This window comes from Mobiluncus mulieris (genome assembly GCF_014204735.1).
Taxonomy (GTDB): domain Bacteria; phylum Actinomycetota; class Actinomycetes; order Actinomycetales; family Actinomycetaceae; genus Mobiluncus; species Mobiluncus mulieris.
In genome coordinates this window covers 115343-173013 of sequence record NZ_JACHMA010000001.1, presented here as the reverse complement: position 1 = coordinate 173013, position 57671 = coordinate 115343, and the positions used below count along the sequence as shown (strand labels likewise).

Genomic DNA, 57671 nt, shown 5'->3' with positions numbered 1-57671 from the left:
CCAATTCCCCGGCTGCGGGTACCAAACTGGAGGTGTTATTGTGATTAGCGTGGTATTGGCCGATGACCAAGCCCTGGTGCGCGGGGCTTTGAAGGCTTTGCTAGAGCTGGAAGGCGACCTCGAGGTGGTGGGCGAGGCTGGCACCGGCGAGGAGCTGCTGGCGACAGTGGCGAAGGTAACACCTGCGGTCGCCGTGGTGGATATTGAAATGCCGGATTTGGACGGGATTGGTGCCACCGCCAAGATTCGCGCCGCACACCCACAAACCCGCGTGTTGATTTTGACAACTTTCGGGCGTCCGGGTTACTTGCGTCGCGCCCTAGAGGCCGGAGCCAGCGGTTTCATGGTCAAAGACACACCTTCACAAGAACTCGCCCGGGCAGTACGCGAAATTGCGGCGGGCGGTCGGGTCGTAGATCCGAAACTGGCCGCCGAATCCCTCTTTGAGGGGGAAAATCCGCTGACCCCTCGTGAACAAGAAGTCCTGCGCGAAGTGGAGGCCGGCCACCACACCGCCACAATCGCTAAAACCATCTATCTCTCCCCCGGTACGGTACGCAACTACCTGTCCTCGGCCATCAGCAAAACCCACGCGGATACCTCCGCCGGGGCGGCCCGCTACGCCCGCGACCAGGGCTGGCTGTAACCTGAAGCCGTCTGGGTTTGCTTCCGGGGCGGGTACCTTGTTTTCTGTTATTTCGTGCTTTCTGGCGCGTTGCCAGTATTGGTCTTTGATTTCTTGGGGTGTTTGGTAGCCCAGGTTTTCGCGTAGCTGACAGTAGCAAATCCGGGGCAAGAGTAGCCCCTGCCGCCGTAATCAGCAGCCAGAACAGTTTCGGGCGCGGGTCAAAATGCACTTCATCTCGCAAGCCTAGGCTCAGAGGGGTTGGCTCAAAGACTAGCTCAGTTTCGCTGGAACCCCATTTGGGCTCTCTTTTTCGCCGGCCTTGTGGGAAAATATTCTGCGTGACTTTCTTCCGGGACTTCTGGGGACAGATTAATTTGCTCGATCCCCCAGCTTTCTATTTAGCTTGGGGGTTGCTTATCCTTACTTTCGTTCTGGGACTCGTTGCAGCGTTGCGGCGCAAACGAATCCGCACTTTTTTGGCGCTATTAGCAGCACTGATTGTCGATGCTTGCGTTGCTTTTGCCCTGTTGATATGGCCAAATCCCTACCCCGGTGAAATTCCCCCGCACCTTTTTTTGGCGGCCTTTCCGGTGCTGTTTTTGGCAACCGGAACGGTAATCATCAGTAAACGTCGCTTATTACTAGCTGGGCTGTTGGTGCTTTCACTGCCAGGAGCTGCTTTAGTGGTTAATCTAAACTACCGACAGTACTCCACTCTGGCTTCGATGCTGCCCGCCACTAATGTCAAAAAAATGAGCTATGACCAGTTCCGTCACCAAAAAACCGCCCCGCAGATAAACAGACACCCGATAGGTGCCCTGGTGACAGTGCCTTTATCGGGAACATCCTCGGGCTTCCAGGCTCGCGATGCCCTGGCCTACGTACCCCCCGCGTACTGGAGCCAACCAAAGCGACAACTGCCAGTTATGGTGCTGCTGGCGGGCAGTCCCGGCAAGCCGAGCGCGTGGTTTGACTCCGGGAAAGCCAATGATGTGGCTGATGACTATCAACGCCGCCACAACGGGAGGGCACCACTGGTAATTTCGGTGGATGCGACCGGTTCGCTGTGGGGACAACCGGGCTGCGTGGACGGACCGAAACTAAAGATACAAAGCTATCTGGCTAAAGACGTACCCGAACTCATCAAGCAACGCTTCCGCGTCAACCCTAACCAAAAGAAATGGACTATCGGGGGCTTAAGTTACGGGGGAACCTGTGCCCTGCAGATTATCGCTAACTCGCCGTCTTCCTACGGGACTTTCTTGGATTTTTCCGGCGAACCCCATCCCACCGTCAAAGATTTAGAAACTACGGTAAAGGAACTATTCAACGGGGATATCAAGGCTTTTCACCAGGTCAACGCCGCCGATGTGCTCCGGCGTGCCGCCACCGATAAATCCCGTCAATACCGAGGGGTTACCGGTAAATTCATCTGCGGACAGCGCGACGCTCCCGCCCGCCGGGCACAAAATATGCTGGCACCCCTAGCGCGGCGTGCCGGCATGAAGGTCAACGCCACCACCATTCCCGGGGGACACAACTACGATGTGTGGCGCAAGGCATTAAGACAAACTTTTGATTATGCTGCCGCCCGAGGGGGACTATCGTGAAACGCTTTTTCACCAGGATTTACGTTTGTTGGCAGCGCGTCCCCATCACGAGCATTTTGGTGGCCATGATTTGGCTAGCCTTCCTTGCCGGGGGTGCCAATCGCGCGTCTTTGCACCGCATTTTTGGTCTCTCTACCAGGGGGGATGCGAATTTTCTGCACCTGTTTTCCAGTGGTATCACCAGCCCCACCCTGATGGGCGCCTTGGGATCTAGTTTGTTTATCGCGGTTTTGGGCGTGGTCACAGAGCGTTCTTTGGGCTGGGCGCGGTATCTGTTGATTGTTTTAGCTTCCCAGGCGGTGACGGTTCCGGTGGGTTTGGGGCTGTGCCATGCTTTCTTGGGTGGCTCGCCTTTGTGGCATCACGAGTTGACAGCGGGAAATTACCTCTCCCCTTCAGCCTGGATTTTCACCGCTTCTATGGTGGCGTCCGCCCGGATGCCAACCTTGTGGCGGCGCCGGGTACGACTAATTGCTTTTGGTTATGTCACTACGGCGCTGTTGTTCACCGGCACTATTGCCACCCTGGTGGCTTTCACCGGGTGTGTGCTCGGCTTCATTGCCGGAGAGTTGGCTTTTCAGGGGGGCAACCGCCTGTTTAGATTCAGGGCAACAATTTCTTTGCGTGAACAGCGGTTTTTGGTGGCTTTCCTGATTGCTTGCGTAACTTTCGTACCTTTAATCGTATCTTTTCATGCTGAAACCCAAGATCCTTTCTTGCGTACCAGCCAACTGCTGTGGGAGTCAACCGAGGTAAGAATCACTAACTATCAGGCCTGTCAAACCCCCGATTCGCTGCGGTGTTTCGAGGCGGTGAAACTCGCCAATCAACATGGTGTGGGCAGTGCGATTACCAGTTTACTGCCGGGGCTTTTGCAGCTGCTGTTCACTTATGGACTGTTGCGCGGGCGGCGCGGCGCCTGGGTGGCTTCACTCCTGGCGCAGTTGGCCAACCTTGTCCTGGTGGCCACACAGTTTATCAGTGTTGACATTAGCCAGGCTCGTTTGGAATTCAATATCCTTTCCACCGCTTTTGCGGCTATTCCCTGGCTGATTTGTTTCTTTAGTTTACTTTTCACGAGGCGCTTGTTCCGGGTGCGAGCTAAACGCAAAAATGCTCGCCTGTGCCTGTTGGTGATTCTGGTGGGTTTGGTGAGTGCCTGCCTGTTTTGGTTTATTGGCACCTTGGCCATGCCCAACGCTTTCACACCCCGCGCCACTTTAGCACTGGCTTTGCAACAGTTGCCTTCACAATTACTGCCACCGGTCTTGTCGATATTGTTGCCTTTCTATCTGGTGCCGGTGTCTGCGGCGGGCTGGTTTATCTCCAGTTGGACGGTGGTGATTATGTGGGTAGCCTTGACGCTGGCTTTTAGTTTCCTGCTTTTCGGGACGGATTCCAGCGTTTCCGATGCGGATTGGCAGCGGGCTCGAGAGATTCTCGTTTCCGGCAGCGGCGATCACTTGTCTTTTATGACCCTATGGGAGGGAAATTCCTATTTCTTTAGTGATGATGGCTATGTGGCCTATCGGCATCACGGCGGTGTCGCGGTTACTCTGGGCGAGCCGGTGGTGGCCTCCGGGGGTGATAAACAGCGTTTAGCCAGTACTTTTGAAGCCTTTGTGCTTAAGCAGGGTTGGCACTGTGCCTGGTATTCCGTGTCCGCCGAATTTGAGCGCCCCGAATTTCACAAGTTGCACGTGGCAGAGGAGTCGATTTTGCATGCCACGCAGGTGGGTTTCACTGGCAAAAAATTCCAAAATATCCGCACTGCCCGCAATAACGCGGCCAAAGAGGGCATCACCGCACTGTGGACCACCTGGGAAGAACTGGATCTCGAGATGCGCGAAAAAATCGCGGCCCTCTCTGAAGAATGGGTGGCGCAAAAAGCGCTGCCAGAGATGGGTTTCACCTTGGGTACCCTGGAAGAACTGCAGGTTCCCGGCACAAAGCTGTTATTGGCGGTGGATCAGCAGGAAAATCTACACGGGGTCACCTCCTGGCTGCCGGTCTACCAACAAGGGCAACTCGCGGGCTACACCTTGGACTTCATGCGGCGTGACCGCGAGGGTTTCCGCGCGGTGATGGAATTCCTCTTGGCGCAAGCCTTGGTGCAGGCCGTCTCCGAGGGGCTGGAGTGGATTTCTCTCTCGGGGGCTCCCCTAGCCAAGGACAGCACCATCCAAAACCCCGGTTTGCTCGATGCCGTGTTGAATAAAGCCGGGCAAAGCATTGAACCGCTCTACGGGTTTCAGTCTTTGGCGAATTCCAAATACAAATTCCACCCGGAACACCGGGGCTGGTATTTGGCCTATAACGATGAACTTGCCCTGGGCTCAATCGCCCTGGCAGTTGTCTCGTGCTACCTGCCCTCGCTGCGCGCCACCGATACCCTTAACACCGTAAGACTGTGGCTAGAAGCCCAGCGCGAAAAACGGCTCCCCGCTAAGCCAATATCTCAACGGTAGCCCAGTTTCTCAGCGGTGCTACCCAATCGCGTCGCAATCCGGTCTTGTTCCGCTGCTGTGGCGTGGTAAGCCACCCACGAGACATAGGTGGGAGTGTCTCCGTAAACTTCCATGGTGGCGGGGTTACGCTTCGTCCGAACAATCTTGGATACGTGATATACGACCAAAATCACATTGGCGACTAATGAAGCCAAAGACACTAAAAACAAAGCCACCGGATTGTGCGCGGAGCGGTGCTCGAAAATCCCGCTGGCCACGAAGCCGGGCACAGTCAACATGAAACCCGACCAAAGCGTCAAAGTATAGGCGCGATAGTGAATCCACGCGCCGCGCCCCCATTTGAAACAGGCCGGGATTGTGCACGAGGCCAGCAGGGCAAAACCGGCGTACCATGACCGGTCGGACAGGCAGTTATAGCAATAGGCAAAATTCCACAAGTCATAACCGACAATCCACAAAATCGTCAAGTCGCCCCAGATAATCGCGTGGTCGCGACGTTTGGACACGAAAATTCCCACCCAACCCGAGATTGCTAAAATATTCAAAATCCCAGCAACGGCGTTCATAATGTTCCACGGTCCGCCCCACAGTACCGACCCGTTGGTATCCGCCCCATGAATATAATAGCACTGTAAGTCGCGCACTACCGCCTCGACAATATTCACCGCCAGCAGAATCGGCGGAATCAACAGATACCAGCGGTTGCGCCGCAGTTTCGGGAACATTTGCAGCGCCGCCAGCGATAGTGAACCAATCAAGGCGGAATACTGTTTCACTATCAAAAACCATCCCGACACCGTAGTTCCCTCGGTAGAATGTGGCCACCAAAAAATCGTCAGCCCCACCGGTGCCGCGATAAAGAACACCGCTACTGCCCAGCGGTAGCGGATCGTCAGCCACGCTGTCCCGGCCAGCGTCACAATCACCACCAGCAGCATCGCATAGTCCCACCATTCGCCCACTTCGAAGAAAAACAGCGTGGGATAGTCTGCCAGGGATTGGCTCGAGACCAGATTTAGCCAGGTGCTAGGCATCGTCAGTCCTCCTTTTGCTTGGGTTGGGCGGGTTGCTTGGGTTGAGCGGGTTCACGAGGTGCCAGCCCGGAATCCGACGGAAGCGGAGCCGGCGCCACCTCCCATTTCGGATCGGACACGACTCCTTTGGCGGCCAAAACCGGGTCGGCGCCTAGTGGAGTCCGTAATTTGGGGTATCGATGATCGCGGCGCCACCACGGCATCCACGCCACCCAACCAACGGCGGGCGGCTCCGGGGTATCCGGTTCAAACCCCAGTTGCGTCGGGGTTTCTTTCATCCGGTCACAGATATAGTATTTGTCCTTGTTGTCCAAGTGAGTCTGGGCAATCCGGCGGAATTCGGCCAGTTCGGGATAAAGCACCCCGGTAATCGGATTGCGCCGATGCTTGATAATCTGGTACAACCAGTAGCCAAACAAGGCCAGGTTCCCCGCCAAAGCCGCCCCGGAGCAAAGCATGTTCGCCACCGGGTTCATGGTCGCAAAGTTGAACATCTTCGAGGGTTTCACCAAAACATATGGCAGCAGGTTATTCGCTGCTATCCAAAACATCAGGGTATAGCACCTAAACCAAATCCACTGTCCCTTCGCCCAGGTGAAGGCGGGAATCGTACATGCCAGCAACAGCGCAAAGGAACAATACCAGGTGTAGTCCGCCAAAGCATTGTACAAAAACGCGTGATTCCACAGGTCATAGCCAATTACCCACGGCCAGACTTGGTCAATCCAAATCAAGCCACGCACCCGACGCTTCGGATTGGAAGTCACCACGATTTTCCCAATACCGGTGATACAGATAATGTTTAGCATCCCCGCCGCTGCACTCCACAGGTTCCACACCCCACCGATGGTGCGAAAACCGGTTTCCGGGTCGATACCCACATGCGCCGCCGCAAAGTTAGCGGCGAGCGCCTGATAGAATTGAGGGGTGTCAGCAGCGGCGGTAATGCCACGCGCCTCGGGTAGCCCCACCAGCATATCGGCTCCGTGAGTAGCATTGATGTTTTGCAGACATTGCCAGTTTGCGGCGCATTGATAATAACCATCGGCATTAAAATAAATCGCCACGTCACGAATATTAGCCTCCATAATGTTAGAGGCCAACAATAACCAGCAAATCACCCCAATCCAAATGGCATAGCGACGCGCCAGCAGCGGGCGACGTTTCATAAATACGATTAGCACGCCATTGAGAGTCGCAGCGGTTATCATCAACACGAATTTGCCAAAGGGAAACCATCCCACGACAGGGATAGCGTTTTCAATTGCCCACGGCATCACCGCTAGACCTCCTACCGTCCAGATTGCGAAAATCGTCCAGTTCCAACGCCGGTGGATTTCCGCCACCGCCATTTGCATCGCAAAAATCACGAACCACATCAAATACACAAATGGAGTGCCGAGCTCCCACATGAATAAATCTTTCATTTACTCACCCCTCGAGTAGGGAAACCACTTTGTTTCCATCCAAGCATCTTTGCATTTCAGTTTATCGCGCTTTGACTGTTTATATCGCGATTTCATGAGGGGATATTTCTGAAAATAAGCTGAAACTGGAACTAGCGCCTCATGAATTAAAATAAATCTAACCAGGCAAACCCTTACGATAAAAGAAAAACCCAGCGGCATTAACCCAAAACCCGCGCCCGGAACAACTATCCCCTAACGTCGCAAAACCCCGCGAGAAACCGGAATTTACGGTATCCTGAAACCAAGTGTTAAATTAGTCTTTCCAAGGAGGAAATTATGGTGTCAAAGAAGACATTGTTGAAACTAGCCGGGGGTGCGGGCGTGGCAACGCTTGGTGGCCTGTTTGCGTTTTCGCAGTTTACCGGCAAGGCCACCCCGGAAGAACGTGCCTTTAAGTATCCCGGCGATGACCTGGTTGATGCGGAATATGATAATGCTTATTCCTCAACCTATGCGATAACTATCGACGCCCCAGCCTACGCGGTGTGGCGACATCTCAAGCAGATTGGTTGCAACAAGGCCGGTTCGTATTCTTCGGAGTTCTTAGAGCGGGTCTTTGCCCGGCTACCGTTTTTCAACCAATACGAAATCCAAGAGGAATACCAGCAGCCTGATTCGCTGGTGGCTGGCGATGCGGGGCCTTTCGATTTCCACGGCATGACTATGGAATGGGTTGATGTGGTGCCCGGCAAATACCTGGTGCACTGGGTGGATACGAAACATCCACCGGCCGCCCCCGGTTCCTATGCTTTCCGTTTCCCCGGAATGAAACATTTTGCGGCGGCGTGGTGTTTCTACATGGTGCCGCTCAAGGGCGGGCAAACCCGCCTGATTAACCACTGGCGCCTGGGATACGAGCCGGACACGACTTTCCAAAAAGTCCTGAACTGGGTCAATATCGAGATGATTGGCGGATGTATGACAAACCTGCAAAATCTCTATGTGAAGCGGGTGTTAGAGTTCCGCAAGAAACAGCATCTCACCGGGCGTTTCATGCGCGGTGCCCTGGGCGGGAGATTCTTTAACACCGGTACTCCCGCCGGCCGTTGGGACGGCACGCCTTTCTTCGAGGAAACCTATACCCAGTGGATTCGCTACGGGCGACAGTGCCCCGCCAGCGCCGAGATTCGCCCCCCGGTCACCGATGACCCCTCCTGGCCGCCGACCGGGCCGGAGTCGCCGTGGGCAGCGGACGTGGATGCGGATTACTTCGTGGACTGGTCCGAGCCCGAGTTTTCTTGGGAGGAGCAAATGCGCCAAAAACGCGAGAAAACTTACCTGCCGGATTGGGGCAAGCCCCGCCAGTAGCCGCCCGTCGCTGCAAGATATCCCCTTCCTCATCTGCGGACGGGTTCATGAGGTGCCATCGCAAAACGAGGCGTAAACCGCCAGCCGGGCAAATTTAATTGGTGGTGGGGCGATACAATCGCCCCACCACCAATTTAAACCCTAAACACGGAAGCCGCTAAGGTGCTCATCCAAGCCTTGCGAGAGTTCTTCCATTTCGCGAGTGGCTGCTTGCAGCTCCAGGACTGCCTGCGCGATTTCTCCGCCGCCTTGTGCCACGGAAGAAATCATGGTGTTGATTTCTCCTACCACCGTAGCCGCATCCTGGGTGGAGCGCGACATCTCGTTGGTGGTGGCGGTTTGTTCTTCTACAGCAGAGGCAATAGTGGTTTGGAAATCCGAGATTTGGGACACAATCTGCGAGATTTCAGCAATGGCTTCTACCGCGCCGCTGGTATCGTGTTGAATCTGTTCAATACGCTGGGAAATCTCTTCGGTAGCCGTGCCGGTTTCGGCCGCCAAGTCTTTGACTTCCCCGGCGACTACTGCGAATCCTTTCCCGGCGTCTCCAGCGCGCGCCGCCTCAATGGTGGCGTTCAAGGCCAACAGGTTTGTTTGCTCGGCAATCTTGGTGATAGTCTTCACCACTTCCCCAATCTCTTGCGAAGATTCACCCAGCTTAGCCACCACTTCGTTGGTACGGGCGGCCACCTCGGTAGCATTTTGCGCTACCCTAGCGGCCTCGGTGGCGTTAGAAGAGATTTCTCGAATCGAGGCTCCCATTTCTTCCGCGCCTGCCGCCACCGTGGAAACATTGGAAGAGACTTGCGCGGAACTCTGATCCACTTGGTCGATAAGTTCATTGGCTTGGGTAGCACTTTGAGAGACTCCTTCAAGAGTGGCATTCACGTTGCGTGAAGCCTGTTTTACCTTGGCGGAAACTTCGGAAGTTCCGGCAATAAGCTCTCGGAGGCTTTCATTAGCTTTATTCATGCTGCGTGCCATATCGCCGGTTTCATCATTGCTCTTCACATCCATATGCACGGTCAAATCCCCGGATGCCATGTTTTCCAAGCCGCGACTGACCTGGCGTATCGGACCTACGATGCGTTTGGACATCGCCACACTAAGCACCACTGCGATTACAACGCCAAGTAATGCCATCACTCCGACACCCACTATCATTCCTATTTGGGCTCGCTCCGCCTCGGCCTTACATTTTGAAATATAGTTATCTAATTCGGTTCCGACCTTGGTGAGATTCCCTTCAAAGGCAGCAATCAGAGTCATATTGTCCTGTGGGCCGTTTTTAAAGGTTTCCAGCCCGTATGTCCAAAAATCTTTGGCATAGTTGGGGCCGTCTTTAACCGCATAAGCCATAGGAACCAAATGTTGGGTACGCAAGTTCTTCCAAGCTTCATAGCTTTTTACCAGGTTGGGAAAACTAGGTAATTGATTAATCATAGCCGAAGATTGTATTCGATCAATATTTTTTTGAATAATGTCATCATGAGCTTCAACTTTAGCCTTATCGCCGTCCTTGGCTTTATCTTCCAGTTCCAAAGCCACCCAGTCACCCATCATGCGCACATAGACTTCAGCGTGCCAAATTCTTTGTATCGGCTCTTTGAGGGCGTTAGCCTTCATAGTGTTGTCATTAGCCACATTGATGGCATGCAATCCGGAAAAACCGACCACAGCAACCAGAACAAGAGCTATCACCATCACCGATGTGACAAGCGCTAACTTCATGGAAATACTGAAGCGATGCCTCTGTTTAACGACATTGTCAGACATTACTACCTCCTTGCAGTACGAAAACAACCAGGGACAGCAAAAGCTACCTTGAATCGCCGTCCCTTTCCACAGGATACATCATTTAACTAGTAAAAGGAAGGCAATTGTTGTCATATTTTGGGCAAAATGCCAGCTAGATTCCTCTGTTTGACTTCGCTACAACAGCAGAAGCCAACGAAAACACGGGAAAGCGGCTCGGAACTGATGTTCCGAGCCGCTTTCCCTTACCCAAAAGAAAGGTTTGCTTAACCGGCGCAAAAGCGAAAGCCTGCGAACCTTCGATAGCTTACTTAGCCTTTTCGGCAATTTCCACTAAGCGCCAGTGTTTGGTGGCACTCAGTGGGCGGGTCTCCATGATGACAACCAAGTCGCCAATACCGGCGGCGTTGTGCTCGTCATGAACTTTGACCTTCTTGGTTTTACGCATAACCTTGCCGTAAAGCGGGTGCTTCTTGCGGTCTTCCAAACGAACTACAATGGTTTTTTCCATCTTGTCGGAGACCACGTAACCACGGCGCATCTTGCGATGGTTGCGTTCAGTTTGTTCCATAACATCCTCAGCCATTGCTTACTCCTTCACGCTTGGTTCGGTGCGAATTCCCAGCTCGCGTTCCCGATAGATGGTGTAGATACGAGCCACATCGCGGCGTACCGCTTTAATGCGACCATGGTCTTCGAGCTGGCCAGTAGCCTGGGCGAAACGAAGATTAAACAACTCCTGCTTCGCGTCTTTCAACTTCACCGCCAACTGTTCGTTGTCCATAGCATCCAAGTCATTGGGCGCAAGACCTTTAGAACCAATCATCGATTACTCACCACCTTCACGGGTAACGAAACGGGTCTTGATGGGCAGCTTGTGCTGGGCACGAGACAGTGCTTCGCGAGCAAGCTCCTCAGAGACACCGCTGATTTCCAACAGGATACGACCCGGTTTAACCGGGGCTACCCACCATTCAACGGAACCTTTACCGGAACCCATACGGGTTTCCGCCGGCTTCTTGGTCAAAGGACGGTCGGGGAAAATATTAATCCAAATTTTTCCACCACGCTTGACGTGACGAGTCACGGCAATACGTGCCGCCTCGATTTGACGGTTGGTCAGATAGGCACCTTCCAGGGCCTGAATCCCAAACTCACCGAAAGCGATTTCGGTGCCTCCCTTAGCATAGCCGCTACGCCCAGGGCGGTGCTGGCGACGCCACTTGGTACGACGAGGAATCAGCATTGCTTATGCCTCCGTTTCTGTTGCTGCCGCAGCGGGTACCTCGGAGGCAACCTGAGTGGCAGTTTCGGTTTTGTTGTTTTCCACAGCCTGATCGGCGCTGCGCTCGCCGCGGGGACGACGGTTCCCGTGACGTTCACCGCGACGGGACTGACGTCCGGCTTGTTCGGCTTGCATCCGAGCAAACTCCCGTTCGGTGGTGTCGCCCTTGTAAATCCATACCTTGACACCGATACGACCGAACGTGGTACGAGCCTCGAAGAAGCCATAGTCAATATTGGCTCTCAGGGTGTGCAGCGGCACGCGTCCTTCACGATAGAACTCGGAACGAGACATCTCAGCCCCACCCAAACGACCCGAGCACTGTACCCGGATACCTTTGGCTCCACCGCGCAGCGCGGACTGCATGCCCTTACGCATAGCCCGGCGGAAAGAGACCCGAGCAGAGAGCTGTTCGGCAATGGATTGGGCTACTAGCTGGGCGTCAATATCAGGGTTCTTGACCTCGCGAATATTGAGCTGCACCTGTTTGCCCGTCAGTTTCTCGAGCTGGGCGCGCAGGCGATCGGCTTCTGCCCCGCGGCGTCCAATGACAATCCCCGGTCGCGCCGTGTACAAATCCACAGACACCCGGTCGCGAGTGCGCTCGATTCCTACTTTAGAAATACCGGCACGTTCCAGTTTCTCCTCCATGAGACGACGAATCTCTACGTCTTCTTTCACGAAGTCACGGTAACGCTGCCCCGGCTTGGTGGAATCAGCGAACCAGCGGGAACGATGTTCCGTGGTGATTCCAAGACGGAACCCGGTGGGGTTAACCTTTTGACCCATACTTACTTCGCTCCCTTCTCGGTGTCAGCAGATTTCGCGGCGGGCTTGGCCGCAGCCTTCTTAGTCGGGCTCTTAGTCGCGGCTTCCTTATCCTTCGCCGCCGATTTTTCTTTCGGAGCCGACTTGGATTCCGTCGCCTTCTTAGTACTAGCAGCAGGTTTGCTCGACTTAGCAGCCGTAGACTTGGCGGCCGGTTTGCTTTCAGACTTGGCACCCGATGTGCGTGGCTTACTCGCTGGTTGCTCCTCGGTCTTCGCCGCCTTCACCTTGGCCTTAGAGACTTCACCAGCAGCTCGCCCGGTTTTAGGGGGTACTACCGGTTTTTGTGCCGACTCGAGCTCACGCTTGTCCGCAGCGTCTCCCACCACAACCGTCAGATGAGAGGTACGCTTCAAGATTCGAGCACCCCGGCCTTGAGCCCGGGCACGGAAGCGTTTCATGGTCGGGCCTTCGTTCACATAGGCCTCTATCACGAACATAGTGTCGGCATCAAAAGATTTTCCCTCCCGGCGGGCTGCCTGCTCGGCGTTAGCCAGGGCGGAAACCAAGGTCTTACGAATCGGTACGGCTGGTTTTTGCGGCGCGAACTTCAACACGTCGAGGGCTCGGTTAGCGGGTAAACCACGAACCTCTCGAATCACGCGACGGGCTTTTTGCGGTGTAACACGCACATAACGGGAATGGGCTGTTGCTTTCATGTTTTCCTCCTCCCGCTTTAGCGGCGACCTTTCTTGTCGTCTTTGGCGTGTCCCCGATAGGTACGAGTCGGAGCGAACTCTCCGAGCTTGTGACCCACCATGGCTTCGGTGATGAACACTGGCACATGCTTACGACCATCATGAACCGCGATGGTATGACCCAGGAAATCCGGGGTAATCATAGAACGGCGTGACCAGGTTTTAATCACGTTCTTGGTATTAGCCTCGTTTTGCGCGTCCACCTTCTTTTGCAGGTGGTCGTCAACAAAGGGGCCTTTCTTCAAACTGCGTGGCATATTCGAACTCCCCTATCAGCGTTTCTTGCCAGTCTTACGGCGACGGACTATGTACTGATTCGACGCCTTCTTCTTACTACGGGTACGACCCTCAGGCTTGCCCCAGGGGCTCACCGGGTGACGACCACCGGAGGTGCGACCTTCGCCACCACCATGCGGGTGATCAACGGGGTTCATGACAACACCACGAACCTTCGGACGGCGCCCCAACCAACGAGAGCGACCGGCCTTGCCTAAATCAATGTTGCCGTGGTCGGCATTCCCAACTTCACCGATAGTGGCGCGGCAACGAGCGTCAACATTACGGATTTCCCCAGAAGGCATCCGCAGTTGTGCCATCTTGCCTTCCTTAGCGACCAGTTGGACGGAAACCCCAGCGCTGCGAGCAATTTTAGCTCCCCCGCCGGGACGCATCTCGACCGCATGAACGGTGGTACCCAGCGGAATATTCTTCAACGGCAAGCAGTTGCCGGGTTTGATATCTGCACCTGGCCCTTGCTCAATCAAGTCTCCTTGCTTGAGTTTTTCAGGAGCCAAAATGTAACGCTTCTCGCCGTCAGCATAGTGCAGCAAAGCAATCCGCGCGGTACGGTTAGGATCGTATTCGATATGCGCCACTTTAGCGGGGATACCGTCCTTGTCGTGGCGACGGAAATCTATCAAGCGATATTGGCGTTTGTGCCCACCACCGCGACGTCGTGAAGTCACACGCCCCAGATTGTTACGTCCCCCAGTCTTGTGCAAAGGACGCAACAGGGACTTTTCCGGGTGGTCGCGGGTGATTTCATTGAAATCAGCCACCGACGCGCCACGACGACCCGGGGTTGTCGGTTTATATTTACGAATTCCCATTAGTTATCTCCCCTTAGGCCTGTTGTCCGAAAACGTCAATGGAGCCTTCCTTCAAGGTCACGATGGCTCGCTTGGTGTCTTTACGCTTGCCCCAACCAGTACGGGTACGCACGCGCTTCCCCTCGCGGTTTTGGGTATTTACCGAGGCTACCTTGACCTTGAAAATGGCTTCAATAGCCCGCTTAATTTCGGTCTTGTTCGATCGGGAATCCACCAGGAAGGTGTACTGCCCGTGGTCAATCAAGTTGTACGATTTCTCGCTTACAACGGGTTTCAAAATAATGTCGCGAGGATCTTTTTCTGACAGTAAGCTCACTTGTCTTCCCCTTTCTGCAAGAAGGAATCGAGGGCAGAAGCGGAAAACACCACATCGTCATTAGCCAACACATCGTAGGTATTGAGTTCCCCCACGAACAGGACATGATGTTCCGCCAGATTATTTACACTCAGCGCCACTACGTCGTCAACCTGCGGGGTCAACACAATCAGCGCGCGACGATCAGCCACTGCGTTTTGCAAAGCGGCTTTCGCTGCCTTCGTAGAAGGCGCGTCCTTGACCCCGAAATCGCTCAGGACATGGACTCGATTCGCCCGAGCTCGATCCGAAAGCGCCTGGCGCAAGGCGGCGGCCTTCATTTTCTTCGGAGTTTTCTGAGTGTAGTCACGAGGCTGTGGGCCGTGAACGATACCACCACCAGTGAACTGGGGGGCGCGAATCGAACCCTGACGAGCCCGACCGGTGCCTTTTTGCCGGTACGGCTTCTTACCACCACCGGACACATCCCCACGGGTCTTAGTCGCGTGAGTACCCTGACGAGCCGCCGCCAACTGTGCATTTACCACCTGGTGCAGCAAGGGCACGTTCAGCTCCAGGTCGAAAACCTCGCCGGGAAGCTCCACAGTGCCAGTTTTCTTGCCGGCTCCGTCCAAAACATCAATACTGCGGGTTTCAGTCATTGTTAGTCTCCCTTCACAGCCGAGCGAATCATCACAATACCGCCCTTGGGACCGGGGATAGCGCCAGCAATGACGACCAATCCTTTATCCGCGTCGATGGCCTGAACTTTAAGGTTCATGATGGTGCGGCGCTCCCCGCCCATCCGACCGGCCATATTCAAACCACGGAAAACCCGACCCGGCGTAGCGCAAGCCCCAATTGAACCAGGCTTACGGTGGTTGCGGTGGGCACCATGTGAAGAGGAAACCCCCTGGAAGCCGTGGCGCTTCATAACCCCGGCAAAACCCTTACCTTTAGTATTGCCGGTAACGTCCACCAAAGCACCCGTCTCGAATAAATCGGCACCGAGTTCTTGGCCAAGTTCATAGCTACCCGCATCGGTGGTGCGCACTTCCGCGAGATGACGACGCGGAGTCACCCCAGACTTGGCGAAGTGTCCGGCCATAGGCTTGGTGACCTTGCGTTCATCCAATTGGCCAAACCCCAACTGCAAAGCCGTGTAACCATCGCGTTCCGGGGTGCGAATGTCCGTTACTACGTTCTTTTCAACTTCGACCACAGTTACGGGGACAAGCTTACCTTCCTCGTCCCAAACCTGGGTCATTCCTAGCTTACGCCCGAGTAAAGCCTTTACCGGGGCCTGTGTTCCAGTAGTCATCGCGGCCCTCCCTACAGCTTAATCTCGATTTTCACGTCCGCCGGCAGCTCGAGATGCATCAACGAGTCCACCGCATTGGGCGTGGGGTCAATAATGTCAATCAGCCGTTTGTGCGTACGCACCTCGAATTGCTCGCGGCTGTCCTTGTACTTGTGCGGCGACCGAACTACAACGTAAACGTTCTTTTCGGTCGGCAGAGGCACGGGTCCGACTACGGTAGCGCCAGCACTGGTTACCGTTTCGACGATTTTCTTCGCCGAAGAGTCGATGACATCGTGATCATACGACTTCAGCCGGATGCGGATTTTTTGTCCCGCCATTGGCTTCCAACCTTTCCTTTACCTGGTTCTTCACCGATACACGCTTCCGGGCGTGTCGCATGGATTCTCACGCTCCAGCCGGTGCTTGCATCGTTGGATTTCCATTCCCGAAGGGGATTCCCTTGGGAGTTCGGTGCTCTCGGGAGGCCGAAATAGCCTCAAGACGCACCGAGGATTCAGCTTACGCTAGAAAACCCAGGTTTAGCAAATTCACTCTGCGGCACTACGCCGAAGAAATAAGCCGTCACATCCACAGATAAAAAAACCAGCACAGATTTCAAACCGTGGGCGCTGCAAGCTGGCACCTCATGAAACGGAAACCAACGCAACCAGCGGCTAAACCGGCCCTGAAAAACGATCTTGAAGACGGCGCCACGCAAGTTTAAAACCCTGCACCCACACCGTATCCGTTACGTTATGCGCCAACCACGAATTAATCCCCATCACCGAGAAAGTCAAACGTTCCGTCCAGTTACCCGAACGCCAATCTTGAGACACCCAAGAAATCCGTTTTAGCCGCACCGCCGAAAACACCCGCGTATATTGCAACATCGCCTCGACCCCATGACGAATCCCTTGCCCGGTTTCCTCACGACCCTGAATCGGAGCTCGCCATGCCCCCCACAAAGACATGTAAGAATCATTAACCGAAACCGTGGAAACTGCGGAATTCTCAATGAAATTCGAGACAAACTCCATGTCTTGGGTAAACAGATATGCGGCGTTAACCAGCCGAGAACTCTCCATGTAACGAACCACGTCAGTGACATCCTCAAAAGACACAATCGCAACCAGCGGACCGTAAAACTCTTCGGTGAGCAATTCGGGAACCGCCTTGACATCCGTAACAATGGTGGGCTCGAAAAAGGTTTCGGAAACCTCCGGGCGAGCATGTGAACCCACCAAGATACGTCCCCCGTGTTCCGTCAAGAACCTCACAGCCCTTTGGCTGCGCTCCACACGCTGCGGATTGAGCATAGCTCCCACCGTGGCATTCCTATCGGCGTAAGTACCCACCCGCAGCTGGTCACGGGTGTATTGGGTAACCAGCTCCTCGAAGGACTCTTTGACCTGTTCCTGGACGAAAATTACTTCTAACCCCGAAAGAGATTGACCAGCATTACGGAACGCCGAACGAGCACAGGCTTTGGCGGCCTCCCACAAGCGAGCATCCTCTAAAATAATGGCGATGTTCTTGAAAGAACCGAAAGAAGACATCGGCACCGAAAAGTAACCGCATTGACGCGCGACCTGGCTGCAGGTATCACTGGAAGCCGCAATAGAAACATAGTCCAGACCAGGAATAATCTTTATCCCCAAATCCACGGTGGGGGAAACCACAATACGCCAAGCATCAGCGGGTAAACCAGAGCTAACCAAGATGCCCTTCATCATCAGGGCTCCCAAGGCGGCTTGCGGGGTGACAAAGTTAACCACGGGGTTTCCCGTCATCAGCGCGTTTAATATGTCCCCCACCATTGAAAGCTGGAAATCGGAAGAAGAAAAGAAGCCCACCACCCCCAAGGGGCGGTGCATCACCCGATAGAACGAGAACGGAACTTGCCCACGTCCCCGACGCGGAGCAGCCACGTGCTTCAAAGCGCGTTTCATAGAACGCACCTGGGTAAGGATATCGAGGTACTCTTCGCCGGCATCAATCCAGGACTTGCCGCTGAGCAGCTGCGACAACGCCACAATGGGATTACGATAGCGCACCATCTGACGCAAAAAACGATACAAAATCCGGGAGCGGGAAAATCCTCCGACTCTAGACCAGGATTCCGCCATCACTCGGGCGTGAACCAGCGAATTTACCGCGTCGTCCAGGGTGGAAACCCGAATCTCGCCAATCTTTTCCCACTTCTGGATATTCCTGACCACAGCGATTTCACCGTGTTCAGAGGCAGCGGCAGCGAACAGTGAATCCAGGAACTTTTTGTCCAGTCCCATTGGCAAGTCCATTATGCCTCCTTTCTACGGTTGGCGGGCATTGCGGTTGGTTTTATCCTATGTTGGCTGAGATATCGTCTGAGTTATCAAGTCTAATGGTGGCGAGCACGGAGCAATCCAAGATTTGCGTCACAGTTTTCACCCTGGTTTTTATATCGGCCCGTGTATCCACGACCCGATGGATCTTCGCAAGCTGCGGAACAGATAAGCCAGAGGGGTGTCGGAAAATAACACCGAAATCCGCACCGAAAATTTGGTGCTAAACTCGGCGAATCTTTCAATAGGATTCCCCGGTTTGAGGTCATCAGGAATCCAAGTTCGCCCCCGCTGACGGGTAGCCGACTGGAGCCGTGAATACTGCGTAATTGACTCGACCCCGTGGCGGATACCACTTCCAGTGTCTTTCACGCCCTGGATGGGAGCCCGCCACGCAGAGTACAAAGACATATAGGCGTCGTTCACCACCAAAGCCGCTGAATCCACCGCATCCATGAAATTGCGCATTGTCTCTTGAGAGCGAGTAAACAGGTAGGCGAGATAGGCATGTCGAGACTTACCAATGTGTCGGGACACTTCGCTGAGCTCCGAGAAGGGCACCAAACATATGACCGGACCGTTAAGCTCCTTGCCGTACATTTTCGCTTCCCGGGGTACATCGGCAAGAATAGTCGGCTCAAAAAAGCCTTCTCCCAAGTCCTGACGACGTTTGCCCCCACAGATTAGCTGCGCTCCCATAGCCACGGCATCATCGATGTATTCCTGGAGGGTTTCGGCGCGTTTGGCATTCAGCAAGGAACCCACAGTGGTGTCATTAGAAGACAGCGAACCGACAACTACTTGTTTCTCGACATATTCTTTGAGGCCTTTTTGGAAGTCATCATAGATAGTATCTTGGACGAAAACTACCTCTAGAGCGGTTACTGCCTGACCGGCCGATTGGAATCCCGCCCTAGCTATTCCTCGGATAGCTCGGTTGAAATTCGCATCTTCGCAGACAACTCCGGTATTCAGTAACTGCAAGAAACCTTTAAACGGCACCCCCGCCTCCTGAGCGCTACGCGCCACGCGCCGCCCTAAACGTTGCGAACCCAACACCACCACCATGTCCAGACCCGGAACAATCGAGCGGCCTGGCCCAGAAGTAGTGGCAGGAATAATCTTCCACAAGCCGTAAGGCATTCCGGCATCCACCAGCATGGCATGAAGCAAAACCGCTCCGAGAGCCGCCTGGGGGGTGACAAAGTTGATTACCGCGTTGCCAGCCACCAGGGCTTGTAGAACGTCGCACAGGGAAGACATCGGCCATTCCGGCGAAGTGTACATGCCGATAGCACCGACCGGACGATAGTTAACCCGCCATTTAGAGAAAGGCAGCGAGCCACGTCCCCGCCGTCTTTTACTAAGCCTTTGGGACAGGGTCTTGGCGCTGCGGGTGGTAGCGAGTAAATCCAAGAACTCTTCATTGGCATCGTTTTTGGATTTTCCGCTGAGCATCTGGCTCATGGCCACAATTTCTTCCTGGAATCTCCACAGGGAATGACGGAACCGTGACATTACTTGGGTGCGACCGTATCCCTGCAATTCTTGCCACACCACTTGCGCGGCCTGAACCGAAAGCAAAGAATCTTTCACATCATCTTCGGTGGCGGTAGCGACGCGAGTCAACAGCCGACTGGACTCTACGTCCACCACGTCTTTACGGGGGCCGTGCATCCAGGATAAAAATTCCGACAGAGTAGCGAAAAATTGGTCGTCCAATACTTCGGATTGCATAATCCCCCCCTTCGGTAAATACTCAGCCGTACCATACTACTCTGTAATTACTTCGTCTCCATCATTTGAAAAGTTAACATCCGGAAAGAATTCTCAGACTATTTTCAGCAATAAAAAATAAATAACGCTCCCACCTGTAAAAACGGTGAGAGCCAGCATATAGAGGGGGCGGATGCAAACGCACCCGCCCCCTCTATAGCATCTAAAATTACTCGATAATCTTGGTTACCTTACCGGAACCAACGGTACGGCCACCTTCGCGAATAGCGAAGCCGAGGCCTTCTTCCATAGCGATAGGCTGAATCAGCTCCACGCTGATTTCAGTGGTATCGCCAGGCATAACCATCTCGGTGCCTTCCGGCAACTTGATAACGCCGGTAACGTCGGTGGTGCGGAAGAAGAACTGCGGGCGGTAGCCATCGTAGAAGGACTTGTGGCGTCCACCTTCTTCCTTCTTCAAGATGTAGACCTTGCCCTCGAACTTGGTGTGCGGGGTCACGGAACCGGGAACACACACAACCTGGCCACGCTCTACGTCTTCACGCTTGGTACCACGCAGCAACAGACCACAGTTCTCGCCGGCGTAGGCTTCGTCCATGGACTTGTGGAACATTTCAATACCGGTAACGGTGGTCTTCTGGGTATCGCGGATACCCACGATTTCCACTTCAGAGTTCAACGGCAGCTTGCCGCGCTCCACACGACCGGTAACCACGGTACCACGACCGGTGATGGTGAATACGTCTTCGATAGGCATCAAGAACGGCTTGTCCAAGTCACGCTCGGGGGTGGGAATGTAAGTGTCCACCGCGTCCATGAGCTCTTCAATCTTTTTGGTCCACTCGGGGTCGCCTTCCAGTGCCTTCAAAGCGGAAACGTGAACAATCGGGCAATCGCGATCAAAGCCCTGCTTTTCGAGGTCGTCACGAATCTCGTCCTCGACGATTTCCAGCATATCCTCGTCAACATCGGGGGAATCGCACTTGTTCAACGCTACCAAGATAGAGGGTACCCCAACCTGCTTCGCCAACAGGATGTGCTCCTTCGTCTGAGCCATCGGGCCGTCAGTGGCGGCTACCACGAGGATAGCACCGTCCATCTGCGCTGCGCCGGTAATCATGTTCTTGATGTAGTCGGCGTGCCCGGGAGCGTCCACGTGAGCGTAGTGACGGCTGGGGGTTTCGTATTCAACGTGAGACACGTTGATGGTGATGCCGCGCTGACGTTCCTCCGGAGCGTTATCCACCTGATCGAAGGGGGTGAACTTGTTTGCGGGCAAATCGGGGTACTTTTCCGCCAGTACCTTAGTGATAGCAGCGGTCAAAGTAGTCTTGCCGTGGTCAACGTGACCGATGGTGCCGACGTTTACGTGCGGCTTGTCGTGAGTATAAGTGCCTTGTGCCACTTCTTTTCTTCCTCCTGGATTTTAGGTAGTTTGCTCCAACTAATAAGCAACAAAAGATTACCACTTACTAGCGGAATTTCCTACTTGGGTTGGATTATTTCTGCGTACTATGGGGTGTCACCTGGGCTCTCAAGGACTTGAGAGCCCCCGGTTTCAACCCGTTGTTACCTAGGCGCCGCGATTTTCAGAAACGATTTTCTCGGAAATCGACTTTGGAACCTCAGCATAGGAATCGAACTGCATGGTGAACATCGCGCGTCCCTGCGTCTTGGAACGCAAGTCGCCAATGTAACCAAACATCTCCGATAGGGGCACCTTGGCGCGAACAACCTTCACGCCTTGTGCGTCGGTCATAGAAGCAATATTACCGCGCCTCGAGTTCAGGTCGCCAATGACGTCGCCCATGTACTCTTCGGGGGTACGCACCTCTACATCCATAATCGGTTCCAAAATCACCGGACCGGCTTTCTTGGCACCTTCTTTGAAGACCATGTTCCCGGCAATCTTGAAGGCCATTTCCGAGGAGTCCACGTCGTGATAGGCGCCGTCCTCGAGGGTGGCTTTCAAATCCACCAAGGGGAACCCGGCTAGCACCCCAGAAGCCATAGCCTCTTGGATACCCGCGTCCACACTCGGAATGTACTCGCGCGGAATGCGACCACCGGTAACTTTGTCTTCGAAGAGATAGGTTTTTCCTTCGGCCTTTTCCTCTTCGGACAAGGGCTCGAAGGTAACCTGAACCTTGGCGAACTGACCCGAACCACCGGTCTGCTTCTTGTGAGTGTATTCGACCTTTTCTACCTTCTTGGTGATGGTTTCGCGGTAGGCCACCATCGGGGCACCCACATTAGCCTCGACCTTGAACTCGCGGCGCATCCGGTCGACCAGCACGTCGAGGTGCAGTTCGCCCATCCCGCCGATAACAGTCTGGCCAGTTTCATCGTCAAGTTTAACGGTAAAGGTCGGATCCTCTTCCGCCAGTTTCTGGATAGCAATACCCAGTTTTTCTTGATCAGCCTTAGACTTCGGCTCGATAGCCACGTGAATCACCGGATCAGGGAAGGTCATGGATTCCAAAACCACCGGCTTATCAATTGCGCACAGCGTGTCACCTGTAGTGGTCTCCTTCAATCCCACAAAAGCGTAAATATGACCGGCGTGAGCCACGTCCACAGCATTTTCGTGGTTAGAGTGCATCTGGAACAGTTTACCCACGCGTTCCTTCTTGCCCTTGGTAGAGTTCAACACCTGGGTTCCCTGTTCGGCTTTACCGGAGTAGACCCGAACATAGGTTAGCTTGCCATAGAAAGGATGCACCGCAATCTTGAAGGCCAAGGCGGCAAAAGGTTCATTCTCGTCAGGTTTACGAGTCTCAGTTTCACCATCTTCCTCGTGACCGGGACGGAACCCATTAACCGCACCAATATCCAAAGGTGTGGGCAAGAAATCGATGACCCCATCCAGAACCGGTTGAATCCCTTTATTCTTGAAGGCCGAACCGGCATAGACCGGGTAAATCTCGGAATTGATAGTGCGCTGACGAATCCCCGCCTTAATCTGGTCGAGGGTCAACTGGTCGTTTTCGATATAGGCATCCATCAGCTCTTCGCTGGCTTCGGCTGCTTCTTCCGTCGCTTTCACCAGGTATTCAGCGGCCTTAGCTTTGTATTCCTCGGGAATATCCTTGTATTCCAACACAGAACCCTTGGTTTCCTTGCCATCAGCGTCTTTTTCCGGGAAGTAAATCGCCTTTTGCTGCAAGACATCAACCACGCCGACAAAGTCGGATTCCGCCCCCATCGGGAAGGTGATAACAACCGGCTTGGCGCCCAAGCGATCAACGATGGTTTTGACGGAAAAGTCGAAGTCCGCGCCGAGCTTGTCCATCTTATTCACCAGGCAGATACGCGGCACATTGTACTTGTCGGCCTGACGCCACACGGTTTCGGACTGTGGTTCCACGCCTTCCTTGCCGTCAAATACCGCCACGGCACCGTCAAGGACGCGCAAGGAGCGCTCTACCTCGACAGTGAAGTCCACGTGGCCGGGGGTGTCAATAATGTTGATTTGGTTGTCTTTCCAAAAGCAGGTGGTGGCAGCCGAAGTAATCGTGATACCACGTTCCTGTTCCTGTTCCATCCAGTCCATGGTGGAAGCCCCATCGTGGGTTTCCCCAATCTTGTAGTTGATACCGGTATAGAACAAAATACGTTCCGTACAGGTGGTTTTGCCGGCATCGATGTGAGCCATGATACCGATGTTACGAACCCTATTCAGGTCGGTTAGCACGTCAAGTGCCACTAGCGTTGTCCCTTCGTTAGTCTCTAAATATTCGTTTCGGTTCCGCCGCAAAAAGTTTGCAGCTTACCGTGCTACTACCAGCGGTAGTGGGCAAAAGCCCGGTTGGCTTCGGCCATCTTGTGTACATCTTCACGGCGCTTTACCGCTGCCCCCAGACCGTTGGAGGCATCTAAGATTTCGTTCATGAGTCGCTCGGTCATGGATTTTTCGCGGCGTTGCCGTGAAAAATCCACGAGCCAACGCAAAGCTAGCGTGGTGGCCCGTCCGGCTTTCACTTCCACGGGCACCTGGTAGGTTGCCCCACCCACACGGCGGGAGCGAACCTCAAGGTGGGGGCGAATATTTTCCATGGCGCGCTTCAAAACCTGAATGGGATCTTGCTCGGTTTTCCGAGCCACGCCTTCCAAAGCTCCGTAAACAATTTTTTGGGCAATGGACTTCTTGCCGTCCAAAAGCACGCGGTTAACCAGTTGTGTAACCAACGGGGAATTGTAAACCGGGTCAGCAATCAGCGGGCGCTTGGGCGCCGGACCTTTACGTGGCATTACTTCTTCTCCTTCTTTGCACCGTACTTGGAACGTCCCTGCTTGCGGTCACGCACCCCCTGGGTGTCGAGTGCCCCGCGCACAATGTGGTAGCGCACCCCCGGCAAGTCTTTCACACGCCCGCCGCGCACCAGCACGATGGAGTGTTCCTGCAGGTTATGCCCCACCCCGGGGATATAAGCGGATACTTCAATGCCCGAGGACAACCGCACACGAGCCACTTTACGCAGCGCCGAGTTAGGTTTTTTCGGGGTAGTGGTGTACACGCGGGTACACACGCCACGACGCTGGGGAGACCCCACCAAGGCCGGGGTCTTCGACTTGGAGCGCTTCGTGGAACGTCCCTTGTGGACGAGCTGTTCAATAGTTGGCACAGTTACTCCGTTTCTTGCAATCTGTTAATTGGGATTTCTGGCTTCCAATCCCCCAGTGGGCACACGACATCGTCTGGGGGCCGGCCCGCCTTCCGTCCGCGTGAAACGGCTGAGGTTGCGTCCGGAACTCCAAACGATAGGAGCCCGCTGTCCTCTCGGGTTTCTCCGAAAGGCTCTGGGTGACTAAAAACAGACACCAAACGGAGATTCTAGCAAAATTCCCTATCGGCTGGCAATTTCGTTTCAACTACCGCTTCATGAGGTGCCAGCCTCATACTATGATTAACACATGATTATGCCCCAACAATCATCAAAGAATTCCGGCTTGTGGCAACAGGCCACGCTCCTCCCTATCGCCCTGGTGGCGATTGAGATTCTGGTCATTAATGGAGGCATGATTCTGGATATGACCACCAGTGGCACCAGTGATGCGACCCGGGTACTTTTGATGGATTCCCCGCACTGGTTCTTGCTCACCGGCCTGGTTTTAGGAGCCTCGGAAATCCTCGCCTATCGGTTCTTGGTAAAACGATTCGCCAAACGCCCGGTCACAGAATTGGGCGCTACCGGTTGTATTAAGGAAACTGCCCTGGGAATTTTGGTGGGATCCGTGCTGGTCAGTCTGCCGATGCTGATACTTTGGGCGCGAGGATTTTGGCGTTTTAACTCTTTTGCCATTAACTCCGGGATTCTCAAAGGCATTGGAATCGGGTTGATAGCCTGTGTTTTCGAGGAGCTCCTCATGCGCGGAGTCTTCCTGAGGCTACTGGAACAAAAGTGGGGAGCCCCCGGAGCACTGGTTGTCACCAGCCTGGTATTTGGGGCTATACACCTGAGTAATCCCGGCGTTACCTGGCTGGGAGCCTTGACTATCGGTGTCGAAGCCGGGTTCCTACTGGGGACAGCCTACCTGTGGAAACGCCGCCTGTGGTTCCCCATCGGCCTGCACTTTGGGTGGAACGCCATGCAAGCGGCATTTTGGGGTGGCAACGTGTCGGGAACCGGGAAACAAAGCGGGTTACTGGACGGGACACTCCACGGCCCAACTTGGTTAACCGGAGGCAGCGTCGGGATTGAGGGTTCACTGCTAACAGCCGTGATTGGACTGCTTGCAGCCGGGGTGATTTGGAAACTCACGCCACGCGAAGCGCCCGAAATGGCACCTCATGAAGCCAAAACCCCCACCGACGAAGTACCCGACACAGGCGAAACCCCCGCCATTACCGCAAGTGAACCCGGCAGACAAACCCGACGCGACTAGAGCAGCCTTGCCGCCCCCGCATCCAAATAAACCCGCACATCCGGGTGGTTTTGCAACACACTCGCGGGGCAATCCGGGCTGACCGGACCGTGAATCATGTCATAGACCGCCTGAGCTTTGTTCTCGCCCATGGCAATCAAACCGATAGCACGCGCCTCCATAATCGTGCCCAAACCCTGAGTGATGCACTGTTTGGGAACCTGGCTCTGGTCGCCCCCGAAAAACCGCGCATTATCCGCAATCGTCTGGGGTGCCAAATCCGCCACATGGGTACGGGAATCCAAGGGCGTGCCCGGCTCATTGAAAGCAATGTGTCCATCAGAACCAATCCCCAGGATCTGGAAGTCCACTCCCCCCGCAGCTTTGATATCCAGATCATAGGCCGCCGCAGCATCATCGAGGGTAGCGATACCTGGGTCACCCACCAGATGTGGATTCGGCACCGCCACATTAGCCGAATTCAAGTCCGTGAGCGCCACCAGGTTTTCCTCGATAAAAGTCCGATAGCTCTGCTCGTGACCGACCGGCAACCCCACATATTCATCGAGTTGGAAAGTCCTCACATTCTTCAGGCTAACCGCCCCGATTTCCACCAGGCGACCCAGCACCCGATAAACCTCTAAGGGGGAAGAACCCGTAGCGGTTCCAAGCACCCCATTGGGCTTGTCGCGGAAAACCGCCGCGACACAAGCCGCAAAATCACGCGCCAATTCCTCGGGGGATTCATAAACTGTATATGGCATCATTGCTGGTAAATCTCCTTTAGCTAGTTGGGTTTCACATCTTAGTGCATGCGGTTGAAAGCGGAATTTTCAACCAGTTGCTCCAAACCATCATGAATGATTTGTGCGCGCTGTGGTCCGACCCCATCAATTTCTTGAAGTTCCTCGGTAGAGACCTCCAGCAGTTCCGACAGGGTGCCCCAGCGGCGCGAAATCGCTTCGACGATATGCGCCGGCAGACGGGGAATACGCGCCAACATTCGCAGCCCGCGCGGCAGCAAAGGAGTCTCGAGAATCTCCGAGCCAGCACCGGAAACCCCGATTATGCGCGCCACCAAACCCAAGTCGAGCAGTTCCGCGTCGTCCAATCCCCCCAGGCGATCCACGACTTTTTCCTCCGAAAAACCCTGCGGGATATAGTCGCGAATCAGCAGGGAACGGTTCACCGCAAAACCACGCATCAACTCGGATTGCTGCATTTTGAGCAAGCGACCGTATTCACCGAGCTGAATCAATTGGTCGGAAACTTCGTGCCCCACCCGGCGCACCATTTCCTGGCGTTGTACCACCAGGGACACGTCACGTGCCGTCACCATATCGTCAATTTCAAGGGCAGTTAAGGATTCGGAAACCTCGTCAAGACGGCTGCGATATTTCTCTAAGGTAGCAATAGCCAAACTGGTTCGCGACAGCAACGTTTCGGGGTCATCCAAAACATAGCGCCTATTGTCCAGATACAGCGAAATCGCTCGCAGAGAATGCGAAACAGCAATTACCGGGTTCCCAGTTTGCACCGCCACCCGGTGAGCAGTACGGTGGCGCATCCCGGATTCCGTAGTGGGAATGGAAGGGTCGGGCAGCAGCTGGACATTAGCCCGACGAATCCGCCACCGTTCCGGGTCAATAATCACGGCTCCGTCCATTTTGCACAGTTCGCGCAACCTGGTAGCGGAAAACTCGACATCGATTTCAAAGCCATCTGAACACATCCGCTTGATGTGGTCTTCGTATCCCAACACAACCAGTGCCCCCGCCGAGGCTTTGATAACCCGGTCTAACCCGTCGCGCAGCTCCGTCCCGGGAGCCAACATAGTAATAACTTCCCGGAATCTTTGCGCGTCACTCATGGTTTTATCCTAATAGTTATCCAGCGGTTTTGGCAGGGTTTTCACCGGAGTTTTCCGTCTGGGCAGAGGGCGGGGGCGGATCTTGGAGCGCCAACACGGTTTCGGGGTCAACCGCCACCCCATCCCAAATTGCTTGGCTGCGATAGGTTCCCGCCCGCGCCACTTGTGTAGCGGGACTGCAATCCGAGTTGTGCACCATCCCATCCCAGTTCAGGGTCTGTTTCCAGCTTTTCCCGCCAGCCAGTAAAAGCTGCTTGGTGGCAGTCTTTTCCGGTTGACAGCTGGTGGAGTTATAAACAATTTGGTTTCCGGAAACGATTTGTACCCCAGATTTTCGGGGGTCAATCACGACGGTGCAAGGCGTTTTGCTGGCATTTTGAATCTCGAAGGCCATTTTCTCGCCCGTCCCCACATACACCAGGGGCGCGCCGGGAGTAAGGGCAATTTTCAGGTTTGACGCCGCGCAGGGTTTGGGCGGCTCGAAGGTGCGTTCTTCCATGCGAATCTGGTAGGCCCTGTCTTCAGCGGCCTGGTTTTTTTGCCAACGCTCAAGGGCAGCCACGCTGGAGCGAATTACCATCACAATTGCGATGATAACCACCACCACCAACGCCAAAATCATCAGAGCAATAATCCGATTGCGTCGAATTTGAGCGGGGGTGTATTTGCGACGCACCGCAGGTTTCGCGCCAGGTTTCGCACCAGGTTTCGCGCCAGGTTTCGCGCCAGGTTTCGCACCCGAAGGCCGGCGCGAGGAGGAACCCGAGGGCTTCGCTGAGGAGGTTTTTTTAGACACCACCTTTCAAAGTTTAGGCGCGAGCGCGGTTTTTCTCCGGTTCCACGCCGTGCTTTGCTAGAATCGTCCGTAAACAAAGGAGTGTGCTATGCCATCACATGACAACCCCAAAACTCGACGTTTCCCATTTGTTCCCAACGCGCGCCAACAATCCGTTACTTTGTTTGGCACCTTGGTGGTTTTTCTGTGGTACGCCATCCCGGATTTCATAACTGAAAAAAAGGCGCGCTTTTTCACCCGCCTAGCGGCTCTGGGCGGTCTCGCGGGAGTATTTGCTGCGATAACAAAGAATACCGTCAACGAAGTGCGCCGTGACTTCACTATGGAAAGCCCAGACGAGGAAGCCTGGGAAATGAATTCGAATACGGTGCAGCTAACGCGCGAGAACTTGAATGTGCCGATGCTGGTGCTGCTGTTCAGCTTCGGGGGTGCTATCATCACGGGTTCTATTTGGATAGAAACTTGGCTGTTTCGGCGCGGGGAGCGTCGGCGACGCGAGGGGGTGCGTTTCGCCCACACTCGTCAAGCGATTCCCCTCGGGTTGCTTTTCGGCGCGGTTAATCTTCTCGACGACTCCGCTAGTAGACAGGTTTCATGAGGCGCCACTCCGGGTTTCACTCTTAGGCGGGGGCTCGAACCATCCCGGATGGGGGTGGGGACTTGGGATCATTAGGATTTATAGTGCAGATTTTCTCGACCAAGATTCCGGTTATAACCATCAGCACCGCGCCCCCCAGCGCCATGATTTTCGCGCCCAACAGTGCCTCTAAGGCTTCATTGGTCAAGTGGAGCAGCAAATTTACCGTTTGGCCGCCGAAAAATCCTCCCAATATGGCTCCGACATGGGATAAAGCTAAAGCCAGAGCCGCGACTCGTGAAGCGCCAACCGCCGTAATCCACGTCTTCTTACGGGACTTAAACCGTTTAACGTGCCACCCCAACCACCCGGCGAACCCGCAGATAACCACGCTAGCCAACCCGAAATCGTAGCCGCCGACAGGCAGGCTCAGCCCCCGGTTCAGCATCCCCCCGAAAACCGCCGCTGTCACCACCCCCACGCCGAGGGCGAGACCCAGTAACACCAGCGGACGTGAGTGCATCAGCGTGCCTCGTGTTTACGTACGCGCCGCCAATCCGGGGTGACGGGGGTGCTGGGGGCGGTACCGGGTTCATGAGGTGCTGGCGCAGATGCACCCGTTTCTTGAATCGAACCGGGGGGAGAATAAATGTCCCCGGCCACATCGTCCACAACCCGCTGGGCAGCGGGTGTCGCCAAAGCGGCCCGCCACGACGGTAAGCCAAAGTCAGCGGCTTCGCTGGGGAGCGTACCGGCGGGAGTCCCCAAAACACTGGCCGTCTCGGTAGCAGCCTCAGGTGAAGCTGGAGCCACAGCAGTCTTGCCGGGTTCTTCCGGATGGGGTTCGCGGGAATCAGCACGGGAGGTATCTAGCCAGTCGAGCCACAGATTCACAATCCCCTCGCGGTCCTGGGCGGCGGCTAATTCTGCTACGGGTTGTCCCTCCAGGCGAGCTGTCGCATCCAGCTCCAGCCACGGCACCAGCACAAAGGCACGCGAGGCAGCACGCGGATGCGGCAAGGTCAAACTGGGGTGGTCTGATTCCAATCCTTCTACCGCGATAATGTCGATATCCAAGGTGCGTGCTGCCCACCGCGAGGGACGCTTCCGGTGGTGGTTTTGTTCCAAGTGCTGCGCCAAATCCAACAGCTCGGCGGCGGAAAGCCGGGACACCACCCGCACCACCGCATTGTAGTAATCCGGTTGCGGAGCCTGGTTCTTAGCCAGCACGGGACGGGTGCGTGCTAGAGGCGAGACTTGGACTTCTATGAACTCGGGGACACTTTGTAAATCAGCTACGACTTCCCGCAAGGTTCGCACCGGATCCCCCAGATTCGCCCCCAAGGCTAAGACCGCTACTCGGGGTTTATTCGGGCGAACTGTCAAATCCGCTGGTAGCAAAGTCGCCTCATTTTCAAAGTCTTCGCGGGTGCGGTGGATACAGATGGAAACGTCTTGAAATTCAACATCCAAAGGAGCATGTGGCTTATGCACAGTGACATCAACGGCCAAAATTTGTTCGTCTTCAAGGATGCGCATTGCGATATTATCAGCCAGGCGTTCAATCAAAGCCCGGCTTTTACCGCCAAGCACGGCCTGGACTTTCGTGGCTACCTCGGAGTAATCCACCGTCAGAGCCAAATCATCGACTCGGGCGGCGGGACGGGAGTCGAACCACAGGGACACATCCACCAGAAAATCTTGGGGCTGGTGGTGTTCAAAATCCAATACGCCGTGAATTGCCAGGGTGTGAATCCCTCGCAACGTGATGCAATCTCCCGTAAGCGGATGTGCCTGGTGTTGTTGCTTAGTCACGCTCAGCCTCCTGAACCCTTGAAACACACTGCAGTAATACAGCGGTAATCCTAGTTTTGGACTGGGAATTCACGGCATTCCGACATTTTTCGCAAGGCACGAATCCCCATCGCTATCGTTTCCACCTGGTGTACCCGCACTGCCCACACGCCTTTGAGGGCGCAATATAAGGATAGCAGCGCCGTGACTTCGTCACGAGGGTGGCGACCCGGGATACTGGTTTCGAATCCCGCCAGGAAACGTTTACGCGAAACTCCCACCAAAACCGGAAAGCCCTGCGCCAAAAAAGCCTCCAGATTTGCCAAAATATTCCAGTCTTGATCACCTTGTTTGGAAAATCCGAAACCGGGATCGAGGATGACCCGACCAAGGTCTATGTCGCCGCGCTGGCGCATCACTGCGACGCGTTCCTGAACCTCTTGGAGTACTTCCCGGTGAGGATTGTCGTAAACTGCCATCCGGTTGGCATCCTTGAGGTGGCCACGCCAATGCTGACATATATAGCTGAGCTGCGGATGTTGCGCTTGCAGGGCTGCCACGGTGTCGAACATGTCCGGATCCGTCAGCCCCCCGCTAACATCATTGATGATGAGCGCTCCCGCTGCAGCGGCAGCGCGGGCAGTTTCGGCGTGTCTAGTGTCGCATGAAATCAGGGCACCGTTGGCGGCCAAGGATTCGATTACTGGTACCACCCGTGCGGTTTCTTCCTGGGGGGAAACCGGGTCATTTCCGGGGGCAGTGGATTCTCCACCAACGTCGATTAGGTCAGCTCCGGCGGCCAACAGTTCCTGGCCATGAGCTACGGCGGCATCCGTGTCGAGCCATTTCCCCCCGTCGGAGAAAGAATTCGGGGTCACGTTCAGTACCCCCATAACCAGGGTTTTCCCGGGTCGCAGATATTCTGGGGTCACTTGCTTGACAGTGTGGTCAGGGTTCATGAGGTGCCGGCCTAATCTCGAGACAGAATCAAACTCATAGCTTCCGAACGGGTAACTTGGGAGCTTTGCATCACCCCGCGTACAGCCGAGGTGGTGGTTCTGGCTCCGGGTTTTTTGACCCCGCGTACCGTCATGCACATGTGTTCGGCCTGTAATACTACTATCACTCCCAGCGGGTCGAGCACTTCCCACAAGGCCTGCGAGATTTGCTCGGTGAGGCGTTCTTGAACCTGTAAACGGTGGGCATAACCATCCACTAGACGCGCTAGCTTAGACAACCCCGTGACTCGTTTACCCTTCGGGATATAGCCCACATGGGCGTGTCCAAAGAAGGGCAACAGGTGATGTTCACAGGTGGAGTTGAAGGGAATGTCTTTAACTAAAATCAGGTCATTGTGATCGACGGGAAACAAACGCCGCAGGTGTTCTTTGGGATCCTCACGGTAGCCTTCCAACAGTTCCGCAAATGAGCGTCCCAGTCGCGCCGGGGTTTCTATCAGGCCTTCTCGCTGGGGATCTTCACCGACGGCGGCAAGCAAATCCCGCACGGCTTGTTCCACTTTGGCAGCATCGTATTTACGTACAGTCATTGTTTAGCCTCCCCGGAAGGTGTTGTTGAGCTGGGATTACTCGGCGGTAGGGGTGGAAAATCGGGGGAATCCTGAGAGGAAGGGTTGGTGGTATAAGGTTCTTCTTCGTCGAGAATCCGGATCTCGTCAGCCGGGGGTTTCGGGGGCTGCGCTGGATTCGGAGCGTCACTCGAGATAGAACCAGTCGTAGGGGCGGAGTTTACCTCTTCCGGGTTGAAAGGCACTGTCCCCCCCAAACCAGCTTCGGCCAACGGACGGTTCGCGGCATCAAGCGCAAAGTTACCGCTGGTGGCTTCAAGGGCTTTAGCGGTTCGAATCCGTACCGCCTCGGGGATTTCTATCGGTTCACGATTCGCGGCTTCCAGCCCGGGATAGGACTGCCATGTTCCGCGTTTTGCCGACTTGGTCACGCCCGCAAAGATTTCGGCCAAGGCTTTTTCGTCCAGGGTTTCTTCTTCGAGCAGGCGCCTGGCCAATTCATCGAGAATATCGCGGTTATTTTCGATAATCCACCAGGCTTCACGGTGAGCTGCTTCCATAAGCTGCTGAATCTCTTGGTCGATAGTGGCCGCCGTGGTATCAGAGTACCCCGGCCCCCTACCATATTCCATCCCCACAAAAGGCTCATCATGGGAACTACCGTACTTCACTGTTCCCAAGCCCGCAGATAATCCCCATCTGGTAACCATTTTTCGAGCAATCTCGGTGGCTTTTTCAATATCATTAGCCGCCCCGGTGGAAGGATCGCGAAACACGATTTCCTCCACCACTCGACCGCCCATGGCGTAAACCAGTTGGTCGAGCAACTGATTGCGAGTCTCGGAATAGCGATCTTCAGTGGGCATCACCATGGTGTAACCCAGCGCCCGCCCACGCGGCAAAATTGTCACTTTAGTAACTGGATCGGAATAGTTCGAGGCTGCCGCGCAAAGAGCGTGCCCGCCCTCGTGATAGGCAGTTACCAGCTTGTCGTGGTCATTCATAATCCGAGAGTGTTTCTGGGGTCCGGCCACCACTCGATCCACAGCTTCATCGAGGTCGCTAGCATTGATTTCTTCCCGCGTGTGACGCGCTGCTAACAGTGCGGCTTCGTTCAAAACATTAGCCAAATCAGCCCCGGTGAATCCGGGAGTACGTTTCGCTAGGGCTTTCAAGTCAGTGTCTTTACTCAGGGGTTTGTTCTTGGCGTGTACTGTCAAGATAGCTTCGCGCCCCTTGATATCAGGAGCTTCCACCGCTACTTGCCGGTCAAAACGTCCCGGGCGCAGCAAGGCGGGATCAAGCACATCGGGACGGTTGGTAGCCGCAATCAGGATTACATTGGTACGCTCGTCGAAGCCGTCCATTTCCACCAATAGCTGATTGAGGGTTTGCTCGCGTTCATCATGGCCTCCCCCCATACCGGTGCCCCGGTGACGTCCTACCGCGTCGATTTCATCGACGAAAATAATCGCGGGAGCAGCATTACGGGCTTGCTCAAATAAATCCCGCACTCGAGAGGCTCCCATACCCACAAACATTTCCACGAATTCCGAGCCACTCATGGAAAAGAAGGGCACCCCAGCTTCCCCCGCTACTGCTTTAGCCAATAGGGTTTTCCCGGTGCCCGGAGGGCCATAGAGCAACACGCCTTTGGGAATTTTCGCACCCAGCTTATGGAATTTATCTGGTTCAGCCAAGAATTCTTTGATTTCTTGCAGCTCTTCTACGGCTTCATTCACCCCGGCCACATCCGCAAAAGTAACCTTGGTTTCATCCTCTTTATTAAATTTCCGTGCCCGAGATTTCCCGAATCCTAAGGAGCTAATTCCACCACTCATCCGCGAAGCGAACCAGAAGAACAGGCCGAACAATAGCAACATCGGAATCATCAGTGTCAGCATGCTCTCCCACCAAGTGGAGACCGGGTAAATCGAGTCGTAACCCTTCTGGGGGTCAGCCTTTGCTACGGCGGTGGCCACAGTTTCCGCTTGAGGTCGCACATAGGTGAACACGACTTCTTTGCCCACTACCGGGTCAGGCTTGATTCCGAACAGACCTTCCTTGGGTAGATAGCGTTTAGGACGTTTATAATCCTTGGTCAAGGTCATCGACACAGTTTGAGTGCCGTCATTAATCACGACTTTTTCCACAGTGTGGCTCGCCAACAAATCGATGCCCTCCGCAGTGGTGATGCGTTTGGGACCAGACCCGACCGAAATCATCATAATAACTGCTAGTACCGCCAGTACTACCAGCAGGGTTATCCACCCGGTGAGCCGCCTTTTTTTGGCAAGTTTTGGACTATGTTCCATTTTCCCGTTTTCTTTCGATTTACTAGACCCCCTAAGCCTATCAAGTCCGCCGGGATGAAAATAACCCTAAGTTGACACCTCTGTCTCGAGACAACTAGAGCTACTCGTAGACGTGGGGGGCTAAAAGTCCTACAAATGGCAGATTGCGGTATTTTTCCGCATAGTCCAGACCGTAGCCCACCACGAACTCGTTGGGAATATCGAAACCTACATAACGCGGACTAATGGTGGTCTTGGCTGCGTCAGGTTTGCGCAACAAAGCCGCAATGTTAAGCGAAGCGCAACCGCGACCCCGCAAGTTAGACTCTAGCCATGACAGTGTCAAACCCGAATCGATAATGTCTTCGACTATCAAAACGTGGCGGTCTTTGATGTCAGTGTCCAAATCCTTCAAAATCCGCACCACCCCCGAAGACTTAGTCCCGGAACCGTACGAGGAAACCGCCATCCAGTCCATCGCTACCGGGGTGTGGAGTTTGCGGGCTAAATCAGCCATCACCATAACCGCGCCACGCAGCACCCCCACTAAGAGGATTTCATGGCCAACATAGTCTTGGTCAATTACAGCCGCCATCTGTGCTAGGCGGTTTTGAATTTGTGCTTCGGTCAGCAAAATCTTTTGGAGGTCACTGCCCATGTCATTGGCATCCATCAGGTTCCTTTCTAAATTTACTACTTGATTCTAGACCGTTTTCAAGGGACTAATTACCAGTCTTTCTAAACACAATCTGGCCGTTCTCCCTAGACACTTGAACTCCGGGCAAATCCAGCGGCCCTTGCCCGTGCCAATCATGCACTAAATCCGTCACGGATTCGAGATGCTCCATGGTAACATCCCCCGCTCGCATTCCCGCCCAGCGCCCAGCCCGATACATTACGCGACGCAGGATTGGGCGCGGCACGATTCTTGCTTTTCCTATTCCGGAAAAATCGAGTCTCAAGGGTTGTCCCACATCCCACGTAGCCTCGTCCATAAAGACTTTATCTAATACCTCAGCGGCTTCTACTTGCAGATACATCTCGTCGCTATAGGCTTGCTCGGCTAAACGTGCCAGCGCGGGAGCAGGGTCTTGTCCCAAGGCTCGCCGTAATTCCGGTAAAACGCGTTGACGTATCGCCACACGCGGCAAAGCCTCGCCCGCTGCGGTTTTAGCTTCAGATTCCAGTTCATTGGTGGGGTCGTGGGCAGGAATAAGCCCGGCTTGGCGACACGCCTCGTGGGTAGTCTCCCGGCGCACCCCCAATAGTGGGCGCGAAATCCACACCAGGACATCCTCGTCGTTTTTGACAGAGTTCTCCAGGGGTTCTTCACGCCGAGGTAATCCGCTGGTGGAATCCAGCATGTCAACTGGCCACATCGCTGACAGCGCCAACAGGGAGGCACCGCGCCCCAGCCGTAACAACACAGTTTCGGCCTGGTCATCCAGGGTGTGTCCCGTGAAGAAATGGATGCTCTTTAGCTTGCGTTCGCGCGCGATACTCAGTGCTGCTCGCGTCATGAGGCGCCATCGCATTTCCCGGGCGCTCCCCTCGGGTCCTGCGCCGGTCTCCGGAATCTGAGCGCGAAGCACTTTCGCTTGAGCATAGCCCAAATCCCGAGCACACTTAGCCGCCGCAGCGGCCTCGCTTGCCGATTCGGCACGCCACTCATGATCTACCGTTAACGCCACCAGATTACCCGCTGGAACCCGCCGCGTCGCTGCCCGCAACAAACCCGCCGCCAAAGCCAGCGAATCCGGGCCGCCGGAAAGTGCCACCACCAGCAAGGTATCGGTATAGTCGTCGTCCCCCAGACAGTCTTTCAATACGAGTTGAATTTCACCCAGAGCCCCGCCAGCGTCGTGGTTCCACAGCTCCTTGCTTCGACCGGTTGCCGAAATGTAGGGAGCAATCGCGTCAGTCATGAAATAAGCCTATAACAATTCAGAGTCGCGCTACATAAGGCATGATTTTATTCACGCTGTAAAGCGGCACTACCGTAATTGTTTGCCCCGGTCTGGGGGCGTGGAGTAATTTGCCATCACCGGCGTAAATCCCGACGTGATAGACCCCGGCGGCGGTTCCATCCGAAGAGAAAAAGATTAAATCCCCCGGCTGGCGCTCCGCATAAGAGATATTCGCCAAGCTGGAGTATTGCCCCGAAGCGACGCGCGCTATCGAAAAACCGAGGTCTCTCATTCCGGCATATATCAAGCCGGAGCAATCATAGCCATTCGGGCCGCTGCCACCCCAAATGTAGGGCAGGCCCACTTTGCCATACGCCCAGCTCAACAAGGCGGAACCGACTCCCTGAGAAGCAGCGGCACTGGGGGCAATACTCGCGGGTTTCTTTTCGATTTCTTCGGCTTGTTTAGCGGCGCTAACAGCACGGTCTTGGGCAAGTTGCGCCGCCTGCTGTGCCCGGATTCGTTCTTGGGCATCAGCGCGAGCCTTCGCCGCAGCGGCTTCCTGGGCTTTGCGAGCCGCCTCAGCTTGGCGTTGGGCACGGATTTGCGCTTCGCGTAACTCTTGAGCCTTCTTGCGTTCGGCCTCGCGAGCCGCCCGAGCTGCTTCCTCTTGGCGTTTCTTTTCGGCAGCGGCGGCTAAGGCGGCTTGTCTAGCCGCTTCAGCTTTGGCTTGACGCTCACGTTCCTGAGCGAGGCTAATTTCTCGGGCACGCGCCAGCTCAGCGATAATCTGTTCACGCTGCGCCGAAGCCCTTTCGAGGTCTTTCACCGCTTCCTGGGCGCGAGCTCGGGCTTTTTTCTCTGTTTCTTCCAGGTTCTTAGCGGCCAGTTTTTTGCCTTGCACGGCTTGATTGGCTTTTTCTTGCAAAACCTCCGCCACATTTTTCAAGGCGGTAAGGCTCTGTACCTGAGCATCAGCCTTGGCACCTAAGATGTTATTAACTTCCTGCTTGAGCGCCTGGGTGTGGAAGGCATCGGTTTCGGTAATAGTTTCGAAATCAGCCAAATTGTGATGTTCTTGCCGATACTTCGCCACCGCCAGCAACCCCAGTTTGGCTTTAGCTGACTCGGCGGCTAGAGCGGCTTCCTTGGCTTTGCTTATGGCTGCTTTAGCGCTAGTTTCAGCGGCTTGCAGCTCATCAAAGGCTTGGGCATAGGCAGCGGCAGTCTGGTCTACAGCCAAGGCAGCCTTTTCGGCTTTGACACGGTTTTGCGCAATCTGGCTTTCAAGTTTAGCAATCTTATCTGATTTGCTTTCCGGAGCGGCAGTGGCTGGGGGTAAAGCCACTCCACACCAGCTAAACGCAGCGAGAACCGCGCCGACCATGAGGCGTTTCTGCCACGTTTTGAGCGATATTTCGGTTCCTAGAGTTTCACAAATCAAGATATCCTCCCCGAGAGTCAACTTCCTTAACTCTAACACCATTAAACACATTTGGCACCAAAGTTAACTTAAGTTAATAATTTCCCCAATTTTATCTACAACATCACGAGTAACATCTGTAACAGCAGGGCTTGACTTAGAGAGTGCCACCGGTGTCAATCAGAGTGCAGAAATGTTTGGCGCGGCTCTGAAAAAGAGCCGCGCCAAATTATTCCTAAACTAAACCAGCGGTGTCTTACTCGGCCGGGGTGGTCTTGGCCACCACCATCAAAAACTCGGCATTAGACTGGGTGTCCTTTAGCTTCTTCAACACCAGTTCGGTGGCCGCCTGGGTTTCCAGTCCGGCCATCAAACGACGCAAGCGCCACATAATAGCCAGTTCTTCTTTAGTCAACAGTACCTCTTCATGGCGAGTGCCCGAAGCATTGACATCCACCGCCGGATAGATGCGCTTTTCAGACAGCTCCCGAGACAGACGCAATTCCATATTGCCCGTGCCCTTGAATTCCTCGAAGATTACCTCGTCCATCTTGGAACCGGTTTCAACCAGGGCAGTGGCCAAAATCGTCAGCGACCCACCATTTTCCACATTACGCGCCGCCCCAAAGAAACGCTTGGGCGGATACAGCGCCGAGGCATCCACCCCACCGGAAAGAATCCGTCCGGAAGCGGGAGCCGCCAGATTATAAGCCCGCCCCAATCTAGTGATGGAATCGAGCAAAACCACTACATCCCCACCCAGTTCCACCAGGCGTTTAGCACGTTCAATCGCCAGTTCCGCCACGGTCGTATGTTCATTAGCGGGTCGGTCGAAAGTCGAAGCAATAACTTCACCCTTTACAGTGCGTTGCATATCGGTGACTTCTTCGGGACGCTCATCAACCAAAACCACCATGATGTGGACTTCCGGATTATTAATGGAAATCGCATTCGCAATCTGTTGCAAAATAATGGTTTTACCGGCTTTCGGAGGCGAGACAATCAAACCTCGCTGTCCTTTACCGATTGGAGCCACCAGGTCAATCACCCGCGAGGTTACCGCCTTAGCATTGGTCTCTAAACGCAGTTGCTCATCTGGATACAAGGGGGTAAGTTTCTCGAACTGCACCCGCCCCTGTGCTTCTTCAACCGTCAACCCATTGACAGACTCCAGGTGCACCAACGCATTATGTTTCACACGCTGTACTTCGCCCTCGCGAGGTTTACGAATCGCTCCCACAATGGCATCCCCGGGACGCAGTCCCCAGCGACGTACCTGCCCCAAAGTAACGTAAACATCATTGGATCCAGGCAGATATCCCGAAGTGCGCACAAAAGCGTGGTTTTCCTTTATATCCAAGATACCTGCAATAGGCAGCATTTCTTCCGGACTCAGTTCCTCGCCGCCACTAGAAGAACTACCATTATCGTTTTCATCCCGCTCGCGACCCCGATTGCGGTTACGATTGCGGTTACGGCCACGTTCCTGGTTGCGGTTGCGTCGCTCAAAACGCTCGGAGCGTTCCTGGTTAAACTCCCTCTTAGCACTGGCCTCATTAGCTACCGCTTCCAAAACCGGGATACTTTCCAATTCTTCCATGCTGGCATCAAGCGACTCTTTTTTACTCGGAGCCGCCCCCAAATCATGTTCCAGCGCTGCTTTAACATCAAGCTTCACCTCAGATTCATGCTCGGGTTCCCCCGCTGGTGCCGAGGCACGCCGCCGAGTACGTCCCCGAGTAGGCAGCGTTTCCGGCGAGTCTTCCTTTCCACTTTCCTTGAGGTTTTCCTTAGCGCCCCTTTTTCCGCTTTCTTTCGAGAGCTGCTCTAAGTTATCCTTGACACCGGCCGGTGCCGATTCCGATTCTTGGGGGGAACCAGCCTCGGCCTGCTTCGAACCGAAACCTTGAGCCATCTGGTTTTCTTGGATAGCCTCAATAAGTTGGGGTTTGCGCGCCTGCGAGATTCCCCTTATTCCCAGCGACTTTGCCAACTCGCGCAGTTCGCCCAGTTTCATTGCAGCAAATGATTGATTATCGTTCACCAGTTTCCTTATCTTAGGAGGAGATAGAATACAACTTCCCCGGGTGAAGACTCGGGGCGCACTGATTCCGAAAAATGAATCAGGCAGCTTCGGTTCGGCACAATTCCGCGAACCTGGAGGTAAGAACCTTCCTAATAATGATGATACTAGTTTTTAGGTTCCAAAGTAAAACGCATCGGGCAGCTATGCTTAAAAACATGTCAAAAGCTGAATTTCTTAAACAAGGCACTCCCCAGGCTCTGGCCTATGAAGCCGCCAGCTTAGAGTGGCTGGATCAGGCAAATGGAGCACGTATCGTAAAAGTGTTGCGCCACGACCACGCCGGATTACACCTGGAGCTCTTGGAAGACGGCTTTCAATCCCCGAAAGCCGCTCATGAATTCGGAGCCGCCTTAGCTGCCACCCACGCCGCCGGGGCACCCGGATGGGGGGCAGCTCCCCCCACGTGGGACAGCGAGCAGGCCTTTAAAGGACTGATGCCCATGAGCGTGGTTCCCGCTGGAAAGGACTTTCCATATCAGTCTTTCGGAACCTGGTTAAGCGCGCAACGCCTGCAACCGGTGGCCGAGGCCGCCGCAAAACATGGTGATTTACCCCCGAAGCTAATGGCACGATTCGAGAAACTGTACCACGTGTTACAAACCGGAGAGTTTGATTCTCCGCAACCGCAACTCGTGAAAACCCCCGCCGCCAGGCTACACGGGGATTTGTGGGCGGGGAATCTGTGTTGGACACGCCCCGGCATCGTCCTGATTGACCCCAGCGCGTACGGGGGTCACGCCGAAACCGATTTAGCGGAATGCGAAGTGTTTTCCACGCCGTATATCAACGAAATCTATGCTGGTTATCAAAGTGTCTCGCCGTTGAGCCCCGGGTGGAAAGAACGCCTGTCCTTGCACCAGCTGTATATGATGACCTTGCATTTAGCACTGTTTGGGGGCGGATATCTGCACGCGGTAAGCCGGATTTTGCAACAATACACCTAAATACTTTTCTCTCGGTGCGGTTCTCGTCCGCTTGGTGGCGGGTTCATGAGGTGATAATCCCGGTTCCAGCCACCGCCGGGGATAACACCCTCCAACCTTTATGTTCCAGACCCTGGCGTAACGCCACCGGCAGATGTGAGAACACGATAACCGTGGGACCGGCACCGGAAACTGCGGCCGGATAATTTTGCGCCCGTAAATAATCCACCAGTTCCAGGCTAGCTGGCATCCCTTCGCGACGGTATTCTTGGTGCAACCGGTCTTGGGTAGCGTAAAACAGCAGTTCCGGATGCGCGCTTAACGCCAAAGGCAGCAAGGCCGCCCTACCGGCGGTGAACACCGCGTCCCGGTGCGGAACAAATTCAGGCAACAGTCCGCGTGCCTTCGAAGTGGCCAGCTGAAAGTCGGGAATCAACACCGTGACTTTCACTTCGGAATGAATCGGAAAGGGCAGCGCAAAAGCCCGGGATTCCCCGGCTTGTTGCGGGTCACGCGGATTGGCAGGTTCAATCCATCCCACCACGGCACCCCCGTAAACAGCGGGAGCAGCATTATCGGGGTGTCCTTCTAGCTTGGTGGCCAGTTGAAAGATTTTATCGGCGGGCAGCGCTCCCGGTTCCACCAGCGCACTGGCGGCCGCCAACCCGGAAACTATCGCCGCCGAGGATGACCCCAGACCCCGCCCGTGAGGAATCCGATTCAAGCAATGCATCTCTATACCGATTTGCGGCGCCCCCACAGTTTCCAAGCCCAGGCGTAGCGACTGTACCACCAGATTGTCTTCATCCTTCATGACTCGCCCAGCCCCTTCGCCTTCCACGCTGACTCGGGTAGCACCGGTGATGGCACGCACCGTAATTTCGTCACGTATTTCAAGGGCCAAGCCTATAGCGTCAAAACCCGAACCTAGATTAGCTGATGAAGCTGGAACACAGACAGTAACCTGATCGCGTACTATCCTCATGGCTGTTCGGTCTTTCCCTCGGTTCTATCTGGACTTACAACCCCAAAGCGGTAACGGCTGCACTCAACTCCGGGGCAATCACCTGGGGGGCGATATTCCCTCGATTTTCCATGGCGGTGGCGGTGTCTTTAAGCCCGTTACCTGTGAGTGTACACACGATTTTAGCGCCGGCGGGCACTTTACCCTCTGCTGCCAAGGCCAGCAACCCCGCGACGCTCGCTGCTGAAGCGGGCTCGCAAAACACCCCTACCTCAGCGGCCAAAATCGCTTGGGCTTCCATAATGGCCGCATCCGATACGGCCGTTATCAGTCCCTGGGAATCATCGCGAGCCGCCACCGCATAATCCCAAGAAGCCGGGTTGCCGATGCGAATGGCGGTGGCCACAGTTTCGGGGTTCTCAACGGGTTTTCCGGCCACGAAAGGAGCCGCCCCTTCGGCTTGGATACCCCACATGCGGGGCACCTTGGTGCTTTGCGGTTTGAGCCTCATGGCAGAGTCCTCGATGGAAGAAGCCACTTTATGTCCAAAGTATTCGTTGTACCCCATCCAGTAGGCGCTGATATTACCAGCATTACCCACCGGCAACACGTGAATATCCGGGGCATCCCCTAAAGCATCACAAATCTCGAAGGCGGCGGTTTTCTGTCCCTGCAGCCGATAGGGGTTAATCGAGTTCACCAATGCAACCGGGTATTTTTCGGTCAGCTCCCGGGTGATACGCAAACAGTCATCAAAGTTCCCATCCACGGCCACCAGTCTCGCCCCGTGCATCACCGCTTGTGCCAGTTTCCCCAGCGCAATCTTGCCGGCCGGAAGAACCACGGCGCATTCTACCCCGGCCGCCACCGCGTAGGCGGCAGCGGAAGCGGAAGTGTTTCCAGTAGAAGCACAAGCCACCATCTGGGTTCCAGCCGCCTTCACCTTGGTCATCGCCATGGTCATCCCCCGGTCTTTAAACGACCCAGTGGGATTGGCACCCTCAAATTTCACGTAAATCCTGGTGCCACTAGCGTCCACGCCCACCGCTTCACTGGCCAGCGCCACCCGCTCTTCGAGTCGCGATGCTCGCACCAAAGGGGTGTTTCCCTCGAACAAGGTAACTACGGGGTCGCCTGGTTCCAGGGGAAGACGGTTCCGGTATTCCTCAATCAGGCCGCTCCACACATTAGCCATGGGTGAATCACTCCTTATTCTCTCTTACGGCTAGGGCTACTGTTCAACTGACAGCACCGATGCGATTCTATGCACCAAGGGGGATTTGGCCAAAACCGCCAAAATCGCGTCGAGCTGCTGGCGGCTGGCCGAATGCGTGGAAATAAACAAAGTGGCCTGGTCAGCCCCCGATTCAACCAAAGGCTGACGCACGGAAGCCACCGAAACCCCTTGGTCAAGGCAAGCCTGGAGCACTTGGGAGAGCGCTCCGATTTGCTGTGATACCTCCAGGCGCAGCTGCAGCCTGGTTTGTACCAACCCCGGGTCGCTGATTGGCAAGGCCGCATAGGTCGATTCGCGGGGAGCGTGCCCCCCGTTCGCAATATGCCCCGCCCCGGCCACCACATCGGAAAGCACCGCAGAGGCAGTAGGTGCCCCGCCAGCTCCCGCCCCGTAAAACATCAGTCGCCCCGCAAACTCGGTTTCCAGCACAATCGCGTTGTACGGCCCGTTAATTCCCGCCAAGGGATGTGTTTGTGGCACCAGGGTTGGTTCCACCCCCAAAGCAATCTGTTCTTGCCCGTTTACCATCACCCGTTCGGCTTTGGCCAACAGCTTCACCACATATCCGGCCTCGCGTGCTTGGGCAATATCGGCGGGGGTAATCTCGGTAATCCCCTTGGTGGGAACATCACTGATAGACACCCGAGTGTGATAGGCCAATGAGGCCAAAATCGCGCATTTCGCAGCCGCGTCGTGTCCTTCCACATCGGCGCTCGGCTCGGCTTCGGCGAAGCCGAGCTCCTGAGCCTTAGCCAAGGCCTGTTCATAGGACCAGCCTTGAGTGCTCATCTGGTCAAGAATATAGTTCGTGGTGCCGTTTACAATCCCCAATACCTGGTTGATGCGGTCTCCTGCCAGGGATTCGCGCAAACCATACACCACCGGCACTGCCCCGGCCACTGCCGCCTCAAAGTACAAGCTCGCGTCGTGGGTGTCGGCCGCAACATTCAGTTCCGGCCCATGCGTTGCCAGCACGGCCTTGTTCCCAGTCACCACGGTTTTGCCGTGCTGCAGGGCTCTAAGCATCGCGGTACGTGCCGGTTCCAAACCGCCCATCAGCTCGATAACTAAATCCGCATTATCGATTACCCGGTCAATATCGCTGGTAAGCAGCGCCGAGTCTATTCCCGGGCGCACCTTACCGGTATCGCGCACCGCCACCCCGGACAACACTAGTTTTGCCCCGGCACGCGCGCTAAGTTCCCGGTTTTGTTCTCTCAGGATTCGCGCCACCTGCAAACCAACAGTTCCAGCTCCCAGTAACCCTATTTTTACGGTTTTTTCGCTCATATTTACCCTTCCGTATCGGCTCTCACCCTAAGGTATCACGGGGTGAGTCCATAAATATTTCCTAAACGCCGGGTCGTGGTGCGCCAGCATTTCTTCGGCGTTTTCCCCAGAAATTAGCCAGTCCGCCCGCCAAGTTTCTTTCGTTTCCGGGATGGCACCTCGTGAAGCCGAATCCGTATCGTCGCTGGAAACTTGCCACACCCCTAACACTCCGGGGCGGGTAAACCAGTTGTAATTCGAACTCATCGACCAACCATAGGCTCCCGTCATCGGCACTGCCAGCAGGTCGCCTTCCGTCAAATCCGCCGGTAAAGCCACGTTTCGCACCACAATATCCCCCGATTCGCAATGTGTCCCCACCACGCGCGTAGCCACCAGCGGCGCGGCACTAAGCCGGTTTGCCAGGGTCGCCGTGTAGTGCGCGTCATAGAGCGCAGGGCGAATATTGTCACTCATTCCCCCATCCACCGCGACATAGCGGCGATACACAACGCTGCCGTCCAGGCGGGTTCCCACGGGTTGATCTTTTATGTTGAGCACGCGATACAAAGTGATGGTAGTGGGCGCTACCAGCGATCTTCCGGGCTCCACCGAGACTGCGGGGAGCGGCTGGTCGTGTTGCTCGCACGCGTCTTGTACCGCTCGGTACAGTTTTTCGGCGATTTCATGAGGTGCCATCCCGGGTGGTGTCGCCGCTGTGTAGGCCACCCCGTATCCCCCTCCAAGATCGATTTCCGGCACTAAATAGCCCGTTTCGCGCGCTACCGCGCCGCGAAACTCGATAATTTTCTGCGCAGCCGCCGTGAAACCCGCAAAGGCGCTAATCTGCGAACCGATATGGGAATGCAAACCCACCAGTTCTAACCGGTCATCAGCCAAGATGAGTTTCACCGCTGCTAGCGCCGGCGAGTCCGCCGGTGAAACCGCATAGCGACCGTCCCAATCCGAGTCATCCGGGCACAATCCAGCGTGGGTACCCGGCTCCAAGGACAGCCCGAATTTTTGGTCTTCATGCGCGGTGGCGATATATTCATGCCCCCCGGCGTGAACCCCGGTGGTCAAGCGAATCATCACCGGCACCATCGCGGCCTGAGGCAGCGCATCCAAAACTCTTTGCAGTCGGGGGATTTCGGCCAGGGAATCAATAATAATCCGCCCGATTCCGGCGCTGACCGCCTGGTGTAACAAAGCCGCAGACTTTCCGTTGCCGTGCAGGCCGACCCGCAACGGGTCAATCCCACTAGCCAAAGCCAGTGTCAACTCACCAGAAGAAGCCGTGTCCAGCCCCAGTCCTTGCGCTGTGGCAACACGCGCCAACCCCAGGCACAGGAAGGCTTTGCCGGCATAGTACACCTGGGCGTTGCCCTTCCCGAAAGTCTTTGTGAAGGCCTCGCGCCAGGCTCGCGCTCGCTTCCGGAAATCGTCCATATCCATGATGAACACCGGGGTGCGTCCATGTTGTTGCGCCAGCAGCGCAACCAGGTTTTGCCCATGTATACGTAGTTCGCCGGAGGCCGCGCGGTTTAAACCAGCCGGCCACATATCAGGCCGCTCGCTAGGTTCCGGGGCGGCCAAGGCTTGCAAACCCGGGTCGCCGGGAGCGAGCCACGCCGGGTCTTCGGGGGCTAAAGAATCTTGACTCACAATGCCTCCTGGTCAGGACTATCTGGCGGGGTCGGGGTTTACATCCGTTCGGGAGCGGAAACCCCCAACAGGTTCAATCCATTCCTCAACACTACTGTGACCGCGTCGTTTAGTGCCAATAAAGCCGCATGTTCGGCCGTAACCGGGTCGTCTCCTGCCGGGGTGACTCGACGTTTGCCGTACCAGGCGTGATACGCCCCGGCCAGGTTTTCCAAATACCGCGCCACCAGGTGCGGAGCACGCTCCGTGGCCGCCTGTGCTACGGTAGTAGGGAATTGTGCTAGGACTCCAATTAGCTCCCCGTCCGCTGCGGCGCGCAACTGCCCAGGATCAAAGCCAGCACCTCGTGACACCCCATGAGATGCCGCGTTTTTCGCAACATTACAGGTGCGAGCATGCGCATACTGCACGTAATACACGGGATTTTCGTTAGTATGTGAAGCCAACACGTCAAGGTCAATGTCCAACTGGGTATCCATCGAGGAGCGCACCAGCGAGTAACGCGCCGCATCCACACCAACCGCCTCTACGAAGTCATCCAGGGTGACGATGTTGCCGGCACGTTTGCTCATTTTCACCAGTTGGCCACTGCGATACAGGTTCACCAGCTGACCGATTAGAATTTGCAGGTTCACCCCCGGGGTGTCGCCGAAGGCCGCACACATCGCCATCATGCGCCCAATATAGCCGTGGTGGTCTGCTCCCAGCAGGTATATCGCGCAATCTGCGCCGCGTTCGCGCTTGTCCCGGTAATAGGCAATATCGGCCGCGAAGTAGGCCGCGTTGCCGTCGGATTTAATCAGCACCCGGTCTTTGTCGTCCCCGTGTTTAGTGGTTAACAGCCAGGTCGCGCCGTCTTTGTGGGCAATTTCACCCAAGCCATCCAAGAACTCAATAGCGGCCTCTACTTTGCCGGTTTCATAGAGCGAGTTTTCGTGGAAAAACACGTCAAATTCAGTGCGGAATTTTGCGAGCGCTGCCTTGATTTCGCTGAACATGAGGGTCACGCCATGTGCCCGGAAGTACTCCTGTGCCGCCGCATCGGGCAGAGTAGCGGGATCCGGGTCGCCGGCTTGCTGGGCTTGGGTTTGCACCTGGGCGGCGATATCGGCAATATACTGCCCGCCGTAGCCGTCCTCGGGGGCGGGCAGGCCGCGCGCTGCGGCCAGCAGAGAGGCCGCGAAACGGTCAATTTGGGTGCCGTGGTCGTTAAAGTAATATTCCCGGGTCACTTTAGCTCCGCTCGATTTCATGAGGCGCGCCAGGGAATCACCCACCGCTGCCCATCTGGCCCCACCCAAGTGGATAGGGCCGGTCGGATTTGCGGAAACATATTCCAGGTTGATGTGCTGGCCTTGGAAGGATTGGTTCTGGCCGAAGTTGTCGCCCGCCGCCAAAATATCGGCCACTAGAGCTCCCGCAGCCCCGGCTTCCAGGCGGATATTGATGAATCCGGGTCCAGCGACCTCTGCCGATTCCACGCCTTCGATTCCACTGATGGCTTTCACAAACATTTCCGCCAAATCACGGGGTTTCACCCCTGCTGTCTTGGCCAGTTGCATCGCGATATTAGTGGCCCAATCCCCGTGTTCACGGGATTTGGGGCGTTCCACCTTGACTTTCGCACCCAAATCTACCTCATTGAGGTCAAGACTGTTTTCTTTTGCCACCACCGTAAGCGCAGCAATAATCCGTTTCGTCAGTTCTTCAGGAGTCACGCTTTAACCCTACCGTCTGCCATGACCCGTCCCAAATACGGCTACCAACACTGCAGCTCCACCACTCGCGGGCACCGCTCAAAGTTATAAAACGCGGCAAAAGCCGCGTTTCATAACATGCTCAACTCACACAAGGAGTTCCGCCTAAAGCGGTTAGCGTGTTCATTGTTGTTTCCTTCCGTTGTTCGGGAAGGAACACCAAAACGAAAACTGTTTCGCTTATGTCCTGCGTATGTCCTAAAGGGGTGTACCCCATTATTAGAACATGACCTTTTGGCTTTATAGCAACGTTTCCAGTTGTGCCCCGGACGGGATTCGAACCCACGACCTTTTGCTCCGGAGGCAAACGCTCTATCCACTGAGCTACCGGGGCGAACAATTCACCCTACCATCCTAGCGAAGAGACGCTACAGGTAAAAACCGACACCTCAAAAGAAGTCCACATAAAACCGAGGACAACCACGAAATTAGAAACCAAACCCAGTCACAAATCAAAAATCCGGCCGCACCCGGCCGGATTCCCTCAAATTCTAGCCCAAACTAGAAATCAGTATCCAAGGCACGATGTGCCGCCGAGTTATACATCATCAAACGCAACGAAACAAAAGTGGCCGCGCGTTCGCGACTCTCCGCAGTGGCATCCCTCCAGACGCGTTCATTCACACGACTGCCTTTCAAAGCTTCATGACTATGACTCTGACTGGCAACGGCATCGACCAAACGAATCGCGGGGCGTTCCATTGTTGCCTCCTCCCGGGGAATCTCACTCGCACAGTAACCTACCAGGATTCACCCCGTCTTCCAAGCAGTTATTTAGCTCACTACAATGATTCATTCATGTATGCGGGTATTTTGCCTGAAAATGCGGGACTTACACCCTGATTCCGGGACATCAAATTGTCTGAAGTTGATGTAATGTATGGACAAAATCGGTGTAAACTCCGTCTACTCCCAGCCGCGCGAGCCGCTGAAACTGCGAGGTCTCGTTCACAGTCCACACATAAACCGGACACCCTAAGACATGCGCTCCCGCTATAAAGCGCCTCGTGAGCACCGTCACTCCCCACAACCGCTCTGGCACCGCAAACGCACAGGAGTACTCACGTAGCAGACGCGGCACCACCCCACGGCACTGCCGCAAACCACTAAACAAGACACCGCTTTCACAAGCCAACAAGAAACGCGCCACGTCCGCGCTACCCGGCAGATACCCCGGTTCGTGTCCAAGTCGTGCCGCTATCTCCCAAACTCGACCGGCCGAAAAAGAAGCCAAGCCCATCCGTTCTAAATCCCTGCGACCCTCAAGAATCCGCAAGGCTTCAGGTAAAACCGCAGCAACCTTGAAGTCGATATTCACATAAATTCCGGGATAACGATCCAGGAATTCCTCGAAACCCAGCGGATCCTCGCCGTTAGGAAGCCGGTACCGACACAGCTCCGCCCAGGTCACGTCGGCAATCACTACATCCCCATCCGCCGCGTGCCACTGCGGGTCGTGGCTGATTACAGGATAGCCGTCGCGAGTGGCATGAACATCAGTTTCTAAACCCCGCGCCTCTCCACTGTGGATACAAGCATCGAAGGCTGCCCGCGAATTCTCGGGCACTCCCGCCAGGGGGGAACCACGATGGGCTAATAGCACCGGCTTGCGGTGCTCCACAGTCTCTCCGGTTTCCCTAGCTGTTACAGTTTCCTGGTTGCGCGCCACCGCCCCAAGGTGCCCCGGCTCGAGAGGAAACACAGCGGCAGGTAGCGGATAAGGATAAGAGCAAAATCGCGACATACCTCTATTGTCACCCAGGCTCCCGGAGGCTACAAGCTGTAAAAACTAGTCACAACGCTGGTTCAAATACACCGCACCGTGTTTTTCCATGAAGCTCAGGGGTTCGATGGATTCCATCCTAGAGTTGCGAATTTCGAAATGCAAGTGCGGTCCAGTGGACCTCCCGGTAGATCCAACTCCCGCAATCAAATCCCCAGCTTTAACCATGTCGCCTTTGGCAGCGTAAATCCCATTGGAGTACATGTGCAGATAGCGAGAATAGAACACTACCCCGTTCAGATGGTGTTTAATCGTAATAATCCCCGTGGAACCTTGTATCCCGGCATTCACAACCTCTCCGTCGGCCACGGCGTAAATATTGGTTCCACTAGGCGCTGCCCAGTCGGCTCCTTCATGCATCATGCGTTCCCCGGTAATCGGGTGAATGCGCATTCCCCAAGGTGAGGTGTAAGTGTAAGAACCTTGGAACATGGGCCACACCAGGGTTTCTTTGGTGGCAGCTGCCTTGACATCCCCGTTAGCGGAGTCTTCTTTCGAGACACATCCACCTAGTTGCTGGGCTTCCTTGAGGCGAATTCGGCTCGAAGCCGGCACTGCATTCAAATCCGAGTCATACAGTGTCACCTCTTCCGAGGCAGCCACCAGGGACAGCAGGGTCTCGCCGGTGTTAAAAATCTTACTGGGGACAGCAGTAGACAAATCCGGGGAGACCAACCCAGTCAGGGGCGCTACCACGGTCACCGAGGCCACCAATCCAAGCAGTGCTGCCCGCATCACACCGTGATGGAGCTTTTTCTCGCCACCGAAAGCAAGTTTAAACCAGGAGTGGCGTTGCTGCCGTTCTCTTTCACGCAGTTCCCTGCGGGAGCGGGGTTTTTCGCTGTCCACGAGTCACCTTTCTGGATGCTTAGCAAACTGCCTAAAAGTTTATAACAAGTCGATAACATTTTTCAAGGGTTTGAAAGCCTCATTTTTCACACTTTTCACATTGGTCACAAAATTTGGGGATTTTTGCGGGTTTCTTGGGGAAAAACTGGGAGTTTAGCGTGAATTTTCGGGGTCACCTTCCGTTCGACCGGGGTGATTTTCGCTCGGCTTCATGAGGTGCTAGCGCCTCATGAAGCCCCATGTTCACTATCACGCTGGAGAGAATCATGAACCTCGCCCACCAGCCTTTCCAAGATATCTTCTAGAAATATAACCCCACTAACCTCCATCCCCGCCCGGGGTACCACCCCCGCCAGATGAGTTCCCTGCTTTTGCATCACCCGCAGCGCGTCTTCCACTTCCATATCGGGGCTAACCTCGGTCAGCTCCCGAATTCGCCACGATTCCAGGGGCTCGTCGCGCCGAGCCTCGTCAACTGCAATCACGTCCTTGATGTGCAGGTATCCGCAAATCCGCCCGGCCTTGTCCACCACGGGAAAGCGGGAAAACCCGGTGCGAGCCACCGCTTTTTCCACTCCAGAAACACTAACATCGCGGGGCAGCGTCACCAGGTGTTTCAGCCCCACCATCACCCCCGAAACCTGTTCGGTGGAAAATTCCAGGGTACCCGAGAGCAACCCCAAATCGTCTTCCACCGTACCTTCTGCCTGGGATTTCTTAACAATAGAGGTCATCTCCTCGACAGTGAAGGTATTGACAACCTCGTCACGGGGCTCCTTGCCAGCCAAGCGCACGAAAAAATTCGCCACTTTGTTCATGGCTCGAACAATCGGGGCAACACTTTTAGACAACGCCACCAATGTAGGCCCGTAAAACAAAATCAGGGTGGTGTGGGCGGAAATTGACAAATTCTTAGGGATAACCTCACCCCCCACCACATGCAGATACAGCACTATCAGCAGCGCTATCAACACCGCTGCAGCATGCGCCGTGACCGCAGGTGCCCCGGTCAACTCGACTACTGGGGTCAATAGTTGCGCCAAGGCCGGCTCGGCCACCACCCCCAGCCCCGTGGAAGCCAGGGTAATACCCAACTGGCAGGTGGCCAGCATCTCCGAGACGTGTTCCACCGCAAACAAAGCCGCCGAAGCGCCGCGTTTACCGGCTTTGACCAAGGGCTCGATTTCAGCGCGCCGCGAAGCGGTAACAGCGAACTCGGCACCGACGAAAAACCCGTTTACCGCCAGCAGCACCACCATCACCACCAAGCCCAGCCAACTATTCATGTTCGGCTCCCGAATCTTTAGATGATTTAGAGCCCTTTGAGTCATTCGAGCCCGTGTCGGGAAAGATTTTGGTGATACGCACCCGGGAAACCCGGCGGCCTTCCAGCTGTTCCACCCGCAGCCGATACCCACCTACTTCAACTTCGTCCCCTTGGGCAGGAATGCGGCGCAGCTCGTTCATAATCAGACCACCCAGAGTTTCGTAAGGACCTTCGTCAGGCAGCTCCACCCCGCTTTGTAACAGCAGTTCATCAGGACGAATCACCCCGGGAACCATCCACGAGGTTTCGGTCACCACATTCACCCCCGCCGCGTGTTGATCGTGTTCGTCACTGACCTCGCCCACGATTTCCTCCACAGCGTCTTCAAGCGTCACCAAACCAGAAGTACCGCCGTATTCATCAATCACCACAGCGGTTTGACTCCCCGCTTCACGCAATATCAGCAGCAAATCCGCCAAATCCATGGTTTCGGGGACACGGGGAACCTCGAACATCAGCGAAGAGGACGCCACTGGAACTTCCTCGCGGCGTTCGAAGGGCACGGATACCGCACGGCGCAGGTTGGCGAAACCCAAAATATCATCCAGTCCTCCGTCCCCCGCCACTGGGAAGCGAGAATACCCGGTTTCGCGCGCCAGGATAATCAAATCTGCCGCCGTGGCATCTTGTTGTAGGTAGTGGATACGCCCCCGGTCGGTCATAACGTCTTTGGCACACAGTTTCGAAATATGCAATGAACGGGTAAACAGGGAAGCGGTGGAAACATCAAGTTTCCCAGCCTCCGCGCTTTGACGTACCAGAGCAGCGAGTTCTTGGGCAGAGCGTTTCGAGGAAAGTTCCTCGACAGAATGCACCCCCAGCCGGTGCAACACCCAGCTAGCCGAGCCATTTAACACCACAATGATGGGGGTGAACAGCCAGGTAAAGACGTTTTGGAAGCGCACCACATTCCCAGCCACCCCCAGAGGATCAGCTAAAGCAAAGTTTTTCGGAACCAGTTCCCCGAAAACCATAGAAAACACGTTGGTCAATACCAGCGCCAAGATTCCCCCCGCCACCGCAGAAACCCCCAACGCCACCCCGGTGTATCCCAAACCCGAGGTAATCAGCCGCGTCAAAGCAGCCTGAGTGGTGTATCCCAACAGGATGGTGGTAAGAGTGATTCCCACCTGGGTTCCCGATAGCTGCGTAGACAGGCGAGAAATAGCTTTTTTCACCAAGGCGGCGCGTTTATCCCCGTTGGCGGCGCGCATCGATACCTTAGTTTCGTCCACGGCCACGAAAGAAAATTCCGCCGCCACGAACAGAGCGGTGCCAAAAGTGAGCAGCACCCCAACCGCTACCATCAGCCAATCTATCAAAACCGGATTCATAGAATACTTAGCGCTACTTTGCTAATTCCACCTTCGCTGCACGCAGGATTTCACGGCGCATCCGTTTGGAGGGCTGGTCATCATCGTCGAGAATCGCCATTCCCAGTCCCCCCGCCAGCGAAGCCCCAACCACCAGTCCCCGCGTGTAGTTACGGCGTTGTCCAGGAGTTTTCGCCATCCACATCGGATTATTCACCGCTGTTACCGGAAAGTTCACCGCCGCAAGCAGCGCCGCGCAAGTGCGGGGGTACTTGCCCGTCGCCAATCCCAAAGCGCTGGCGACGGTGATAAAACCGGCCAGGCGGGAAAGCAGGCGCGCATCGGAAGTCAGCACGGGTGGAAATCCGAGTTTTTCCAACGCAGGTTCGATTTTTTTGAATCTTTCCACGTGGTCATCGGGTGAGCGCAAAGCATCGAGGCCGTCAAAAAAGAACACAGATGCCAACATGGGTCGTGCCACCAGACGCAAGAGTGTTTTCATAGTTCCATTTCATCACAATCCCGGGTTTTTGCCTAGTTTTACCGGGTTTATTCTCTATCCAAGGCGGAAATATAGGATTTTCCAGGGGGGAGCCTCCACTATTTTGAGCCTCACCCCGATTTTTTCCCAGATTTCTGCCCCGGCTCGCTGGCCATACTGGTCTACAATTGCAAAGATAGCGTGATTTGTGCGACAATACACGGGTTCAAGTACTTGAAGATAAAGGAGCATTACCATGTCGAAACGCGGCCGCAAACGTCGTGCCCGGGCGAAGAGTGCCGCTAACCACGGCAAGCGTCCAAACGCTTAGGCTTTACGGAGACCCCCGCGAGGGGGTCTCCGATTTTCATTTCCTTGATTTACCCCGGCACTTACCGGTATTTGGTATAAGAGTGTGCTGAATCTGTTTCGGAGCGCGGGTTTCTTACCATAAATCTGAAATTTTGAATCTTGGGCTGGTACCTAGGGGTCAACCGGAACTCGGGCAGCCTAGAACCGAATTTTGCTCTTAAAGGCCTTGACCACGAAACTGGTACGGGACTCACAGTTGGTCAGCTTCAAAATCTTGGACACATAATCCCCCACGGTGCCCTCCGAGGTGTGCAGCTCTTTGGCGATAATCCGGTTCGACTTCCCCTCTACCAGCAAGGGCACAACCTTTTTCAGGCGATTAGGAATCGCGTGCAAAGCCTCGATAAATTCGACGTCCGGGGGCTCCGCATTGCTTTGACCAGCAATCATATCCGCCAGGGCAGCGGCAGGATCTTCACTGATAATACGTTTGCCATCGCGTGTAGCCAACAGTGCATCGACCATTTCATCTACCGGTTTATCTTTAGTAATGAAACCAGAGGCTCCGGCCTGAATGGCGCGCATCACCGAGGGACGCTGTTCGAAATTCGTAAAGATTAGCACCTTTGTCTCCGGGTGTTTGGTGCGGATTTGCTTCGTAGTCTCGATTCCATCCATCCGGGGCATATCCACATCCATTAACACCACGTCAGCGGTCCATTCCGTAAGAATCTGCAGGGCATGCAGCCCATCCTCGGCCGTTTTCAACGCAAAGATTCTAGGGTCAGATTGCAAGGATGCCCCCAGATAGGTGCGCACGATTTTGTCATCGTCAACCATCAGGACTTTCAACGGTAAAACTTGAGTTTCATTCATCTATTTGACTCCTTTCTTGGCCGGATTCCGGGGAATCCGTATCGGTGTGGTTCAGCGGTGTATTCAACATTTTTTGGTGCAAACTCCGGGGAATCCGCGCGTGCAGCAACCACATTCCCTGGTTAGCGACGTATTCGAGTTCTCCACCACGCCTCACCAGATATGCGGTTAACTGCTTCAGCCCCAGCCCAGAGGTCATAGCGTAATCACTCCTGGCTTTACCAATTTCATTAGTGGACATGAACTCGATGTGATGCGCATTGAATTCGATGGTTAGTTCCGCCGAGGTTCCGGGTTTTCCGTACTTCATCAGGTTCGTGGTAGCTTCCGTCACCAGCATTGACAAGGTGATTTTTTCATAACGGTTGAATTGATCCTCGATATCGGCGGGAACTTGCAGTTCCAAGTTGATATCGGCGACGCGAGCCACTTCGATGCTATCGTGCAGGATTTGGGTCAAAGTAGTGGTGGCGGATTCTTCGGTTACCGAAGTTTTCAACTGACGAATAGTGGTACGCAAGTCCGCCAGCGCCCCCCGCGACTGGGTGGACACCATTCCCAGGATGTCACGAGCTTCGCGGTTCATCTCGGGATTTTTTGCAAGATTTTCGGTTATCAAGGTAAGCCGGGTCAAATCGGCTGCCAGCGAATCATGCAAGTCTTGAGCCAGCGCGTTACGTAGCTGAGCCTGAGCCATACCAGCCTGAATGCGAATTTTCTCATTTTCGTGCTGTGCGCGTTTAAGCCCACGTTGGTAATAACCGAATGTCCAGCCTATGGCTGCAACCATTACACAGCCAATGATGTTGAACACCGAGGACACTACATCGAAGGTATTGGTAGTAAAATCAGACACCGCTATCAGTGTCAGGGAAATTCCCAACATGGCGTAAAGTTGATGAAACGCGAAATAAGCAAAAATCGTTGTTCCGCAAGTAAAGGTTCCTATAAACACCACGTAGCCAGGCAAATACGAAACCACAAACCATAGCATAATCACTGCCATGCCGCACACGCGAGGAAAACGCGCGCTCAATGCAAAGAGCAGCATCCCCAAAAGCTCAACAATCATGTTTCCGGGAACACGCAACGGACTAGCTTTCTCGTTTATTGTCGACAAATCTTGCGCCAAAGAGAAAACCAAGGTAGCTAAAACTACCAGTTTCCAACCAGTAAGATGGTAGCGGATTTTCGCGGAAACACGCATGCCAGCAAGTCTATCAATTTATGAGGTACTATCTACGACTTCAGCGTGATATTTCTTCAACGTGCTTTACTGCAAAACTTCATTCCTCCACCAGCGTCGCCTCTACAGGGTTGCGCCAAAGGCGGCTTCCATTAAGGCCAAAGCCTGTTCCTTGTGGAACGTAGAGTTACCGGTGGAAGGCGCGGCCATAGCCGGGCGCGACACCAGACGCAGGTCACGTCCCCCGGTAAACACGTCGCGGTGCGCGCTAACAAAAGTCCAGGCACCCTGGTTGGCCGGTTCGTCTTGTACCCAAACCAGCTCCGCATTCGGATAAGAATCCAGTATTTCACGCAGGTCATCGTGCAGTGGATAGTACTGTTCCAAACGAACTATCGCGGTCGTTCGATCCTGGCGTTTGTCCCGTTCAGCGACCAAGTCGTAGTAAACCCGGCCGGTACAGATAATCACGCGGCTAACCCCGGCGGCATCCAGTCCTGCGGTATCCCCGATAGCACGTTGAAACTCGCCACTCGTGAAATCTGAAATCTGTGAAACTGCCGCCCGCAACCTAAGCAGCTGTTTGGGGGTAAAGACCACCAGGGGGGTGCGGGGGTGACGATAGGCCTGCGCCCGCAACATGTGGAAGTGATTGGCCGGGGTAGAAGGCTGCACCACCCACATATTGTCTTCGGCGCACAAAGCCAGGAACCGCTCGATACGCGCCGAAGAATGGTCGGGACCTTGGCCTTCGAAGCCGTGGGGCAACAGCAGCACCAGCGAGGAATGCTGATGCCATTTTTGGGCTGAAGAAGAGATGAATTCGTCGATGATGGTCTGTCCCCCAAAGGTGAAATCACCGAACTGAGCCTCCCATAGGGTTAAGGCTTCGGGACGTTCCACGGAATAGCCGTATTCAAAACCGAGGGGCGCAAATTCAGACAGCGAAGAATCGTAAATCATGAAATCGCCTTGGTCGGGGGTCAGGAAGGCCAGGGGGGTCCATTCTTGGCCGGTAAGGTGGTCGTGAATCACAGCGTGGCGCTGCACGAAAGTGGCGCGCCGGGCATCCTCGCCGGACATGCGAATGGGGGTGCCTTCCATCAGAATCGACCCAAAGGCCAGCAGCTCCCCGAATCCCCAGTCAATATTGCCTTCCCGGGTCATGGTTTGGCGACGTTGCAACAGTTTCGCGACTTTCGGATGAACGGCGAAATCTTCGGGATATGCCACTTGGGAATCCCCGATGCGCTGCAACACGTCAAGGGGAATCGCGGAAGTCCAGCCAATCATTTCTTTGTTTTGGTTCGTTTGTGAGGCCGGCAAATTCCAGTCGTTACCGCCCTGTTCCCCAAGACGGGTCGGCTTATAGCCGTGTTCCTTGGTTTCCTCAAAGATACGTTCCAATTTAGCACGGAAGTCCTCCATCGCGGCTTTCGCTTCCGCGTCGGTGATGTCGCCACGACCAATCAAGTTGTTGACATACACCGTGCGAGTGGAAGGCAAGTTATCAATCAGCCCGTACATCACCGGTTGGGTCATCGAAGGGTCATCGCCTTCGTTGTGTCCCCGCCGCCGGTAACACAGCATGTCGATAATGACATCCTTATGGAATTTTTGTTGAAAACGATAGGCCAAACCCGCCACCCGCGTAACCATTTCGGGATCATCGGCGTTGACGTGGAAAATCGGAACCTGTAAGCCCTTAGCCAAATCCGTGCAGTATATCGTGGAGCGG

General features: G+C 54.9%; 55 protein-coding genes and 1 tRNA gene (2 of these 56 running past the window's edge). 9 read left to right on the top strand and 47 right to left on the bottom strand.

Going from position 1 to position 57671, the window contains the following annotated elements; all coding sequences use genetic code 11:
• From F4555_RS00740 to F4555_RS00725, 4 genes are all read left to right on the top strand, one after another.
• A protein-coding gene (locus F4555_RS00740; RefSeq protein WP_115325586.1) for a sensor histidine kinase crosses the window boundary here: on the top strand, nucleotides 1-44 show its final stretch. Its footprint begins 1099 nt before the window's first position; only the last 44 of its 1143 coding nucleotides appear in the window; its start codon lies off the left edge, out of view; it ends in the stop codon at nucleotides 42-44.
• Nucleotides 41-646, top strand: coding sequence for a response regulator transcription factor (locus F4555_RS00735; protein ID WP_004014649.1), 606 nt, complete (start codon nucleotides 41-43; stop codon nucleotides 644-646). Before F4555_RS00740 ends, F4555_RS00735 begins: the two co-directional genes overlap by 4 nt.
• A gap of 320 nt (nucleotides 647-966) precedes the next feature.
• Nucleotides 967-2238: an alpha/beta hydrolase gene (locus tag F4555_RS00730; protein ID WP_115325587.1), complete on the top strand. Its 1272-nt coding sequence runs from the start codon at nucleotides 967-969 to the stop codon at nucleotides 2236-2238.
• A complete protein-coding gene (locus F4555_RS00725; RefSeq protein WP_115325588.1) occupies nucleotides 2235-4706 on the top strand; it encodes an MprF family protein in 2472 nt (823 codons plus the stop codon). The genes F4555_RS00730 and F4555_RS00725 overlap by 4 nt, the downstream gene beginning before the upstream one ends.
• On the opposite strand, the gene F4555_RS00720 is transcribed toward F4555_RS00725, so the two are convergent.
• Nucleotides 4697-5740 carry a DUF5692 family protein gene (locus F4555_RS00720; RefSeq protein WP_115325589.1) on the bottom strand — a complete coding sequence of 348 codons (1044 nt, stop codon included), beginning with the start codon at nucleotides 5738-5740 and terminating at the stop codon, nucleotides 4697-4699. The two genes, F4555_RS00725 and F4555_RS00720, sit on opposite strands and share 10 nt — an antisense overlap.
• 2 nt (nucleotides 5741-5742) lie before the next feature.
• Nucleotides 5743-7167: a DUF5692 family protein gene (locus tag F4555_RS00715; RefSeq protein WP_114989979.1), complete on the bottom strand. Its 1425-nt coding sequence runs from the start codon at nucleotides 7165-7167 to the stop codon at nucleotides 5743-5745.
• Between the two features lie 318 nt (nucleotides 7168-7485).
• Here F4555_RS00715 and F4555_RS00710 point away from each other — a divergent pair, with 318 nt between their 5' ends.
• Nucleotides 7486-8517: a hypothetical protein gene (locus tag F4555_RS00710; protein ID WP_004013157.1), complete on the top strand. Its 1032-nt coding sequence runs from the start codon at nucleotides 7486-7488 to the stop codon at nucleotides 8515-8517.
• A gap of 141 nt (nucleotides 8518-8658) precedes the next feature.
• Here F4555_RS00710 and F4555_RS00705 read toward each other — a convergent pair whose 3' ends face one another.
• From F4555_RS00705 to rpsL, 18 genes are all read right to left on the bottom strand, one after another.
• Complete coding sequence (locus tag F4555_RS00705; protein WP_004013159.1) at nucleotides 8659-10293, bottom strand: methyl-accepting chemotaxis protein; 1635 nt, start codon at nucleotides 10291-10293, stop codon at nucleotides 8659-8661.
• A gap of 286 nt (nucleotides 10294-10579) precedes the next feature.
• Nucleotides 10580-10858 (bottom strand): 30S ribosomal protein S17, encoded by a 279-nt coding sequence (gene rpsQ / locus F4555_RS00700; RefSeq protein WP_004013160.1) that lies wholly within the window; start codon nucleotides 10856-10858, stop codon nucleotides 10580-10582.
• A gap of 3 nt (nucleotides 10859-10861) precedes the next feature.
• Nucleotides 10862-11098: a 50S ribosomal protein L29 gene (gene rpmC / locus F4555_RS00695; RefSeq protein ID WP_004013161.1), complete on the bottom strand. Its 237-nt coding sequence runs from the start codon at nucleotides 11096-11098 to the stop codon at nucleotides 10862-10864.
• 3 nt (nucleotides 11099-11101) lie between these two features.
• Entirely contained in the window at nucleotides 11102-11518 is a 417-nt protein-coding gene (gene rplP / locus F4555_RS00690) for a 50S ribosomal protein L16 (RefSeq protein ID WP_004013162.1), read from the bottom strand.
• Nucleotides 11519-11521: 3 nt separating this feature from the next.
• A complete protein-coding gene (gene rpsC / locus F4555_RS00685) occupies nucleotides 11522-12346 on the bottom strand; it encodes a 30S ribosomal protein S3 (RefSeq protein ID WP_004013163.1) in 825 nt (274 codons plus the stop codon).
• Nucleotides 12347-12348: 2 nt separating this feature from the next.
• Nucleotides 12349-13044, bottom strand: a complete 696-nt coding sequence (gene rplV, locus F4555_RS00680) for a 50S ribosomal protein L22 (protein ID WP_115325590.1) — start codon at nucleotides 13042-13044, stop codon at nucleotides 12349-12351.
• Between the two features lie 17 nt (nucleotides 13045-13061).
• Nucleotides 13062-13340, bottom strand: coding sequence for a 30S ribosomal protein S19 (rpsS, locus tag F4555_RS00675; protein ID WP_004013165.1), 279 nt, complete (start codon nucleotides 13338-13340; stop codon nucleotides 13062-13064).
• 15 nt (nucleotides 13341-13355) lie between these two features.
• Nucleotides 13356-14192, bottom strand: coding sequence for a 50S ribosomal protein L2 (gene rplB, locus F4555_RS00670; RefSeq protein WP_004014643.1), 837 nt, complete (start codon nucleotides 14190-14192; stop codon nucleotides 13356-13358).
• 13 nt (nucleotides 14193-14205) lie between these two features.
• A complete protein-coding gene (gene rplW / locus F4555_RS00665; RefSeq protein WP_004013167.1) occupies nucleotides 14206-14508 on the bottom strand; it encodes a 50S ribosomal protein L23 in 303 nt (100 codons plus the stop codon).
• Nucleotides 14505-15149: a 50S ribosomal protein L4 gene (rplD, locus tag F4555_RS00660; RefSeq protein WP_004013169.1), complete on the bottom strand. Its 645-nt coding sequence runs from the start codon at nucleotides 15147-15149 to the stop codon at nucleotides 14505-14507. The genes rplW and rplD overlap by 4 nt, the downstream gene beginning before the upstream one ends.
• Before the next feature lie 2 nt (nucleotides 15150-15151).
• A complete protein-coding gene (rplC, locus tag F4555_RS00655) occupies nucleotides 15152-15808 on the bottom strand; it encodes a 50S ribosomal protein L3 (protein ID WP_004013170.1) in 657 nt (218 codons plus the stop codon).
• A gap of 11 nt (nucleotides 15809-15819) precedes the next feature.
• On the bottom strand, nucleotides 15820-16128 hold the full coding sequence (gene rpsJ, locus F4555_RS00650; RefSeq protein ID WP_004013171.1) for a 30S ribosomal protein S10: 309 nt from the start codon (nucleotides 16126-16128) through the stop codon (nucleotides 15820-15822).
• A gap of 336 nt (nucleotides 16129-16464) precedes the next feature.
• On the bottom strand, nucleotides 16465-18090 hold the full coding sequence (locus F4555_RS00645) for an aldehyde dehydrogenase family protein (protein WP_004013173.1): 1626 nt from the start codon (nucleotides 18088-18090) through the stop codon (nucleotides 16465-16467).
• Between the two features lie 138 nt (nucleotides 18091-18228).
• Complete coding sequence (locus tag F4555_RS00640; RefSeq protein ID WP_036342599.1) at nucleotides 18229-19851, bottom strand: aldehyde dehydrogenase family protein; 1623 nt, start codon at nucleotides 19849-19851, stop codon at nucleotides 18229-18231.
• A 208-nt stretch (nucleotides 19852-20059) separates the two neighbouring features.
• Nucleotides 20060-21256 (bottom strand): elongation factor Tu, encoded by a 1197-nt coding sequence (tuf, locus tag F4555_RS00635; RefSeq protein ID WP_004013175.1) that lies wholly within the window; start codon nucleotides 21254-21256, stop codon nucleotides 20060-20062.
• Nucleotides 21257-21424: 168 nt separating this feature from the next.
• On the bottom strand, nucleotides 21425-23557 hold the full coding sequence (fusA, locus tag F4555_RS00630; RefSeq protein ID WP_004014637.1) for an elongation factor G: 2133 nt from the start codon (nucleotides 23555-23557) through the stop codon (nucleotides 21425-21427).
• A 74-nt stretch (nucleotides 23558-23631) separates the two neighbouring features.
• Nucleotides 23632-24102 (bottom strand): 30S ribosomal protein S7, encoded by a 471-nt coding sequence (rpsG, locus tag F4555_RS00625; RefSeq protein ID WP_004013178.1) that lies wholly within the window; start codon nucleotides 24100-24102, stop codon nucleotides 23632-23634.
• Nucleotides 24102-24476 carry a 30S ribosomal protein S12 gene (rpsL, locus tag F4555_RS00620; RefSeq protein ID WP_004013179.1) on the bottom strand — a complete coding sequence of 125 codons (375 nt, stop codon included), beginning with the start codon at nucleotides 24474-24476 and terminating at the stop codon, nucleotides 24102-24104. Before rpsL ends, rpsG begins: the two co-directional genes overlap by 1 nt.
• Before the next feature lie 295 nt (nucleotides 24477-24771).
• Here rpsL and F4555_RS00615 point away from each other — a divergent pair, with 295 nt between their 5' ends.
• Complete coding sequence (locus tag F4555_RS00615) at nucleotides 24772-25737, top strand: CPBP family intramembrane glutamic endopeptidase (RefSeq protein ID WP_260399977.1); 966 nt, start codon at nucleotides 24772-24774, stop codon at nucleotides 25735-25737.
• Here the strand turns inward: F4555_RS00615 and F4555_RS00610 are convergent.
• From F4555_RS00610 to F4555_RS00600, 3 genes are read right to left on the bottom strand one after another with little or no spacing between them, the layout of a single operon-like run.
• The gene (locus F4555_RS00610; RefSeq protein ID WP_004018117.1) at nucleotides 25734-26483 is read right to left on the bottom strand and encodes a glucosamine-6-phosphate deaminase; all 750 of its coding nucleotides are present in this window, start codon (nucleotides 26481-26483) and stop codon (nucleotides 25734-25736) included. The two genes, F4555_RS00615 and F4555_RS00610, sit on opposite strands and share 4 nt — an antisense overlap.
• A gap of 38 nt (nucleotides 26484-26521) precedes the next feature.
• Nucleotides 26522-27586 (bottom strand): DNA integrity scanning diadenylate cyclase DisA, encoded by a 1065-nt coding sequence (gene disA / locus F4555_RS00605; protein WP_115325592.1) that lies wholly within the window; start codon nucleotides 27584-27586, stop codon nucleotides 26522-26524.
• A 16-nt stretch (nucleotides 27587-27602) separates the two neighbouring features.
• The gene (locus tag F4555_RS00600; protein WP_244854439.1) at nucleotides 27603-28382 is read right to left on the bottom strand and encodes a hypothetical protein; all 780 of its coding nucleotides are present in this window, start codon (nucleotides 28380-28382) and stop codon (nucleotides 27603-27605) included.
• An 88-nt stretch (nucleotides 28383-28470) separates the two neighbouring features.
• Here F4555_RS00600 and F4555_RS00595 point away from each other — a divergent pair, with 88 nt between their 5' ends.
• The gene (locus F4555_RS00595; RefSeq protein ID WP_004013184.1) at nucleotides 28471-28980 is read left to right on the top strand and encodes a hypothetical protein; all 510 of its coding nucleotides are present in this window, start codon (nucleotides 28471-28473) and stop codon (nucleotides 28978-28980) included.
• A 22-nt stretch (nucleotides 28981-29002) separates the two neighbouring features.
• Here F4555_RS00595 and F4555_RS00590 read toward each other — a convergent pair whose 3' ends face one another.
• The 9 genes from F4555_RS00590 to rho form a co-directional block, all read right to left on the bottom strand.
• Nucleotides 29003-29482 carry a DUF3180 domain-containing protein gene (locus F4555_RS00590; RefSeq protein WP_004013185.1) on the bottom strand — a complete coding sequence of 160 codons (480 nt, stop codon included), beginning with the start codon at nucleotides 29480-29482 and terminating at the stop codon, nucleotides 29003-29005.
• Entirely contained in the window at nucleotides 29482-30774 is a 1293-nt protein-coding gene (gene folK / locus F4555_RS00585) for a 2-amino-4-hydroxy-6-hydroxymethyldihydropteridine diphosphokinase (protein ID WP_255312817.1), read from the bottom strand. The genes F4555_RS00590 and folK overlap by 1 nt, the downstream gene beginning before the upstream one ends.
• A 50-nt stretch (nucleotides 30775-30824) precedes the next feature.
• On the bottom strand, nucleotides 30825-31712 hold the full coding sequence (folP, locus tag F4555_RS00580) for a dihydropteroate synthase (protein WP_115325594.1): 888 nt from the start codon (nucleotides 31710-31712) through the stop codon (nucleotides 30825-30827).
• 11 nt (nucleotides 31713-31723) lie between these two features.
• A complete protein-coding gene (gene folE / locus F4555_RS00575) occupies nucleotides 31724-32302 on the bottom strand; it encodes a GTP cyclohydrolase I FolE (RefSeq protein WP_004013188.1) in 579 nt (192 codons plus the stop codon).
• Nucleotides 32299-34596, bottom strand: coding sequence for an ATP-dependent zinc metalloprotease FtsH (ftsH, locus tag F4555_RS00570; RefSeq protein ID WP_004014632.1), 2298 nt, complete (start codon nucleotides 34594-34596; stop codon nucleotides 32299-32301). Before ftsH ends, folE begins: the two co-directional genes overlap by 4 nt.
• A gap of 100 nt (nucleotides 34597-34696) precedes the next feature.
• The gene (hpt, locus tag F4555_RS00565; protein WP_004013190.1) at nucleotides 34697-35248 is read right to left on the bottom strand and encodes a hypoxanthine phosphoribosyltransferase; all 552 of its coding nucleotides are present in this window, start codon (nucleotides 35246-35248) and stop codon (nucleotides 34697-34699) included.
• A gap of 49 nt (nucleotides 35249-35297) precedes the next feature.
• A complete protein-coding gene (gene tilS, locus F4555_RS00560; RefSeq protein WP_004018091.1) occupies nucleotides 35298-36500 on the bottom strand; it encodes a tRNA lysidine(34) synthetase TilS in 1203 nt (400 codons plus the stop codon).
• Between the two features lie 19 nt (nucleotides 36501-36519).
• Nucleotides 36520-37968: a C40 family peptidase gene (locus F4555_RS00555; RefSeq protein WP_115326096.1), complete on the bottom strand. Its 1449-nt coding sequence runs from the start codon at nucleotides 37966-37968 to the stop codon at nucleotides 36520-36522.
• Nucleotides 37969-38161: 193 nt separating this feature from the next.
• Complete coding sequence (gene rho / locus F4555_RS00550; RefSeq protein ID WP_004014629.1) at nucleotides 38162-39949, bottom strand: transcription termination factor Rho; 1788 nt, start codon at nucleotides 39947-39949, stop codon at nucleotides 38162-38164.
• A 74-nt stretch (nucleotides 39950-40023) separates the two neighbouring features.
• On the opposite strand from rho, the gene F4555_RS00545 reads away from it, so the two are divergent.
• The gene (locus F4555_RS00545) at nucleotides 40024-40935 is read left to right on the top strand and encodes a fructosamine kinase family protein (protein ID WP_004017256.1); all 912 of its coding nucleotides are present in this window, start codon (nucleotides 40024-40026) and stop codon (nucleotides 40933-40935) included.
• Between the two features lie 43 nt (nucleotides 40936-40978).
• Here the strand turns inward: F4555_RS00545 and thrB are convergent, their stop codons facing one another.
• The 12 genes from thrB to F4555_RS00485 all read right to left on the bottom strand — a co-directional run bounded on the left by thrB (nucleotide 40979) and on the right by F4555_RS00485 (nucleotide 53580).
• Entirely contained in the window at nucleotides 40979-41899 is a 921-nt protein-coding gene (gene thrB, locus F4555_RS00540; protein ID WP_115325595.1) for a homoserine kinase, read from the bottom strand.
• Between the two features lie 34 nt (nucleotides 41900-41933).
• A complete protein-coding gene (gene thrC, locus F4555_RS00535) occupies nucleotides 41934-43073 on the bottom strand; it encodes a threonine synthase (RefSeq protein ID WP_004014627.1) in 1140 nt (379 codons plus the stop codon).
• A 36-nt stretch (nucleotides 43074-43109) separates the two neighbouring features.
• A complete protein-coding gene (locus F4555_RS00530; protein ID WP_004013197.1) occupies nucleotides 43110-44405 on the bottom strand; it encodes a homoserine dehydrogenase in 1296 nt (431 codons plus the stop codon).
• A 27-nt stretch (nucleotides 44406-44432) separates the two neighbouring features.
• Nucleotides 44433-46049, bottom strand: coding sequence for a diaminopimelate decarboxylase family protein (locus F4555_RS00525; RefSeq protein WP_103758815.1), 1617 nt, complete (start codon nucleotides 46047-46049; stop codon nucleotides 44433-44435).
• A 38-nt stretch (nucleotides 46050-46087) separates the two neighbouring features.
• A complete protein-coding gene (argS, locus tag F4555_RS00520; protein ID WP_004017258.1) occupies nucleotides 46088-47767 on the bottom strand; it encodes an arginine--tRNA ligase in 1680 nt (559 codons plus the stop codon).
• A gap of 300 nt (nucleotides 47768-48067) precedes the next feature.
• Nucleotides 48068-48140: transfer RNA gene (locus tag F4555_RS00515), tRNA-Arg, on the bottom strand.
• 167 nt (nucleotides 48141-48307) lie between these two features.
• A complete protein-coding gene (locus F4555_RS00510) occupies nucleotides 48308-48508 on the bottom strand; it encodes a hypothetical protein (protein WP_004013200.1) in 201 nt (66 codons plus the stop codon).
• Nucleotides 48509-48659: 151 nt separating this feature from the next.
• Complete coding sequence (locus F4555_RS00505) at nucleotides 48660-49550, bottom strand: glycerophosphodiester phosphodiesterase (RefSeq protein ID WP_036383988.1); 891 nt, start codon at nucleotides 49548-49550, stop codon at nucleotides 48660-48662.
• Between the two features lie 45 nt (nucleotides 49551-49595).
• Nucleotides 49596-50438 (bottom strand): M23 family metallopeptidase, encoded by an 843-nt coding sequence (locus F4555_RS00500; protein WP_004015582.1) that lies wholly within the window; start codon nucleotides 50436-50438, stop codon nucleotides 49596-49598.
• A gap of 227 nt (nucleotides 50439-50665) precedes the next feature.
• Entirely contained in the window at nucleotides 50666-51724 is a 1059-nt protein-coding gene (locus tag F4555_RS00495; protein WP_004013203.1) for a hemolysin family protein, read from the bottom strand.
• Entirely contained in the window at nucleotides 51717-53099 is a 1383-nt protein-coding gene (locus F4555_RS00490) for a hemolysin family protein (protein ID WP_115325596.1), read from the bottom strand. Before F4555_RS00490 ends, F4555_RS00495 begins: the two co-directional genes overlap by 8 nt.
• Before the next feature lie 13 nt (nucleotides 53100-53112).
• Nucleotides 53113-53580: a DoxX family protein gene (locus F4555_RS00485; RefSeq protein WP_004013205.1), complete on the bottom strand. Its 468-nt coding sequence runs from the start codon at nucleotides 53578-53580 to the stop codon at nucleotides 53113-53115.
• A 235-nt stretch (nucleotides 53581-53815) separates the two neighbouring features.
• On the opposite strand from F4555_RS00485, the gene F4555_RS11490 reads away from it, so the two are divergent.
• A complete protein-coding gene (locus tag F4555_RS11490; RefSeq protein ID WP_370444841.1) occupies nucleotides 53816-53890 on the top strand; it encodes a 50S ribosomal protein bL37 in 75 nt (24 codons plus the stop codon).
• Nucleotides 53891-54069: 179 nt separating this feature from the next.
• On the opposite strand, the gene F4555_RS00480 is transcribed toward F4555_RS11490, so the two are convergent.
• From F4555_RS00480 to F4555_RS00470, 3 genes are all read right to left on the bottom strand, one after another.
• On the bottom strand, nucleotides 54070-54747 hold the full coding sequence (locus F4555_RS00480) for a response regulator transcription factor (RefSeq protein ID WP_004013207.1): 678 nt from the start codon (nucleotides 54745-54747) through the stop codon (nucleotides 54070-54072).
• Nucleotides 54740-55954 (bottom strand): sensor histidine kinase, encoded by a 1215-nt coding sequence (locus F4555_RS00475; RefSeq protein ID WP_004013208.1) that lies wholly within the window; start codon nucleotides 55952-55954, stop codon nucleotides 54740-54742. The genes F4555_RS00480 and F4555_RS00475 overlap by 8 nt, the downstream gene beginning before the upstream one ends.
• A 102-nt stretch (nucleotides 55955-56056) precedes the next feature.
• Nucleotides 56057-57671: the 3' end of a multifunctional oxoglutarate decarboxylase/oxoglutarate dehydrogenase thiamine pyrophosphate-binding subunit/dihydrolipoyllysine-residue succinyltransferase subunit gene (locus F4555_RS00470; protein ID WP_115325597.1), read on the bottom strand. 2189 nt of this gene lie beyond the right edge of the window; 1615 of the gene's 3804 nt are visible here — the last part of the coding sequence; its start codon lies off the right edge, out of view; the stop codon is at nucleotides 56057-56059.

Coding starts and splice junctions, on each gene's coding strand:
- F4555_RS00505 (WP_036383988.1), bottom strand. CDS start 49,550: ATGTCGCGATTTTGCTCTTATCCTTATCCGCTACCTGCCGCTGTGTTT.
- F4555_RS00485 (WP_004013205.1), bottom strand. CDS start 53,580: ATGAAAACACTCTTGCGTCTGGTGGCACGACCCATGTTGGCATCTGTG.
- F4555_RS00510 (WP_004013200.1), bottom strand. CDS start 48,508: ATGGAACGCCCCGCGATTCGTTTGGTCGATGCCGTTGCCAGTCAGAGT.
- F4555_RS00720 (WP_115325589.1), bottom strand. CDS start 5,740: ATGCCTAGCACCTGGCTAAATCTGGTCTCGAGCCAATCCCTGGCAGAC.
- rplP (WP_004013162.1), bottom strand. CDS start 11,518: ATGCTGATTCCTCGTCGTACCAAGTGGCGTCGCCAGCACCGCCCTGGG.
- F4555_RS00555 (WP_115326096.1), bottom strand. CDS start 37,968: ATGGTGTTAGAGTTAAGGAAGTTGACTCTCGGGGAGGATATCTTGATT.
- hpt (WP_004013190.1), bottom strand. CDS start 35,248: ATGGATGCCAATGACATGGGCAGTGACCTCCAAAAGATTTTGCTGACC.
- folP (WP_115325594.1), bottom strand. CDS start 31,712: ATGAACCCTGACCACACTGTCAAGCAAGTGACCCCAGAATATCTGCGA.
- F4555_RS00545 (WP_004017256.1), top strand. CDS start 40,024: ATGAATCAGGCAGCTTCGGTTCGGCACAATTCCGCGAACCTGGAGGTA.
- F4555_RS00715 (WP_114989979.1), bottom strand. CDS start 7,167: ATGAAAGATTTATTCATGTGGGAGCTCGGCACTCCATTTGTGTATTTG.
- tilS (WP_004018091.1), bottom strand. CDS start 36,500: ATGACTGACGCGATTGCTCCCTACATTTCGGCAACCGGTCGAAGCAAG.
- F4555_RS00615 (WP_260399977.1), top strand. CDS start 24,772: ATGCCCCAACAATCATCAAAGAATTCCGGCTTGTGGCAACAGGCCACG.
- F4555_RS00610 (WP_004018117.1), bottom strand. CDS start 26,483: ATGATGCCATATACAGTTTATGAATCCCCCGAGGAATTGGCGCGTGAT.
- rplB (WP_004014643.1), bottom strand. CDS start 14,192: ATGGGAATTCGTAAATATAAACCGACAACCCCGGGTCGTCGTGGCGCG.
- rpsS (WP_004013165.1), bottom strand. CDS start 13,340: ATGCCACGCAGTTTGAAGAAAGGCCCCTTTGTTGACGACCACCTGCAA.
- rpsG (WP_004013178.1), bottom strand. CDS start 24,102: ATGCCACGTAAAGGTCCGGCGCCCAAGCGCCCGCTGATTGCTGACCCG.
- F4555_RS00595 (WP_004013184.1), top strand. CDS start 28,471: ATGCCATCACATGACAACCCCAAAACTCGACGTTTCCCATTTGTTCCC.
- F4555_RS00710 (WP_004013157.1), top strand. CDS start 7,486: ATGGTGTCAAAGAAGACATTGTTGAAACTAGCCGGGGGTGCGGGCGTG.
- F4555_RS00530 (WP_004013197.1), bottom strand. CDS start 44,405: ATGAGCGAAAAAACCGTAAAAATAGGGTTACTGGGAGCTGGAACTGTT.
- F4555_RS00490 (WP_115325596.1), bottom strand. CDS start 53,099: ATGAATCCGGTTTTGATAGATTGGCTGATGGTAGCGGTTGGGGTGCTG.
- rpsQ (WP_004013160.1), bottom strand. CDS start 10,858: ATGGCTGAGGATGTTATGGAACAAACTGAACGCAACCATCGCAAGATG.
- F4555_RS00645 (WP_004013173.1), bottom strand. CDS start 18,090: ATGGACTTGCCAATGGGACTGGACAAAAAGTTCCTGGATTCACTGTTC.
- rpsC (WP_004013163.1), bottom strand. CDS start 12,346: ATGGGTCAAAAGGTTAACCCCACCGGGTTCCGTCTTGGAATCACCACG.
- disA (WP_115325592.1), bottom strand. CDS start 27,586: ATGAGTGACGCGCAAAGATTCCGGGAAGTTATTACTATGTTGGCTCCC.
- folE (WP_004013188.1), bottom strand. CDS start 32,302: ATGACTGTACGTAAATACGATGCTGCCAAAGTGGAACAAGCCGTGCGG.
- F4555_RS00480 (WP_004013207.1), bottom strand. CDS start 54,747: ATGAATGAAACTCAAGTTTTACCGTTGAAAGTCCTGATGGTTGACGAT.
- ftsH (WP_004014632.1), bottom strand. CDS start 34,596: ATGGAACATAGTCCAAAACTTGCCAAAAAAAGGCGGCTCACCGGGTGG.
- F4555_RS00495 (WP_004013203.1), bottom strand. CDS start 51,724: ATGAATAGTTGGCTGGGCTTGGTGGTGATGGTGGTGCTGCTGGCGGTA.
- rpsJ (WP_004013171.1), bottom strand. CDS start 16,128: ATGGCGGGACAAAAAATCCGCATCCGGCTGAAGTCGTATGATCACGAT.
- thrC (WP_004014627.1), bottom strand. CDS start 43,073: ATGGCTAATGTGTGGAGCGGCCTGATTGAGGAATACCGGAACCGTCTT.
- rpmC (WP_004013161.1), bottom strand. CDS start 11,098: ATGATTGGTTCTAAAGGTCTTGCGCCCAATGACTTGGATGCTATGGAC.
- F4555_RS00590 (WP_004013185.1), bottom strand. CDS start 29,482: ATGCACTCACGTCCGCTGGTGTTACTGGGTCTCGCCCTCGGCGTGGGG.
- thrB (WP_115325595.1), bottom strand. CDS start 41,899: ATGAGGATAGTACGCGATCAGGTTACTGTCTGTGTTCCAGCTTCATCA.
- F4555_RS00475 (WP_004013208.1), bottom strand. CDS start 55,954: ATGCGTGTTTCCGCGAAAATCCGCTACCATCTTACTGGTTGGAAACTG.
- rplC (WP_004013170.1), bottom strand. CDS start 15,808: ATGACTACTGGAACACAGGCCCCGGTAAAGGCTTTACTCGGGCGTAAG.
- rplV (WP_115325590.1), bottom strand. CDS start 13,044: ATGAAAGCAACAGCCCATTCCCGTTATGTGCGTGTTACACCGCAAAAA.
- rplD (WP_004013169.1), bottom strand. CDS start 15,149: ATGACTGAAACCCGCAGTATTGATGTTTTGGACGGAGCCGGCAAGAAA.
- F4555_RS00640 (WP_036342599.1), bottom strand. CDS start 19,851: ATGCAATCCGAAGTATTGGACGACCAATTTTTCGCTACTCTGTCGGAA.
- F4555_RS00705 (WP_004013159.1), bottom strand. CDS start 10,293: ATGTCTGACAATGTCGTTAAACAGAGGCATCGCTTCAGTATTTCCATG.